Annotated in this window: 50 protein-coding genes and 1 tRNA gene (2 of these 51 only partly in view); 28 read left to right on the top strand and 23 right to left on the bottom strand. The window is 46.4% G+C overall.

The genetic code is table 11. From position 1 onward, the window contains the following. The 10 genes from BUB18_RS03050 to BUB18_RS02995 all read left to right on the top strand — a co-directional run. Positions 1 to 150: the 3' end of a hypothetical protein gene (locus tag BUB18_RS03050; protein ID WP_143159808.1), read on the top strand. 390 nt of this gene lie to the left of the window's left edge; the window shows 150 of its 540 coding nt (coding positions 391-540); the start codon falls outside the window, past its left edge; it ends in the stop codon at positions 148 to 150. An 8-nt stretch (positions 151 to 158) separates the two neighbouring features. Beyond that, positions 159 to 521 carry a hypothetical protein gene (locus BUB18_RS03045; RefSeq protein WP_073077876.1) on the top strand — a complete coding sequence of 121 codons (363 nt, stop codon included), beginning with the start codon at positions 159 to 161 and terminating at the stop codon, positions 519 to 521. A gap of 187 nt (positions 522 to 708) precedes the next feature. Next, entirely contained in the window at positions 709 to 1,785 is a 1,077-nt protein-coding gene (locus BUB18_RS03040) for a phage portal family protein (RefSeq protein ID WP_073077874.1), read from the top strand. After that, positions 1,772 to 2,449, top strand: a complete 678-nt coding sequence (locus BUB18_RS03035; protein WP_073077872.1) for a hypothetical protein — start codon at positions 1,772 to 1,774, stop codon at positions 2,447 to 2,449. The genes BUB18_RS03040 and BUB18_RS03035 overlap by 14 nt, the downstream gene beginning before the upstream one ends. A 243-nt stretch (positions 2,450 to 2,692) precedes the next feature. Further along, entirely contained in the window at positions 2,693 to 3,106 is a 414-nt protein-coding gene (locus tag BUB18_RS03025; protein WP_143159807.1) for a hypothetical protein, read from the top strand. After that, entirely contained in the window at positions 3,106 to 3,498 is a 393-nt protein-coding gene (locus BUB18_RS03020) for a hypothetical protein (protein WP_073077867.1), read from the top strand. The genes BUB18_RS03025 and BUB18_RS03020 overlap by 1 nt, the downstream gene beginning before the upstream one ends. Positions 3,499 to 3,510: 12 nt before the next feature. Next, on the top strand, positions 3,511 to 3,855 hold the full coding sequence (locus BUB18_RS03015) for a hypothetical protein (protein WP_073077865.1): 345 nt from the start codon (positions 3,511 to 3,513) through the stop codon (positions 3,853 to 3,855). 6 nt (positions 3,856 to 3,861) lie between these two features. Then, entirely contained in the window at positions 3,862 to 5,487 is a 1,626-nt protein-coding gene (locus tag BUB18_RS03010; protein WP_073077863.1) for a hypothetical protein, read from the top strand. Between the two features lie 194 nt (positions 5,488 to 5,681). Next, positions 5,682 to 6,485, top strand: coding sequence for a hypothetical protein (locus BUB18_RS03000; RefSeq protein ID WP_073077860.1), 804 nt, complete (start codon positions 5,682 to 5,684; stop codon positions 6,483 to 6,485). Then, a complete protein-coding gene (locus tag BUB18_RS02995) occupies positions 6,482 to 7,036 on the top strand; it encodes a glucosaminidase domain-containing protein (protein ID WP_073077859.1) in 555 nt (184 codons plus the stop codon). The genes BUB18_RS03000 and BUB18_RS02995 overlap by 4 nt, the downstream gene beginning before the upstream one ends. A 77-nt stretch (positions 7,037 to 7,113) precedes the next feature. On the opposite strand, the gene BUB18_RS02990 is transcribed toward BUB18_RS02995, so the two are convergent. Next, positions 7,114 to 8,475, bottom strand: coding sequence for a site-specific integrase (locus tag BUB18_RS02990; protein ID WP_143159806.1), 1,362 nt, complete (start codon positions 8,473 to 8,475; stop codon positions 7,114 to 7,116). A 102-nt stretch (positions 8,476 to 8,577) separates the two neighbouring features. Continuing rightward, positions 8,578 to 8,650 (bottom strand) — tRNA-Lys (locus tag BUB18_RS02985). A gap of 120 nt (positions 8,651 to 8,770) precedes the next feature. Between BUB18_RS02985 and BUB18_RS02980 the strand changes: the two genes are divergently transcribed. The 7 genes from BUB18_RS02980 (at position 8,771) to BUB18_RS02955 (ending at position 21,524) form a co-directional block, all read left to right on the top strand. Then, positions 8,771 to 9,949, top strand: coding sequence for a thiolase family protein (locus tag BUB18_RS02980; protein WP_073077855.1), 1,179 nt, complete (start codon positions 8,771 to 8,773; stop codon positions 9,947 to 9,949). A gap of 210 nt (positions 9,950 to 10,159) precedes the next feature. Beyond that, entirely contained in the window at positions 10,160 to 11,788 is a 1,629-nt protein-coding gene (locus tag BUB18_RS02975; RefSeq protein WP_083549301.1) for a DUF1800 domain-containing protein, read from the top strand. A gap of 17 nt (positions 11,789 to 11,805) precedes the next feature. Next, complete coding sequence (locus BUB18_RS02970; protein WP_073077853.1) at positions 11,806 to 13,389, top strand: DUF1501 domain-containing protein; 1,584 nt, start codon at positions 11,806 to 11,808, stop codon at positions 13,387 to 13,389. Between the two features lie 112 nt (positions 13,390 to 13,501). Beyond that, a complete protein-coding gene (locus BUB18_RS29270) occupies positions 13,502 to 13,807 on the top strand; it encodes a hypothetical protein (RefSeq protein WP_143159805.1) in 306 nt (101 codons plus the stop codon). 129 nt (positions 13,808 to 13,936) lie between these two features. Then, a complete protein-coding gene (locus BUB18_RS02965; RefSeq protein ID WP_073077851.1) occupies positions 13,937 to 16,399 on the top strand; it encodes a TonB-dependent receptor in 2,463 nt (820 codons plus the stop codon). A 538-nt stretch (positions 16,400 to 16,937) separates the two neighbouring features. Continuing rightward, positions 16,938 to 20,042, top strand: coding sequence for a SusC/RagA family TonB-linked outer membrane protein (locus BUB18_RS02960; protein ID WP_083549299.1), 3,105 nt, complete (start codon positions 16,938 to 16,940; stop codon positions 20,040 to 20,042). 39 nt (positions 20,043 to 20,081) lie between these two features. Continuing rightward, a complete protein-coding gene (locus BUB18_RS02955; RefSeq protein WP_083549296.1) occupies positions 20,082 to 21,524 on the top strand; it encodes a RagB/SusD family nutrient uptake outer membrane protein in 1,443 nt (480 codons plus the stop codon). Positions 21,525 to 21,572: 48 nt separating this feature from the next. Here BUB18_RS02955 and BUB18_RS02950 read toward each other — a convergent pair whose 3' ends face one another. The 3 genes from BUB18_RS02950 to BUB18_RS02940 all read right to left on the bottom strand — a co-directional run bounded on the left by BUB18_RS02950 (position 21,573) and on the right by BUB18_RS02940 (position 24,563). After that, positions 21,573 to 22,037 (bottom strand): hypothetical protein, encoded by a 465-nt coding sequence (locus BUB18_RS02950; protein ID WP_073077847.1) that lies wholly within the window; start codon positions 22,035 to 22,037, stop codon positions 21,573 to 21,575. A gap of 288 nt (positions 22,038 to 22,325) precedes the next feature. Then, entirely contained in the window at positions 22,326 to 22,766 is a 441-nt protein-coding gene (locus tag BUB18_RS02945; RefSeq protein ID WP_073077845.1) for a DUF983 domain-containing protein, read from the bottom strand. Between the two features lie 9 nt (positions 22,767 to 22,775). Continuing rightward, positions 22,776 to 24,563, bottom strand: a complete 1,788-nt coding sequence (locus BUB18_RS02940) for an ABC transporter ATP-binding protein (RefSeq protein WP_073077843.1) — start codon at positions 24,561 to 24,563, stop codon at positions 22,776 to 22,778. A 141-nt stretch (positions 24,564 to 24,704) separates the two neighbouring features. On the opposite strand from BUB18_RS02940, the gene BUB18_RS02935 reads away from it, so the two are divergent. After that, positions 24,705 to 26,834: an elongation factor G gene (locus tag BUB18_RS02935; protein WP_073077841.1), complete on the top strand. Its 2,130-nt coding sequence runs from the start codon at positions 24,705 to 24,707 to the stop codon at positions 26,832 to 26,834. Between the two features lie 101 nt (positions 26,835 to 26,935). On the opposite strand, the gene BUB18_RS02930 is transcribed toward BUB18_RS02935, so the two are convergent. The 5 genes from BUB18_RS02930 to ubiE all read right to left on the bottom strand — a co-directional run bounded on the left by BUB18_RS02930 (position 26,936) and on the right by ubiE (position 32,996). Then, complete coding sequence (locus tag BUB18_RS02930) at positions 26,936 to 28,474, bottom strand: YifB family Mg chelatase-like AAA ATPase (RefSeq protein ID WP_073077839.1); 1,539 nt, start codon at positions 28,472 to 28,474, stop codon at positions 26,936 to 26,938. Positions 28,475 to 28,610: 136 nt separating this feature from the next. Continuing rightward, positions 28,611 to 29,939, bottom strand: coding sequence for a MutS-related protein (locus BUB18_RS02925; protein WP_073077837.1), 1,329 nt, complete (start codon positions 29,937 to 29,939; stop codon positions 28,611 to 28,613). 275 nt (positions 29,940 to 30,214) lie between these two features. Next, positions 30,215 to 31,558: a dihydroorotase gene (locus BUB18_RS02920; RefSeq protein WP_073077835.1), complete on the bottom strand. Its 1,344-nt coding sequence runs from the start codon at positions 31,556 to 31,558 to the stop codon at positions 30,215 to 30,217. A 17-nt stretch (positions 31,559 to 31,575) separates the two neighbouring features. After that, complete coding sequence (porT, locus tag BUB18_RS02915) at positions 31,576 to 32,277, bottom strand: type IX secretion/gliding motility protein PorT/SprT (RefSeq protein ID WP_073077833.1); 702 nt, start codon at positions 32,275 to 32,277, stop codon at positions 31,576 to 31,578. Next, on the bottom strand, positions 32,250 to 32,996 hold the full coding sequence (gene ubiE, locus BUB18_RS02910; protein ID WP_073077831.1) for a bifunctional demethylmenaquinone methyltransferase/2-methoxy-6-polyprenyl-1,4-benzoquinol methylase UbiE: 747 nt from the start codon (positions 32,994 to 32,996) through the stop codon (positions 32,250 to 32,252). Before ubiE ends, porT begins: the two co-directional genes overlap by 28 nt. 56 nt (positions 32,997 to 33,052) lie before the next feature. Here ubiE and yihA point away from each other — a divergent pair, with 56 nt between their 5' ends. Beyond that, positions 33,053 to 33,661, top strand: a complete 609-nt coding sequence (gene yihA / locus BUB18_RS02905; RefSeq protein ID WP_073077830.1) for a ribosome biogenesis GTP-binding protein YihA/YsxC — start codon at positions 33,053 to 33,055, stop codon at positions 33,659 to 33,661. Positions 33,662 to 34,044: 383 nt separating this feature from the next. On the opposite strand, the gene BUB18_RS02895 is transcribed toward yihA, so the two are convergent. The 9 genes from BUB18_RS02895 to BUB18_RS02860 all read right to left on the bottom strand — a co-directional run bounded on the left by BUB18_RS02895 (position 34,045) and on the right by BUB18_RS02860 (position 43,995). After that, positions 34,045 to 34,518, bottom strand: coding sequence for a ribonuclease H-like YkuK family protein (locus tag BUB18_RS02895; RefSeq protein WP_073077827.1), 474 nt, complete (start codon positions 34,516 to 34,518; stop codon positions 34,045 to 34,047). Positions 34,519 to 34,712: 194 nt separating this feature from the next. Next, entirely contained in the window at positions 34,713 to 35,087 is a 375-nt protein-coding gene (locus BUB18_RS02890; protein ID WP_073077825.1) for a CoA-binding protein, read from the bottom strand. Positions 35,088 to 35,107: 20 nt separating this feature from the next. Then, the gene (locus BUB18_RS02885) at positions 35,108 to 35,647 is read right to left on the bottom strand and encodes a DUF1731 domain-containing protein (protein ID WP_073077824.1); all 540 of its coding nucleotides are present in this window, start codon (positions 35,645 to 35,647) and stop codon (positions 35,108 to 35,110) included. Continuing rightward, complete coding sequence (locus BUB18_RS29570; RefSeq protein ID WP_178372073.1) at positions 35,601 to 35,738, bottom strand: hypothetical protein; 138 nt, start codon at positions 35,736 to 35,738, stop codon at positions 35,601 to 35,603. The genes BUB18_RS02885 and BUB18_RS29570 overlap by 47 nt, the downstream gene beginning before the upstream one ends. Positions 35,739 to 35,827: 89 nt before the next feature. Continuing rightward, positions 35,828 to 36,334, bottom strand: a complete 507-nt coding sequence (locus BUB18_RS02880) for a GbsR/MarR family transcriptional regulator (RefSeq protein ID WP_073077822.1) — start codon at positions 36,332 to 36,334, stop codon at positions 35,828 to 35,830. Between the two features lie 317 nt (positions 36,335 to 36,651). Further along, positions 36,652 to 38,289: a pyruvate dehydrogenase complex dihydrolipoamide acetyltransferase gene (locus tag BUB18_RS02875; protein WP_073077820.1), complete on the bottom strand. Its 1,638-nt coding sequence runs from the start codon at positions 38,287 to 38,289 to the stop codon at positions 36,652 to 36,654. A 114-nt stretch (positions 38,290 to 38,403) separates the two neighbouring features. Beyond that, positions 38,404 to 40,320 (bottom strand): DNA polymerase III subunit gamma/tau, encoded by a 1,917-nt coding sequence (locus tag BUB18_RS02870; RefSeq protein ID WP_073077818.1) that lies wholly within the window; start codon positions 40,318 to 40,320, stop codon positions 38,404 to 38,406. 118 nt (positions 40,321 to 40,438) lie between these two features. Continuing rightward, positions 40,439 to 42,565, bottom strand: coding sequence for a M48 family metalloprotease (locus BUB18_RS02865; RefSeq protein WP_073077816.1), 2,127 nt, complete (start codon positions 42,563 to 42,565; stop codon positions 40,439 to 40,441). A 266-nt stretch (positions 42,566 to 42,831) separates the two neighbouring features. After that, a complete protein-coding gene (locus tag BUB18_RS02860) occupies positions 42,832 to 43,995 on the bottom strand; it encodes a hypothetical protein (protein ID WP_073077814.1) in 1,164 nt (387 codons plus the stop codon). Positions 43,996 to 44,109: 114 nt separating this feature from the next. Between BUB18_RS02860 and BUB18_RS02855 the strand changes: the two genes are divergently transcribed. Both BUB18_RS02855 and BUB18_RS02850 read left to right on the top strand, forming a co-directional pair. Next, entirely contained in the window at positions 44,110 to 44,733 is a 624-nt protein-coding gene (locus tag BUB18_RS02855; RefSeq protein WP_143159804.1) for a hypothetical protein, read from the top strand. Positions 44,734 to 44,742: 9 nt separating this feature from the next. Next, complete coding sequence (locus tag BUB18_RS02850; protein WP_073077810.1) at positions 44,743 to 45,252, top strand: GNAT family N-acetyltransferase; 510 nt, start codon at positions 44,743 to 44,745, stop codon at positions 45,250 to 45,252. Positions 45,253 to 45,307: 55 nt separating this feature from the next. Here the strand turns inward: BUB18_RS02850 and BUB18_RS29565 are convergent, their stop codons facing one another. Beyond that, complete coding sequence (locus BUB18_RS29565; RefSeq protein WP_178372072.1) at positions 45,308 to 46,921, bottom strand: DUF6600 domain-containing protein; 1,614 nt, start codon at positions 46,919 to 46,921, stop codon at positions 45,308 to 45,310. A gap of 329 nt (positions 46,922 to 47,250) precedes the next feature. On the opposite strand from BUB18_RS29565, the gene pnuC reads away from it, so the two are divergent. Next, positions 47,251 to 47,892, top strand: a complete 642-nt coding sequence (gene pnuC / locus BUB18_RS02840; protein WP_073077807.1) for a nicotinamide riboside transporter PnuC — start codon at positions 47,251 to 47,253, stop codon at positions 47,890 to 47,892. A 26-nt stretch (positions 47,893 to 47,918) separates the two neighbouring features. Continuing rightward, positions 47,919 to 48,800, top strand: a complete 882-nt coding sequence (locus BUB18_RS02835) for a DUF4349 domain-containing protein (protein ID WP_073077805.1) — start codon at positions 47,919 to 47,921, stop codon at positions 48,798 to 48,800. Positions 48,801 to 48,852: 52 nt separating this feature from the next. Here the strand turns inward: BUB18_RS02835 and BUB18_RS02830 are convergent, their stop codons facing one another. Continuing rightward, on the bottom strand, positions 48,853 to 50,073 hold the full coding sequence (locus BUB18_RS02830) for a purple acid phosphatase family protein (protein ID WP_073077803.1): 1,221 nt from the start codon (positions 50,071 to 50,073) through the stop codon (positions 48,853 to 48,855). A gap of 341 nt (positions 50,074 to 50,414) precedes the next feature. On the opposite strand from BUB18_RS02830, the gene atpD reads away from it, so the two are divergent. Then, entirely contained in the window at positions 50,415 to 51,917 is a 1,503-nt protein-coding gene (gene atpD / locus BUB18_RS02825) for a F0F1 ATP synthase subunit beta (RefSeq protein ID WP_073077801.1), read from the top strand. Between the two features lie 64 nt (positions 51,918 to 51,981). Further along, complete coding sequence (gene atpC / locus BUB18_RS02820) at positions 51,982 to 52,242, top strand: ATP synthase F1 subunit epsilon (protein WP_073077799.1); 261 nt, start codon at positions 51,982 to 51,984, stop codon at positions 52,240 to 52,242. Positions 52,243 to 52,776: 534 nt separating this feature from the next. Here the strand turns inward: atpC and BUB18_RS02815 are convergent. Further along, positions 52,777 to 53,328, bottom strand: coding sequence for a YqgE/AlgH family protein (locus BUB18_RS02815; RefSeq protein WP_073077798.1), 552 nt, complete (start codon positions 53,326 to 53,328; stop codon positions 52,777 to 52,779). A 987-nt stretch (positions 53,329 to 54,315) separates the two neighbouring features. Between BUB18_RS02815 and BUB18_RS02810 the strand changes: the two genes are divergently transcribed. Together BUB18_RS02810 and BUB18_RS02805 are read left to right on the top strand one after the other, a co-directional pair. Next, positions 54,316 to 55,665: a sensor histidine kinase gene (locus BUB18_RS02810; RefSeq protein WP_083549293.1), complete on the top strand. Its 1,350-nt coding sequence runs from the start codon at positions 54,316 to 54,318 to the stop codon at positions 55,663 to 55,665. A 15-nt stretch (positions 55,666 to 55,680) separates the two neighbouring features. After that, positions 55,681 to 56,493, top strand: coding sequence for a HesA/MoeB/ThiF family protein (locus tag BUB18_RS02805; protein WP_073077795.1), 813 nt, complete (start codon positions 55,681 to 55,683; stop codon positions 56,491 to 56,493). On the opposite strand, the gene BUB18_RS02800 is transcribed toward BUB18_RS02805, so the two are convergent. Further along, entirely contained in the window at positions 56,490 to 57,404 is a 915-nt protein-coding gene (locus BUB18_RS02800; RefSeq protein WP_073077793.1) for a S66 peptidase family protein, read from the bottom strand. The genes BUB18_RS02805 and BUB18_RS02800 overlap by 4 nt on opposite strands. A 121-nt stretch (positions 57,405 to 57,525) precedes the next feature. Between BUB18_RS02800 and metG the strand changes: the two genes are divergently transcribed. Then, positions 57,526 to 57,671: the 5' end (the start) of a methionine--tRNA ligase gene (gene metG / locus BUB18_RS02795; RefSeq protein ID WP_073077792.1), read on the top strand. It continues 1,993 nt past the right edge of the window; only the first 146 of its 2,139 coding nucleotides appear in the window; the start codon lies at positions 57,526 to 57,528; its stop codon lies off the right edge, out of view.

The following is a 57,671-nucleotide window of genomic DNA, read 5'->3' as shown; positions in this document are numbered from 1 at the left end:
CGATGGAAGGTGGAAATGGCGGATAGTGACGGTACCAGCGGGAAGGTATTCGACGACTTCAACGGTGGTAACATTGTATTTAAAGGGGCCTATACACGGGAAGCATGTGTCTACACCGGTGATTGGTCTACCATTACGGACCTTATGTAATCTTTGCCATGATTAAAGTTAAAGATGCTTATTTGGGCACTGTAGTCGCGTATGGACACAGTGCCCTTCCGTTAAAGGAGCGTGATGATCTGATAGATTTAGCCATTCTTGCTATAAAAAGCAATGATCCGACACTGTTAAAACTATTTGATGATCTGCCACCCTTATCCGAACTGCTACAAGCGAAAACTGAGCAGCAGCTTTTTTCCATACGCACTCAATTATTAGCAAATGAAGAAATCCCATCAGGCACAGAAGCACAACAAAACTCAATCGAAGAGTACTTCCGCGAAGAAACCAAGGGTGAGCAACGAGGTGAGGATAGATGCGAAGAATCCGATACCACTGGACTCCAGTGGTCGAGCTTATAGCTTCACTTCCGGGACACAGTATTTGCCGTACCTGGCGCCATCGGACGATTTTGCCAGACAAATGCTGGAAGCAAGGTTGCTATCGCCTACTCACAACCGATGCATTGTTTCCAAGTCGCGCTACTGTGTTGGAGATGGGTTTGCATCTATTGATGGTAAAGACCTTGATCCGAATTTTGTTCAATGGATGAAGACAATCAACCGTAAGAGCAGTTCGGCCAGGAAAGCCAGTAAGCAATTGTTTGAAGATTTTTTTACATGGGGCAACGTTCCGATTGAATTGGTGAGGTTTAAGGTGGCGGGAACGCCATACTTCTGTGTGTATGTGCACAACTTTATGGAGTGGAGGCTGGGCTCTCCGGATGAAGATGACATCTGTGATACTGCACTCCAGTCTAAGCTTTTCCTCAGGAATGCTCGCTGTCTTACTCGGGACGAAATACGCAGGTCCAAGAAACTACCTATTTATAATCCATTAAACAAGGATTCGGCAAATTGGAAAAAGATGCCGGATGGTTCCGAAAGAACAGTAATCTGGTATCAGAACACCTTTTCTGGATTTCCATATTACGGGCTGCCTACCGCCGTCGCATCCATGATACACCAGATTCTTGAGTACAAAGGAGCCAGATATAATTTGGACAATTTTGATAATAATATGGTGCTGTCAGCAATTTTGGCTTTAAAAGGGAATTTATCTCAGGATGAAGCCAATAGGATTGGCAAGCAGGCTGTTAAGACGCATACTGGTGATGGGAAGCGTGGTCGTGTTATGGTTGTTGCCTCCGAAGAAGGTATAGATGGATCTGATCTACATACATTAGAAACATCCCGGGACGGTAGCTTCATCGAAGCTGATGATAAATGGCAGGATAAGATTTTTGTAGCAAACGAATGGGATCCTATTCTATGCGGAGTGATGTCGCAGAGCGCCATGGGTAAGGGATCAGGTTTTTTTACCAAAGTCCTGGAATGGACAAATCGGAATGTTATCCTTCCAGCCCAGCAGGATTGTTATAATGAAGTCTGGTATCACGTATTTAAGTTGGCTGCTGCCTGGATGGGGTTTAATATCGACCCATCCAACATCCAAATTCAAACTAATATTGATATAAGCGGACTTACTGATGTTGATGTTACGCCGGCTGTCCGTGTTAATGAGGTTCGACGTGCCAAAGGCCTACCAGAAGACCCAACAACAAAAGGTGAAATGTACTTATCCGAATTGAAGCAAAAAAAAGACGTTACCAATGTACAGGATTAACCCACTATTGCGCGATGTTCTCATCACTACTGACGAGGTGATTTTTCATGCGCCGACGAAACACACCTTAGACCCACGGACGATTCAGCAGTCCATAATTGTTGCTGAGGAGCGTTTGGTAAGACCGGCATTGGGGGATGGAATGTATTATGATATTGCCCGCATAAAGAACCAGGAAATAACGGATGATAACAGAGGGGGTTTTCTTCAACTTCTGCCTGAGGCAGGCCTGGTGAATGGTGATGTTATTAATGCAATGGAGTTCTTGTCAGTGGATTATTTGCTATTGTGGAAGCAACACCTTTGGAAACTTACTGCCGAATGTGTGATGCTATTATCAACCCCTGAGGCGTTTGTTCAGTTTAGCTCAGCTGGCGTTACCCATTCTGTTCCTGCTTCCGGGCCCATGACTACTGCCGGCGAAGTTTCACCAACTTTAGCTACTGTAAAATGGATGATGGATAAGAAGATGATGGATAGGGTTGATCCTCTTATGGAGGCCATGCATACCTGGTTGTGCGCAAATAAGCGGAAGTATCCATTATACAAAAAGGATTGTGGCTGTGATACTAAAGGTGTTGCTTATAAGCGCAAGTCAGACTTGGTTTTAGGTCTATATGATGATGTTGATAACCATGAAAATTGCAATTGCTATGAAGATTAAAAATGTCTTATTGGGATGGGGTAAGCAACTTGGTATCCTCCCAACCTCCATTGTTGAAGGGAAGTTATCGGATCTTCGATTGAAAATCTGTGGTATATGCCCAGATAGTCAGAGGAAGGGATATCTCCATTTTTTAAATGGATCTGCAAAGTATGAAAATGCATTGAGCTGTACTCACTGCCACTGTCCTTGCCTGCAGAAGACCATGGTCGTAACTGAAAATTGCCCAATTGGGAAATGGTAATGGATTACTACAGTTTTTTAACAGCTTATTGTAACTGTACGGGCGTGCAAGTGACAGAAAAGGAAGCTGCTGGCTACTATGATTACTTTGAAAAATATTGTGTATGTCAGGGATGCATTCACATATTACCGATGATGACTACTGAAGACCAGGAACCCAACAGTTATCCAGTGAACGTGCTGAACATTCACTTGGATGTTATTGGCAAAGCCAATAACAAGATTGAGTATATCAATATTTGGAATCAGGATTTGCAAAATCAGCAGGTGGGACAACTTTCCGGTGCAGCTGGTCCGTTTTCGTTCGTTTTGCTGGCCATAGACTGCGAAAACTTGATTAATGCAGTACACGGTAATCCTGTTGATACCTACATCCGCTTATTTGAACACCGTTTTGAAAATTTATTTGAATAATGAGACCGGAGATTGAATTCTTTAAGCAACTGGTCAAATCCAGCATTACAGATAAAACTCTCCCTGAGAGTATCCTTAAAACTGATGTTGCAGGCAGGTTTAATGACCTTGCAGATCTCCTGGATCAACTTCTCAATTTAAATGGCCCTCAGGAGGTCCTATTTCAGGCTGATGGAGCACACAATCCCAATGGAAAGGTAATAGAATTTATTACCATTCTGCCTGCGGCTGATGTAATACTCCGCATAGGCAAAGTTGCTGGAGGAGATGAGATTCAACCGGACGTATTTTATGCAGCGAATGAACTGGCCTTCGCGACTATTTACTCTGCTAACACTATTTACTTCTCTGGAGTGACAGAGGATATTACCATAAAATTTTATCAACGCTAAAACACCCCACAAATGCAAGATGTGATTCTGTTTACGCACCAAAATACCGTCGTAAATAATTTTGTTAGCTGGACACTGGATAATTATGCAGGTCAAGCAGCGCTTCCGATCACTAACGATCATTTTTATGAGCTACCCAAAGGACAGCTGCTGCATGCAGTTGCCATAATTCCTACAACTGATATCACGTTGAGTATCGGTAGCTCTCCTGGAGCTGCTGATATCCAGCCTGCGATCTTTGTTAAAGCGAATGAGCCACTCTTAACAACGATTGGAAGATATGCAGCTTTTGCTCCGGTAAAAATATTTTTCACAGGCATAGATTCTGATGCCTTAGTCACCTTTTTTAAATTCTAATTATTTATGAAAAAATTATTTTCCTCCATTGTAATTACCCTGTTATCAATCTCGGCCATAGGACAAACGGCCGGTAATTTTTCAAGAGTAACAGTCAAGGACAGTATTTACCTAAATGGCAGGTGGATTAAGTCTTGGGATGACGCGGTATCTGCTCAGGATTTTATTAAGGCAGACCCACTGGTGCCGCAGAATGCCTCGTTTTCAGTTACCGGTTCCGGCAGAGTAGGTAAGCTAAGCGTAATTTCAGAAGCCCCTTCTTTCTCCTTAGGGCAGTTCGTAATTTCTCCATCTTATGATACCGCCTACCGGCTCTCGTCCGGAGTGATCAATCGCGGCCCCTATTCTCAAGGGTTTATTCAGTCTGACATGAATAGTAATACCAGGGGTATGTTGGCACTACAACCTAATGGTGGTTCTGTTTTCGTTGGAGGCAATGGAACTCTCCCTGTGGGTGCTAACAGTGTGCTAAATGTTTTGGGTAACATGCAGGCAACTCAGATTAAAAGTACTCAAGGGACTGTGTTTGGAGAAAGTAGCACATCCAATTCTAGGTGGACCATCAGCGGAGGAACCAATAATGATGGAAGTGCTGATATATCTGCAATAAAGCTTTCAAACGCCAGTCCTTCTTATATTCGTTTTAATAGTAATATAGCTACCCATGTCCTACCGCCGGACGAGTCCAGTCAAACTATAAACCTTACACCGGAGCATCATACGATTCTTGTTGGACCGATGTATTACAATCAAACCTACCGTTTACCAGCTGTAGCTGATTGTCGAAATTGTGCGTTCGTTTTTAAACGTGTCAATGACAATTCGAAAACCGCGACAGTTACACCTGCAGGGACGTCGAATATTGATGGTAAAACCTCAGTTCCTATCGTTGCTGGTACGGCTTTTACAGTTCAAAACGACGGAAGTAACTGGTATACCTTAACGAAATCAAGCGATGCAGACCCGATCCTGGCACAGGATTCAAAAGATCAGCCAGCGACCTTTAGAATAAGTGGTAATGGTCTGGTTGGGGATAAGGTTGGAATTCGAACCCTGTCGCCAACCACCACTCTATCTGTGAACGGTACCTCGAAAACATTTGGGTTCAATGTGGGCGGAATGATTACTGGTGAAATGTCAGGTGATAACCTGGAAAAATATCTGGAACTGATGACGACGTTAGATGCGAATGCTAACCTATTAATGTACAATGTTGAATCATCGACCCCTGGCCGTAAAACAGCGATGATTCAAGCAATGGATGGAAGTGGACAATTCAGTGATATGAATATTACTGTGAATGACTTCCGTGTTTCATCTCCTTCCGGTGGTATGAGCCTCACCAATAATGGAACCACAACTACTCTTTCTACTGGTAATGCTAATCTTTCCGGGTCACTATATGTCGCGCAGGGTGCGACAATTCTTGGTCAGTTCACCGTTGGATCAATTCAAAGCGGATCAATTGTGGTAGGTGAAGGTCAGGTAAGATGGTCGTCTGGCGCTGGATCGCCGGAGGGAGTTGTGCCTGGTAATATAGGTGCGCTATACACCCGCACAGATGGTGGGCCAGGTTCAACCCTATACGTTAAAGAATCCGGCACGGGTGCAACGGGCTGGGTTGCAAAATAATTCCTCATGAAAGAAAATTTGTGCGTATTTCTTGCCGGCACAGTTGTCAGTTCCCTGGTAAGCTGTGCTGATTTAGCAACTGGAGTATTACTACCTGGATTGTTATCTGGAGTAGCGGCCATTGCCGGTAAGGACATTTACCTATGGGTAAAAAGGAATAGGAAACTAATTGTTTCATCCTTTAAAAAAGTTATATGCCTGAAACGAAAATAGGTTTTTCACAGTTAGAACGCCCGGCCCCATTGTGGTATCGACGTTTTGTAAATGCCATGGCTATTTTTATCATCCCTGGTGCCACGGCTATGATTGAAGATTTTGGCTTACCTGAGCTCACGGAAAAGCGGGTGCTGAAGCTTCTTATTTTTACTCTTGCTTTGTTGAAAGGTATACAGCTAATGCTCGGTAATGGACAAAGTTACACTGATTCAGCAAAGACACTTTTGTTTGTTGCTATCTGCTACTCCCTAAGCGGTTGCATGAGCCTGCCCCATGCACGCACCTTATTTGAGCGGCAACCCAATTCCTTTGCAGATTTATCTGCAAAGTATTTTCCTTGTGTAACCGACAGTGCCGGCAGAATACCCATTTTTACGCCAGTGAATAACACTGATTATACCCCTACGATTGATTCCCTACAGAGAGCGGGTGACAGTCTGCGGAACCGTTTGGAGCATGATCGCCAATATGCTGCAGATAGCATCAGCGACAAATGTGCAGCACTCGTTGGAGGCTTCCAAATTCAAACTATGCGTCTATTAAAGAAAATTGATAGTCTACAGCGTTCCTATCGGCCATGCTTACCAGACTCCATACCGGTACCGTATCCTGTTAAAAGTAGCGCGGAACTCCAGATGATCCATGAAAAGGAGGCAGAAATTGGGAGGTTGAACGTTGTTGTCGCTAAATGTGACGTCACAATCGCAAGGCTGTGGAGCGCAGTGGGTGCTCTCACGCTACTGGTAACCGGATATTTCATTTATAAATTTAGAAAGAAATGACCTCAAATGATAAAATCAGCATCTTCATAAAGCTGAACTTTTATGCAGCTGTGGCTTGCTGGAAGACAACCGGAATACCAGTTCTTTTTATCCTGGGACAAAAAGGTTTAGAAAGTGATTGGGGGAATAGCGCACCTCAGTTCAATTCATCCGGTATGACCCCGGGCCCTGAATGGACAGGTAGGATCCAGGTACTCCGTACAGAAGAAGATCTACCTGATAACAATCGCCAAAAGCACAAATTCAAAACAGTCCATAATATTACGCCGTATAAGACGAAGGATGGTAAGAAACGATATATATGGGACGTTGATCGTGAATTTCGGGCCTACGATTCGGCGGCAGAGGCCTGGATAGATTACGGCCGTTTTCTTACAGGTATCGAACGTTATCAGCCAGCGTTTGAATTTACCGATGCGAAACAATTTGCCAAGGCGATAGCTGCTGCAGGTTATGCAACGGGCGTTAATTATGAGAAGTCCCTTTTAGCATGCATTGATTCCGTTGCCAGCCGCCTGTCTTTACTCGGTTTTGTCGTGCCTCACCAATAAAGTTTGTACATTTGTAATAACAGGATTTCGTAGGATGCAGGGGCCAGGTGACTGGCCCCTTTTTTTGATAGAATTACCTACTTACTAGTTAGTAAGTTTTTGATGCGCTTCTGCAGTTCGATTGACCTCTTATTTGATTTTACATCGTATACTTCTTTAACCATTTTGTTTGTTGTGTGTCCGGCCTTTTGAGCAGCAATACCCTGTGCGACTTCCAATAGTTCGCTAACCAGGAGTTCCACTTCCTTATCCACGGTAGCAGTTAGCTCACGGTGTTTTTCCGAGTAAAGATCCTCGGAAAACCCCATTCCTTTTTTTATCCATTTATGCCATTTGAAGGTATACCGTTGGGGCTCCACTGGTTTGCTACTTGGATACATCTCTTCTCCAAATAGATAATCATCCGGTGTGTGGCACTCTGACAGTATTTCTTCCCAAAACAAAAGTGTGTCATCCGTCATTAACTTTGTTTCCAAAACATTCCGCCCGCCCTTCTCTACCTGTAATTTATAAGTGCGGTCCTGCAGGGAAACATGCTTTGCCTGTAAACGCGCAAACTCCGACTCTCTGCCTCCGGATGATCTAAAAATACTTACAAACCGGCCGAAGGAATATTTAATGGGATCAGCCAGGAGAGCGTTAACAATAAAGTCTGACTGTTCCTGAGTGAGTGTTGGTCGTTCGGAAGCCTCCTCGGTTATCATTTTTTGTGGGATTCCTTTTACTGGATTTTCGGAAATGATCCCAGATTCTATCAGGCCGATAAAGACCATTGATAGATAAGAAAGGTAGCGATTATACATATTGGCGGACCATGGTTCACCAGGCTTGGTCAAATTCTTATCGACCTGGTCAACTATTGCACGAATATGTAATTTCTGAATTTGGAAAACAGGCATGTTAGAAAGGGGGACATCTGCGCTCGAAAGCCGGTTTCGAAGAATTGTGTCAGTTTCCTTATTATGATACAGTTCAGAAGCTGCTTTGATCACGTGCGGAAATATTTTTTTAATATCAGCCTTAGTCTTAGCACTTAGCTTACGTGCCTTTAGCCCAAAATCCAATGATGCAGTAAAAGCAGTAGATCTGGAGATCGCAATAACCTCCGTATCTGCTATAGGCCTTTTCGTTAATTTTATTGATTTCTCAATTGGATTATACCCCTGGTCCAGTAATCTTTCTTCAAGATCTAATAGGAATTGAACCACAGCTTGTCTGCCGGCGGGGGTTGTTTTCTCCATTATACCATCTTGTAGCACTTTCTGGTAACCTTTGGGCCAGCGGAGGGTCTGACGTGGATCATAAAAACGGTAGGTGATACGCCACTGAACAGTCATTTTGGGCCGCGTAGTATTCCAATTTGCAGGGTGCACTGCATATCTTGATCTACGGCAGTTATTGGGCAGTGCTTTAGGTGTTTCGTACTGTAAATTCTTCATATGCAAGTGGTGTTAAGAAAAGTGTTAAGTTTTCTACCAATTACATATAAAAGCAGACTGTTTTGAATAGCAGAACCCTTTACTGTTAAGGGTTCTGCGGTGTGACTCCGTAGGGACTCGAACCCTAGACCCGCTGATTAAGAGTCAGCTGCTCTACCAACTGAGCTACAGAGTCTTAACATCTGTTAAATTCCAGGTTTCAAATTTAACGGTTTCTCTGACAATATTAATCCTTAAATTAATTAAATTTGAAAGGATAGTAAATATCGTTAACGCAAGATAAAATTGTAGTCCAATGCAAGAAGCGTATATAGTTGCCGGTTACCGCACTGCGGTAGGCAAATCCAAGAGAGGAGGTTTCCGCTTTTACAGGCCCGATGATCTGGCAGTTGATGTGATTACCGGCTTACTCAAGTCAGTACCACAGCTCGATCCTAAACAGGTCGATGACCTGATTGTTGGAAACGCCGTGCCCGAAGCAGAACAAGGTTTGCAGATAGGACGTATGATATCTGTGAGAGCGCTGGGTATCGAAGTGCCCGGCATGACGGTAAACCGCTATTGCGCTTCGGGACTGGAAACCATCGCTATAGCCACTGCCAAAATTCAATCCGGTATGGCCGATTGCATCATCGCCGGTGGTACTGAAAGTATGAGCCTGGTGCCCGTAGCGGGATGGAAAACCGTTCCTAACTACACCGTTGCTAAATCCAATCCGGATTATTATATAGGCATGGGCCTTACCGCAGAAGCCGTAGCCAAAGAATTTAAGGTAAGCAGGGAAGATCAGGACCTTTTCTCCTACAACTCCCACCAAAAGGCTTTAAATGCCATCAGCAACGGCTATTTCAAGGATGGGATACTGCCTATTGATGTCAACGAAGTTTATGTAGATGCAAAAGGTAAAAAGGCCAACCGGTCCTACATTGTTGATACCGACGAAGGTCCGCGTGCTGATACCAGCATCGAAGCCCTCGCCAGGCTCAAACCCGTATTCGCTGCCGGTGGCTCCGTTACCGCAGGTAACTCCTCACAAACTTCCGACGGCGCCGCCTTCGTAATCGTGATGAGCGAAAAAATGGTGAATAAACTGAACCTGAAGCCCATTGGGCGGCTCGTATCCTGCGTATCCGCTGGCGTACATCCCCGCATCATGGGAATCGGACCTGTGGCCGCTGTGCCTAAAGCCCTGGAAAGAGCCGGTAAATCACTCAGTGATATCGACCTCGTTGAACTCAACGAAGCATTCGCCTCCCAGTCCATCGCCGTTATCCGCGAGCTTGGCATCAATCCTGATATCGTCAATATCAACGGTGGCGCTATCGCCCTCGGTCACCCGCTGGGCTGCACCGGTGCTAAACTCACCGTGCAAATCCTCGGTGATATGAAACGCCTCAATAAAAAATACGGTATCGTTACCGCCTGCGTAGGGGGAGGACAAGGTATCGCCGGCGTCATCGAAAATCTCAGCTAAAATTTTTTTAAAATATTCCTTGCAACGAGCCCGCAGTATTGTGGGCTCGTTTTTTATTGTCTATTATCTCTCAATATCTTATACTTTTTTCTATATAGATTAGGAATGCATATGATAAATTAAATTATAATATTTTAATCTACTTGAATTAAACTTTTTACTAATTTACCGCCTGATTCAGCAAAATTGCTATCAACCATATCGTTTATTATGGATCGCAGACAATTCCTTACCCTATCGCCTGCACGTAGTACTGTTGCCGCCCCAAAAGCAGCCCGTACTGCCACCGGCATAGCTCCTTATTCCGGCCCCTGGGGCAAACAACAAATACTCCACCTCCTGAAACGGACCATGTTCGGTGTAACACCGGCCGATCTCGCCGCATTCAGCAGCATGGGTATGCAACAGGCAGTAGATACCCTCCTTACACCACAGCCGGACCCACAACCGCCTGTGAATAACTATGGTACCGACTCCACCGGCGTGCCCCTTGGCGCAACATGGGTGAGGGCGCCAAAAGGTGATGTGGATACTGAAAACGATAGAATAACTTCCTATAAATCATGGTGGATCGGACAACTGATCAACCAACCCAGAAGCATACACGATAAAATGGTACTCTTCTGGCACAACCATTTCGTTACGGAAACCATCATTGTGCAGGACAGCCGGTACCTCTATCAAAACTATCTGACCATGCACCAGCATGCCCTCGGGAACTTTAAGGCACTTACCAAAGCCATTACCCTCGATCCGGCCATGCTCATCTATCTCAATGGTTACCTCAACTCCAAAGGAGCCGCAGACGAAAACTACGCACGCGAACTCCATGAACTCTTTACCGTGGGGAAAGGGCCCGACTCAAAGTACACAGAAGATGACGTAAAAGCCACCGCACGCGTACTGACTGGTTTCCGCATCGATGACGCCAATATCACCAGCACCTTTAATACCACCCAGCACGATATCGAGAATAAACAGTTCTCTGCATTCTATTCCAATCGGGTCATCTCCGGAAAAACAGGCCCCGCCGGCGCTACAGAGCTCGACGACCTGCTTACCATCATATTCCAGCAACCGGAAGTAGCGAAGTTTATCTGCCGCAAACTTTACCGGTTCTTCGTATACTACGAAATAGATGCAGCCACAGAACAGAATGTCATCGCGCCACTGGCAGATATCTTCCGCTCCAGCGGCTATGATATCAAAACAACACTCAACGCACTGCTCACCAGCGAACACTTCTTCGATCCACTGAACTATGCCTGTCTGATTAAGCCGCCGGTGGACTTCTGTGTAGGCGTGTTCCGGGAATTTAACGTGCAGTTCCCTGCCGATTATACCACCCGGTACGAATGCTGGAAAGTAATCCACAGTACCGCCGCCTATATGCTGCAAAACCTCGGTGATCCGCCCCTGGTAGCCGGTTGGGATGCCTACTACCAGGCCCCTTCGTTCCATGAACTATGGATCAATACGGATACCCTTCCTAAAAGGAATATGTTGACGGATGCCCTCATCAGCGACCGCGGCTTCAATTTCAATATGTTCATCGATCCGATGGCATTCGCAGCCCAGTTGCCCAATCCAGGCGACCCGGTAGCACTCATCTCTGATTCACTGGATATATTATATCGTATAGGCGTTTCCGATAACCTGAAAGCCTTCCTGAAAGGAACCATCCTGCTCACCGGCCAAACCCAGGATTATTACTGGACAAACGCCTGGCAGCTGTATGTCTCCAATCCCAACGATATGCAAGCCCGGAGCGACGTCCATATCCGCCTCCAGGCACTCTATAAATACATCATGGACCTGTCTGAATACCAATTATCCTGATCTGTTGATTTACCCTTATGAAAAGAAGAGACTTCCTTAAATATACCGCCCCTGCTACAGTGCTGCCTACACTGCTCGGTGGATTTTCTGTAAAAGCATTCGGCTCCACGCCACTGCTGCAGGCACTGAGCGCAGCCGCTGATAATGATCACGTACTGGTCATGATTCAGCTCACCGGCGGTAACGACGGGCTCAACATGGTCATCCCCCTGGATAAATACGCCGCCTACCAGTCCGCACGTACCAACATCGCCATTCAGGAAGGAAAAGTGCTCCGGCTTCAGGGTTATACAAAAGCGGGACTGCATCCATCCATGACAGGCATTCAAAAACTATATAACGACGGTAAAGTAAGCATCATACAAAGTGTGGGATACCCATCTCCCAACTTCTCCCACTTCCGCGCCACCGATATCTGGCTCACCGGCTCTGACTCCAACCAGGTCCTTAACACCGGCTGGGGAGGCCGCTACCTGGAAACACAACACCCGGGCTTTCCGGATGGTTATCCCAATGCGGATAACCCTGATCCGCTGGCCGTGCAAATAGGTTCTATTGTATCGCCCGCCTTCCAGGGTACAGACGCCAGTATGGGGATCGCCATCACCAGCGCCACCGACTTCTATAACCTGATCGATGGTGTACTGGATCCCGTGCCCAACACCAAAGCAGGTAAGGAACTGGAATATATCCGCCTCATCGCCAAGCAAACAAACAGCTACGAACAGGCTATAAAAAAGGCAGCCGCCAAAGTAACGTCGCAGGGCGTTTACCCCGCCAATAACTACCTCGCAGCACAATTGAAAATTGTAGCACGACTGGTAGCCGGCGGATTAAAGACACGCCTCTACATGGTTAGCACCGGTGGTTTTGATACACATGCCAGCCAGGCAGATGCCGGTGATACTTCCAAAGGCGCACACGCCAACCTCCTGGGAGGCGTATCAGAAGCTATCAGCGCATTTATGGCGGATCTGAGGGGACTCAAAGCGAGTCGCCGCGTGGTAGGTATGACCTTCTCCGAATTCGGCCGCCGTATCAAATCCAATGGTAGTATGGGGACCGACCATGGCGCCGCTGCTCCTATGATCGTTTTTGGCGATTACGTGATGCAGGGCGTACTCGGTAACACGCCTTCCATTCCCGATGCCAGCTCGGTAAATGATAATATTCCGATGCAGTACGATTTCAGATCCGTATACGCATCCATCCTCCAGCAATGGTTCTGCGTAAAACCAGATGAGCTGCAGGCCGTGCTGCAAAAGGACTACCAGCAACTGCCACTGATCAGCGGCGTTGCCTGCGGTGTGATCACCGGGATTCCGGACCTTACGCCTGATGAGGATAAACACCTTATTATCAATAGTCCCAATCCATTTACGGATCGTACAACAATTACCTATATCACCGGCTCCGGTAATACTATGGTGCAGATCTTTGACACCATGGGGCGACTCGTGAGCGTACCTGTCAACAAAGTACATGCCCCCGGCACTTACACATTTACCTTTGATGCCAGCTACCTGCCTACCGGTATTTACTATGCCCGCTTCCAAAATGGCGCAGTGCAACAGGTAAGGCCTATGCTTAAGGTGAGGTAAATCAATTAGTTAGTTTAATTTTTGATTAAATTTTGTGCAACACTGTTGCAAACAGCAGCGCTTTGCCTATCTTTGCCCCGTGTACAAAATGTTCTGGCATCGGTTTTTAGCTATGATTCTATTGGGAGTATTCGCCTTGAATACACTCCCAAGGGAATTCATTCATGAATTCACCAGCCATCATGATACACACGATACCATACATCCGGTAGGAGAGGTTACTATTTCCTCTCATCACCAGCACTGTGATTTTCTGCAGATCGGTATCGAGCCCTATGAGGTATTTGTTACTTCATATATAGCGCCGGTTCAAACGGTGGTATGGGTACTACACGACCCCGCCTGCCCGGCTCCTACCCATGCAACTCACCGCCATCTCCCCCCCAGAGCGCCACCAGTGGCAGCCTTACCATGTTGATATACCATTTCTGAAATATTGTAAAAACGGAGAGAGCCAGACCGCACAACGCGGAATCCAATAGCTGATGCCGAAGGTATCAGCTGAAATTACCTCCAGCCTTTTTAACTGATTTATCATAACATTGATATGCAATACCTGCGTGTATTTATGACCCGCTTTTCGGTGATAACGTTAACCATGCTTGCGTTATACTCCTTTGCCTATGCCGGCAACCCTAAAGATGAGTTGACCAACAACTCCCTCAGCGGAAAAATTACAGACAAAAACAATCATACTGCATTACCTGGGGCTACTATTTACCTGCCCGACCTGAAAGTAGGTGCCTCAGCGGATGCCAACGGTAACTACCGCATTAAAAATCTCCCGAAAGGAAAATTTTTGGTAGAACTCCACTATATAGGCTATGCTGCCTATACGGAAGTGATAAACATAGAAGGCGCTACCAACCATGATTTTGAACTTTCCGAAACGCTCATTGAAAAAAATGAAGTGGTGGTAACAGGCGTAAATATGGCTACCTCCGCCAAAAGTAACCCGGTGCCCATTAGCATCATCCGTAAAGATGACCTGGACCAGCACATCTCTACCAACATTATCGATGCTATTTCCAAAGTGCCCGGCGTGAGCCAGCTATCCACCGGTCCTGCTATCAGTAAGCCTTTCATCAGGGGACTTGGTTATAACCGCGTAGTAGTGGTAAGTGACGCTGTACGCCAGGAAGGACAACAGTGGGGAGATGAACACGGTATTGAAATAGATGATTATAACGTTAGCCGGATTGAAGTGCTCAAAGGTCCTGCATCACTCATGTATGGCTCGGATGCATTGGCCGGCGTGGTGAATATTATCACCCCTGCTCCTTTACCTGTAGGGAGAATTAAGGGTAACCTGGAAGCGAACTATATGTCTAACAACGGTACCATGGCTTATCATGCGGATATCGCCGGTAACCAGAGTGGGTTTAGCTGGAGCGCTTACATCACCCAAAAACAGGCACACGATTATAAAAATAAATATGACGATTACGTTTTCAATTCCCGCTATAATAACACGAACTACGGCGCCAGTATCGGTATTAATAAAAAATGGGGTTATTCACACCTGACCTTTACATCTTTCAATCAAAACCTCGGACTGGTAGAAGGAGAAAGAGATAGCGTAGGTGGCTTCATAAAACTGATCAACAACGGAGGGGTGGCCGAAGAAACTTCTGCAACGGATAGTGATAATAAGTCATACAGCATGAATGTGCCAAAACAAAAAATCGCTCACCAGAAGATTGTGTGGGATAATAGTTTGTACCTGGCCAATGGCGGGCGCCTGGCACTTACCCTTGGTTATCAGCTCAACCAGCGTAAAGAATACGGCGATGTGCTGGCACCAAACGATCCGGAATTATTCCTTGACCTGAAAACGTTTAACTATGGGCTCCGTTATTTCCTGCCGGAAATGAACGGCTGGCAAACTACAGTAGGGGTAAATGGTATGCAGCAAACCAACGCCAACAAAGGGGAAGAATACCTGATTCCGGCCTACGACCTGTTTGATATCGGCGGTTTTGCCGTAACCCGTAAATCATTCGGTAAGCTGACGCTGACGGGGGGTGCACGTTTTGATAACCGCTCGCTCAATTCCAAAGCGCTGTTCCTCGATGGAGATGGTAAGCCGGCCGCAAATGGTGAGGAACGTTTTACTGCTTTTAATAAAAACTTCAATAACGTTTCTGCCAGCGTAGGTATCAGCTATGCTGCCAGCGACCGTGTAACGCTAAAGGCCAATGCAGCCAGAGGCTTCCGCGCACCAAATATTGCAGAACTTTCTGCCAATGGGGTACACGAAGGCACGATCAAATACGAATATGGCAACACGGACCTGAAGCCGGAAGTAAGTACCCAGGCAGACATCGGGGTGGATTTTAACACCGAGCACGTGAGCCTTACCGCCAATATCTTCTATAACCATATCAACAACTTCATATATTCCCGTAAACTGTTTAACCAGGCTGGCAGTGATTCCATCCCGGTGGATAATAATGAAGAAGGTTATGCTGCCTTTAAATACCAGCAAACTACTGCGAATTTATACGGTGGTGAGTTGATGCTGGATATACATCCGCATCCGATCGATTGGCTGCATTTTGAAAATACGGTATCGTATGTACGTGGTATCGCAGCTAACGGTACCGACTCTACGAAGTATTTGCCCAATATTCCTGCGGGGAGATGGTTATCTGAACTAAAAGGTAAGTTCAGGAAAATCGGCAGTGGCGTATTGCAGAATGCATATGTGGGGGTGCAGATGGATATGAATTTTGCACAGCATAATATTTTCAGTGCATACGAAACGGAAACACCAACCAGTGCATTTACCTTGCTCAATGCAGGTTTCGGGTCTGACTTTGTAAATAGGAAGAACAGGACTTTATTTTCCCTGCATTTTGCAGTGAATAATATTACAGATGTGGCTTACCAGAGTAACCTGAGCCGGTTAAAATATGCGGATGTAAATCCGCTGACGGGTCGTGCAGGTGTATTTAACATGGGCCGTAATTTCAGTGTGAAGCTGGCAATTCCGATCGATTTTAAATAGGTATAAACAGTCAATTAGTTACACGCGGTTGTATCACATTTTTAAGTGGTACAACCGCGTGTTTTGTTTACAGCACTAGGATTTAACATATGAAAAATATAAATATCTGTAAATCTGATTGTTAAATTGAAAGATTAGGTGTTATCTTTATTTCCGATTACAAGCTGTGAGAATCTGAAATTATCCTCTTATGAAATAAGAGTTTTGAAATGTAATCAATGCCAAAGTCTGTAGAACGATAGTATAAAATATTAATAACCAAAATTTAAGTTGTTGTAGCAAATTCCCAGGAACAATATCAGAATTAACGCTGAGAGTTACTTGTGTGCCAACGTGAAATAAAGTTTTGCTTGTATTTATTCACCTTTTGCCCTGTTTATCGACAACGATAAATCGTAACCTAGCACATATTCTTAATTATCGCTTATGAATTGACGTATAACGTCAACGAATATACGTTTTTGCTTTTTGGAGCCTGACCGCTGTGCTGGTCACGGAATCCTATACCTTTTACTCAACCAATCTAAACTAAGCGCAAATGAGAAAAATTCTATTCGCATTGGTGGCATGTATGCTATTTACAGTGTCGCTTTTTGCCCAGAGAACAATCTCCGGGAGAGTGGTAGACAACGATGGGGAAATTCTCCCTGGCGTTTCTGTCCAGATTAAAGGCACACAACGTGGTAGTATCACGAATGCCAAAGGACAGTACACTCTGACAGTGCCGGAAAATGCTAAAACATTGATTTTTGCTTCTATCGGTTTTGCTACGCAGGAAATTGCCATCGGCAGTGATAATGTGATTGACGTTCGTATGCAAATGTCAGCACAATCACTGAATGAGGTGGAAATCAGAACGGGTTACTCTTCTATCAAACGTAACCAATATGTAGGTGCGGCTTCTATCCTTGGTAACAGACCAATGGATGCAACGCCAGTGGGTTCTCTGGATCAGGCCCTGCAAGGCCGTGTACCGGGTTTACAGGCAACCTCCGGTTCCGGACAACCTGGTGCAAGTACCAACGTTACTATTCGTGGTATTCAATCCATTGCCGGTGCAGGTGTACAGCCATTATATATCCTGGATGGAGTACCAATTTCTTCTGGTGATCTGGCCGCAATCAACCCTAATGATCTGGAGTCTATGACCGTATTGAAAGATGCAGCTGCTGCTGCCCTGTATGGTGCCCGTGGCGGTGTAGGCGTTGTTGTTATGACTTCCAAACGTGGTAAAGCCGGCGATAACGTTTTGACCTTCCGTACGCAACTGGGTACCACTGCTCCTGTAAAGTGGAAGAATATGAATATGATGAACTCGGCAGAAATGCTGAAGTACGAAGAAAGAAGCCAGTTTCCAGGTACAGCAGGCTGGGTTTATTCTCCAACAAACCCGGCTAACGCAAACCTTTCTGAGGCACAGAAAGCCAGGAATGCTGCCATTCTGGATAGTATGGGTAAAATCAATGTCGACTTCGCTGATCTTTTCTATCGCAAAGGTTTTTCACAGTCTTACGAACTCAACGCTTCAGGTGGTACTGAAAAATCAAGATACTACTGGTCTGGTCAGGTTTTTGACCAAAAAGGTACTATTGACGACTCTCGCCTGAAAAGATATGTAACCCGTTTCAATCTGGATCAGAACTTCGGTAAATTCAGCATGCGTCTGAATTCAAGCCTGGGCTATACAATCAGTGATTATTCTGATGGTGAATACTTGGGTAATAGTGCCAGAAACCCATTCCAGATTGTATGGAGAGCTAAAACTTATGAAAATCCTTACAAAGCGGATGGTACGCTGAACTATGGTACTACCACGCTTCTGGCACCTAAAGGTATTGCTAACGCGCTGGAAGCGATCAACGCTACCACCTATCGCGAAAAGCAGATTAAAATAAATACAGGCTTAGTACTCTCTTATAAAATTCTGCCTTCGCTGACTGCTTCTAATCAAATCGGTCTGGATGCATCTTCTAATTTTGCACAACGCTACGTAAGTGCAAACTCTTTCTATGGTACCACTATGGTTCAGCAGAAAGGGATGGATATCGAAGCTAACAGAGTAATCGCAAACATCATCAATACTTCCAGCCTGCAGTATGCCAATAGTTTCGGTAAACACAGTGTGGAAGCGGGTGCTTTCTTCGAGGTAATCAGAAACTGGCAACAGGGTAATGGTTTTTACCTGTATGCGCTTGATCCACGTTTAGAAATGACCGGTCAGGGTGCAGGTACAGTAATTACAGGTGGTGCAGCCAGCATTGCCCAGCAATCTTCCAGCGCTAAAACCGGTTACGGTATCAGGTCTTATTTTGCTAATGGCCGTTATACCTACAACGATAAATACACTATTAACGGTTTGATCAGACGTGATGGTACTTCCCGTATCTTAAATCCTTCCAATAAAGAAATCAGTACCTGGTCCGTGGGTGCATCCTGGAATGCCATCAAGGAAGACTTCCTCGGAGGTAGCAGAATTCTCACTGATCTGCGTGTAAGAGGTTCTTATGGTATCATTCCAAATATCGGTAGTATCAACACTACTAACTACACCATGTTTGGTGTTACGCCAACCAATGGTCTGCTGCCTGTGACCAACTATATGGGTAACCAATATGCTGGTTATGGTAGTGTTAGCAGCTTCCTTGGATCTTCTATATCTGGTATCCGTCCTACCGCACCTGGTAACGGTGATTTGACTATCGAGTCTATCAAAAAACTCAACGTTGGTTTCGATATCGCCCTGTTTGATCGTATCAGACTGAGTGCTGACTATTATAGGAACCTGACTGTAGATATGTTCGTAACTCAGCCACTGTCTTATACTACCGCATTTACCCAACTGGATATCAATGCTGGTAAAATGAGTAACCGCGGTCTGGAACTTCAGCTTTCCGGCGATGTGCTGAAAGGAAAAGAATATACATTAACGCTGGGCTGGACACACGCTATCAACAAAAACAACATCGAAGACCTGGGTCTCGTAAACGAGTATGTAGTAGGTACTTCTGTGATCAGAAAAGGCCTGCCTTACGGAACCCACTACACACCACATTACCTCGGTGCTGATCCACAAACCGGAAGGCCAATGTTCGAAGGTGCCGATGGTAAAACTGTATATGATGTGAGCGCTGCTCCAAACATGGCTACTTTCGGTACTTATTTGCCTAAACATGTGGGTGGCTTTACACTCGATGCACGTTACAAGGACTTTTCCATGTCTGCCCTGTTCTCTTACCAGTTTGATGTAGTAAGAAGTAACAACACCTACAACTGGATTTCCAGAGGTTCAGTAGGTTACCAGTCCTCCCTGAACGGTATTAAAGAATTGCTGACAGAAACATGGACCAAACCTGGCGACCAGAAATTTTTCCAGTCACCTAACTACGACAGAGGTTTCACCTCTTCTGACCTGATGGATGCGAAATTCCTTCGCTTCAGAAGTCTGCAGTTTGCCTACAATGTTCCTGCTATCAAACTCAAAGGCAATAAATTGATCAAAGGCGCGAAAATATATGCACAAGGCTTTAACCTGGCAGTATGGAGCCCATGGATAGGACAGGATCCGGAAGATAATAACAACATCAGTCTGAACGAGTATCCAAATCCGAAAAGTTGGACCGCTGGTATTGATATTACTTTCTAATCACCCGGAATGTAGTCTTTCCATTTAAACTGAATTACAATGAAACTGAGAAATATAATTTGCATATCGTTACTGCTGAGCACTACCTTAGGTTGCAAGAAAGTAATTGATATTAAGGAAACAGACATGGTGGGTGGGGACATTGCCCTCAAAACCGTCGATAACTGCGAAGCAGGTGTAATTGGAGCCTACGCTGAAGTGTCTACCAATATGGACATTCTGTTTAACGCACTGATGGCCGATGAAGTGAAAACTGCTGAGTTTTATAATCAGGCAACTGTACACGAATGGGCGTTTGGTGCGTCTGATGTGGTAATCAGGGATAACTTTACTGCGGTTACTTCCAATGGTAGAATTGCTGACAGGGTTAACCGTGTACTGGCTGCCCTGCCTAAAGCAGATTCATTAAAACCTTCTGATGGCCCATTACGCCTTAAACTGCAGGGAGAATGCTATTTCCTGCGTGCATGGTCACACTTCGAACTGTTCCGCTACTATTGCGATAACTATGGTTCAGGTAAATTAGGTATGCCTTACATGGAGAAATCTTCCCTGCAGCCACAGGCCCGTATTCCTTTGGACGAATACTTCAAAAAAATCAATGCTGACCTGGCTGCGGCCAAAGCGCTGGTACCAAATAATCTGGACGACAGAAACCGCATCAACCGTGCTACTGTTAGTGGCATGCAGGCACGTGTTGCCCTTTATATGAAAGACTGGGCTAACGCTGAAACTTACGCTACGGAGTATATCAGCCTGTTACCACTTGCTACAAAAGCCGAATTCCCTGGTATCTGGACCGATGCAAACAATGCCGAAGTATCTTACAAAATTGTTCGTACTACCGCATTGGATCGCCTGGGTAGCCTGTGGCGTAATACTTCTACCGCTCCCGGTGGTGTGCTCAATATCGGCCAAATTTCATGGACCGCCTCTGGTAAGGTCTTTAACGCTTACGATAAAACGAATGATGTGCGTTTTGCCGCTTACGTTATCGATGAGCCTGTATTGGTTGCTGCCAACCGTCCTTCTAAACTGATTAAAAAGTATGCGGGTTCAGCCTATGCTACGGCCAACGAAAACGTTAATAACGCTAAAGTTTTCCGTACAGGTGAAATGTACTTGATCCGTGCAGAAGCACGAGCAGAACTGAACAAGGTTTCCGGTGCCAACAGCGCCGAAAGTGACCTGAATGAGCTGCGTGCTGCCCGTATCACTGGTTACACAAATGTTACCCTCCCTGGTAAAGATCAGGCTATCGCCGCAATCATGGACGAACGTTTTAAAGAATTGGCATATGAAGGTCATCGCTTCTGGGATCTGAAAAGAAGAGGCCTGGGTGTGGACAGAAATGCGGACGATGCGCCAAATGCTGGTGCTGCTAAACTGGCCGCCGGTAACTTCCGCTTCCTGCTGCCTATCCCGCAAACCGAAATAAATGCTAACAAACTAATGGTTCAAAACGACGGTTACGCTAAGTAAACGCCTATACGAAATATAAAAAGCCGGGACTTCAAAGTCCCGGCTTTTTTATTTATGATGTATAAACGTTGGCACCGAATCCCTATATTCCAACTCCGGCAACTCCTTCGTGAAAAAATGATCCAGTAACACCGCCTTGTTATTCATAATACGGTAAGCCGTGAACTTAGTGCCCGCCAATAACGCCATAATCGTATCCCCGGCGTTGGTATACAAATAGTAGGAAGGCAAACTGTCAATTTTACGGATATAATTAATCAGGCGCTTCTGCTCCTTGCTGATCGTGATTGTTTGCATGGAGTCCTCCCCATTTGCTACCTTGATAAATATATTACCGGCAGTATATACGGTATTTGAGTCATCCGCACTGCCGGATTGTAACCTGAATTTTTGTGGATGAACCGTCTTCCCGCCCCGCTCGACCACTTTTGCGTCAGGTACCCTTTCAGGGCTGCTATTACAGGCCCAGCTGCAAAATCCAATGATCGCCAGTTGAAAACATATCCTTTTCATTACTATTCTGATTTTAAACGAACGCCGCAAATTTGGTTTTGACCGTAAAAATGAAACTTCCACCACTGATACATTTATTTGTTTAAATAAATGTGGATTTCGTAGTTTAGCACCGCATTTTCATGGTAGGTATCAGAGGAAACAAACCTGCCGCACTTAATACCTACATTTCCCTTAAGACACACTTGAAGTTATTGCCTCTATAAATTCTTCTGACCACCATTGGTTCAGATTTTGGTTGAAAAAGATAGGGGCTGTTTTCACAGCCCCAAATATCTTCAACAATAGCTAATCTTTATGGCGGTGGAATCTCTCCAGCTTTGCCGTATCATCATCGTAATAAACAAAGAAATATAGGTAAATCGCCCGGGAAAGCCGCATCAGCCACGGTTGCAACAACACCAGCAACACCCCGTTTATGCCCAGCCAGATGAAAATACTGTTGTCCCTCCAGCTGATACCAAAAAATACCGCATACCAGATCAGGTTAAACACACTGAAAGCCACCGATAATGCATAACTCACATAGCCCGTCCCAAACCAGAATCCGGTTTCCAATTCATATTGCTGACCACATACAGGGCAGTTTTCATACATATTGAAGATCTTCGAGAACTTCACATGAAACGGGTTCTGATCCTTAAACATCGGCCCTTTTCTACATCTGGGGCACTTCATGGTTAACATGCTCCAGAAATAGTTCGGACGTTGCGGCTTATTTGTACTCATGGCGCAAATTTAACTAATTACTTCTGTTTCAAACTTCCTTTCTCCAATCTGCTGACGCCACATAGCGTAATACAGTCCCTTTTCCTCCAACAACTCCGCATGGCGTCCGGTTTCAACAATCCGGCCTTTTTCCAGTACAAATATCCTGTCGGCATGCATGATGGTCGACAAACGGTGTGCAATCATCACAGTTATATGCTGACGCGCAGCAGTAATGTCCCGGACCGTCCTCGTAATTTCCTCCTCTGTGATGGAGTCCAGCGCCGAAGTTGCCTCATCGAATACCATCAGTCGTGGCCGGCGAAGCAGCGCCCTGGCTATCGACAGCCTTTGCTTCTCCCCACCGGAAATTTTTATCCCCCCTTCTCCGATGACTGTTTCCAGTCCCTTATCGGCTCTCGCCAGCAGCGAATAACAGGAAGCCTTGTCCAGCGCATCCATCACCTCCGCATCGCTGGCGCCCGGATTCACAAACAGCAGGTTCTCCTTGATAGTACCGGCAAATAACTGGGTATCCTGGGTTACAAAGCCCACCTGGTGGCGGAGCCCTTCCATGTCTACCTCGTTCGACTCTACGCCGTTATATAAAATATGCCCTTCGTTAGGTTTGTATAACCCCACCAGCAGCTTCACCAGCGTGGTTTTACCCGACCCTGAAGGCCCCACAAACGCAATGGTTTCGCCCAGCTTGGCACTGAAGTTCACCTTATCCAGTGCCTTCGTTTGCGCCGTCAGATGCTGGAAGCCTACCTCGCGGAACTCCAGCTGGTCAATATGAGTGATGCTCACAGGATTGGCTGGCAGCTCTTCCACCGGCGTATCCAGTATCTGCTGGAAGTTTTGCAGAGATACCTGTGCTTCCCGGTAATTGAGTATGATATTGCCTAACTCCTGCAACGGGCCAAAAATAAAGAAGGAATACAGCTGGAGAGACATCAGCTGACCTATGCTAACAATATCACGGTAGATATAAAACAACAGCAGGAAAAGGATCGCAGAACGCATCAGGTTCACAAAGGTACCCTGCACAAAGCTGATACTGCGGATGCTCCTTACCTTCTTTAATTCCAGCATCAGAATTTTCAGCGTAGTACTGTTTAATCGCCTGATTTCCTGGTTGGTTAACCCCAGACTCTTCACGAGTTCAATGTTGCGGAGCGATTCGGTAGTGCTCCCCGCCAGCGCAGTAGTTTCCTTTACAATGGTGCGCTGGATCACCTTTATCTTCTTACTCAAAATATTCATGAGTATACCCAGTAAAACACTGCCTATCAGGTAAACAAACGGCAGCGTCCAATGCACATAGGCCGCATAAATAATCACGAAAATGACCCCAATCAGCGAAACAAATAATACGTTCACAAAAGAGGTAATGAATTTCTCGCAGTCTGTTCTTACTTTTTGTAAGATGGCTAACGTCTCGCCGCTACGCTGGTCCTCAAACTGCTGGTAGGGCAGGCGAAGGGAATGCTTCAGCCCATCTGTATATACCTGCGCACCAAACTTTTGTACAATCACATTTACAAAATAATCCTGAAATGCCTTCGCAATCCTGGATACCATGGCAACGCCTATGGATGCAAGCAGCAATAATATCACTCCCGTGATATAACCGCTCTCGCTGCGGAATATACTGCCATCAGCTGTTGTACTTTTAGGATGCGAGGCAAACTTGTCAATGATACGACCAAAGATGTAAGGGTCCATCAGCGAAAAGAGCTGGTTGACAGTCGCCAGCAGCATAGCCCAGAAGCAAAGCCATTTGTATTTACTCAAATATTGAAGTAGTAGTTTCATAATCCTGTTTCCTTATCATTTATATATCGAAATATATCGAAGTAGCAAAGGTACTATATGTTATAACACAGTAGGTTTCGCATTGACCAAAAATGACTAACTTAATATAGAAGTTCTTTATAAGCTCATAAATCTCCACATATGAAAACGTATGATGAAAAACACGTCAAAAACATCGTACTGTTGGGCGCTGCCAAGAGTGGAAAAACCACCCTTTCCGAAACAATGCTGTTTGAAGCAGGCATCGTCTCTAAACGCGGTACAGTAGAGGAAAAAAATACGGTTTCTGATTACCACGAAATCGAATACGAACGTGGTAACTCCGTATACGCCACCTCCATGCACACGGAATGGCGCGATTACAAAATTAATGTAATCGACACCCCCGGCCTGGAAGACTTTATCGGCGAAGTCATAGCCTCCATACGCGTATGCGACACTGCCGTATTACTGCTCAATGCCCAATACGGTGTAGAAATAGGCACCGAACTCATATGGGACTACGTAGATAAATACCGTAAACCCACTATATTGGCAGTCAATCAGTTAGATACAGAGCAAGCCAATTTTACCAAAACCCTGGAGGAGGCACGGCAAGCCCTGGGAAACGCAGTCACCATCATGCAATATCCCGTTAACCAAGGCCCCGGATTCAATGCCATCATCGATCTCCTCAAAATGACCATGTACCGTTTCCCCAAAAACGGTGGAAAACCCGAAAAACTCCCCATCCCCGATAACGAACAGGAACAAGCCAGCAAACTCCACAACGAACTCGTTGAAAAAGCCGCCGAAAACGATGATACCCTCATGGAACAATACTTCGAAAAAGGAAACCTCGACGAAGATGAACTCCGCGAAGGCCTCAAAATAGGTATGCTCAAACACCAGATCTTCCCTGTGTTCTGCCTGTCCGCTAAAAATGATATGGGCAGCGGGCGACTCATGGGCTTCATCGATAACGTAGCCCCCTCCGCTATCGATATGCCCGCAGAAACCACCGAAGATGGTACCGCCGTGCCATGTGATCCCGCCGGCCCCGCCTGCCTCTTCGTATTTAAAACCTTGCAGGAGCCACATGTAGGGCGACTCACCTTCTTCAAAGTGATGTCAGGCGAAATCAAACCCGGTATGGAACTTATCAACGAAAAAGGAAATACCACCGAAAGAATCAGCCAGCTCTTCATCGCCGATGGAAAAAACCGCAATAATGTGGATAAACTCCGTGCCGGCGATATCGGCTGTACACTCAAACTGAAAAACACACTTACCAATCATACCCTCTGTGATAAAAGCTTTCCGGGACAAATAACCCCCATCGACTTCCCCGGACCCAAAGTACGTGTAGCCATCGAAGCTAAAAACAAAGCTGACGACGAAAAACTCAGCGAAGTGCTCGCCGAAATCCACATGGAAGATCCTACCCTGGAAGTAGAGTTCAACCGCGAACTCAAACAGGTGATCCTCCATGGCCAGGGCGACCTCCACCTCCTGGTTACCAAATGGAGGCTCGAAAATATTTACAAAATGCAGGTGGAATTTCTGCCGGCAAAAATCCCGTACCGCGAAACCATCCAGAAGCCGGCATTGGCATCTTACCGGCATAAAAAACAATCTGGTGGCGCCGGACAGTTTGGTGAAGTATATATTAAAATTGAACCCTGGTTCGAAGGTATGCCGCCGCTGAAAGAATATCCCGTGCGCGACACAGAAGAAATCCCACTCTCCTGGGGAGGCAAGCTGGTATTCAACAACTGTATCGTGGGTGGCGCCATAGACGCACGTTTCCTGCCCTCCATCCTCAAAGGTATCATGGAGAAAATGCAGGAAGGGCCCCTCACCGGCTCCTACGTACGCGATATTCGTGTAAGCGTGTACGATGGTAAAATGCACCCGGTGGATAGTAACGATATCTCTTTCAAAATCGCCGGTATGATGGCTTTCAGAGATGCTTTCCATCAGGCTGCCCCGCAGCTGCTGGAACCGGTATTCGAGCTCGAAGCCACCGCCCCGGACTTCATGATGGGCGATGTAATGAGTGAATTACAAAGTCGCCGCAGCATAATAACTGGCATGGATACACTAAATGGCTACCAGGTAATCAAAGCACGTACGCCGCAGGCTGAACTGGATAAGCTCTTCGCGGCACTGCGCAATGTAACACAGGGCAAAGCCAAGCTCCGCTCCAACTTCGCAGACTATGCACCAGTACCCCCTGAAGTGCAGAAAAAACTCAGCGAAGAATACCGGAAAACAGAAACAGTTGCCTGATTGCAAAACAAGCAATGTGTATAACCTACCGGTTATACTAAAGAGAACAGCAGCCGCGATACCTGCAACAGGTTGCCACTACAGAAAACAGAAGTCGTCGCCTAGCCGCCCCAGGATTGCCTGTCCAGGCTACGGTACTGGATCGCCTCCGCCATATGACGGGCCGTGATCCGTTCGCTGTTATCCAAATCTGCAATGGTGCGACTCACCTTCATAATCCTGTCAAATGCACGTGCAGATAATTGCAGGCGCTTCATGGCATGGCGCAGTAATTCCTGACTTTCCACATCCGTATTGCAGTACCGGTGCATCATTTTTGCCGTCATCCGCGCATTGCAGCTAACGGGCTGATCGCCGAACCGCTCCTTTTGCAACGCCCTGGCCGCCATCACCCGCTGCCGTATCACCTGACTGCTCTCAGCCGTCACCTGCTCCGTCAGAGCGGTATAAGTCACCGGCGTCACTTCTACATGCAGGTCTATCCTGTCCATCAACGGCCCTGAAATCTTATTCAGGTATTTATACACCATACCCGGTGCGCAACTGCATTTTTTCTCGGGATGGTTGAAATATCCACAGGGACAAGGATTCATGGATGCCAGCAACATAAAATTTGCCGGGAAAGTAATCGCCTGCCTTGCCCTGGCAATGGTTACACTGCCTTCTTCCATAGGCTGTCGCAGTACTTCCAGCACTGAACGCCGGAACTCCGGCAATTCATCCAGGAACAGCACCCCGTTATGCGCCAGGGATATCTCTCCCGGCTGAATAGTACTGCCACCGCCTACCAGCGCCACATCGCTGATGCCGTGATGCGGCGCACGAAACGGGCGTTGTACAATCAGCGAATTGTTATCCGTAGTCTTACCTGCTACTGAATATATCATGGTAGTTTCCAGTGCTTCTTCCAGTGGCAGGGGAGGCAGTATCGACGGGAACCGTTTGGCCAGCATCGTTTTGCCCGCACCGGGCGGCCCTATGAGCACCGCATTATGCCCGCCGGCAGCCGCTATTTCCAGCGCCCGCTTGATATGTAACTGGCCTTTTACTTCGCTGAAGTCAAAATCGTAGGTGATAGGCTGCTGCAGCAGCGTAGTACCCTTACCGGTAGTAGCAGGAGTAAGAGGAGTACTTCCCCGAAGATGGTTGATGACCTCGTTGATATGTGTGGCGCCATAAACGGTAACATCTTCTACCAGTGCAGCTTCCGCTGCATTGTCCATAGGGAGAATGATGCCTGTGAACCCTTCAGTCCTGGCCTGTAATGCCATTGGTAATGCACCTCTCACCGGCAATAATTTGCCATCGAGGGATATTTCACCCATCATCAGATGAGAGGCAAATGCATCGCTGGATAATTGTCCACATGCGCCTAGTATGCCTATAGCAATAGGAAGATCGTAAGCTGCTCCTGCTTTTCGTATAGCCGCCGGCGCGAGGTTAACAACTGTACGGGTTCGTGGCATTTGCTTACCAATATGCTGCAACGCAGATATTATCCGTTGTTCACTCTCTTTAATGGCATTGTCTGGTAGGCCTACCATGAAGAATTTGGAGCCTCTGGGAGAAACGTTTACCTCAATGGTAATGGTAATGGCTTTTACGCCCTCGATGGCGCTGCCATAGGTTTTAACAATCATATGGATGTTATCGAAGGTTAACAAATCGGGAGGGGCGGGACTTTCAGTCCCGCCCCTCCGGGGTCAGCGGGAGGCCGCCGCCTCTCGCTGACCCGACGATCTCCTGCCGAAGGCAGGAGATCGTCGGAATATAAATCTACTTAATCTGTTCCAGTAAATCCAAAACTTTTTCTCTCCTTAAAATTAGGTATCCTATCTTTTCCTTAGCAATACCATCTCTCAACAAATAAGTAAAATGCAGATCATCTTCAATCACCTGCGACTCAAAATATTTAAACTGAATTTTGGATTCATTCTTAAGTTCCTCCGCCACCTCATACAGGTGTGTGGATAAAATAAACAGGCAATTACTGCTCTTCAGCAATCCACGAATCACCGCCAGCGAACAGTTACGGGCATCTTCCACGTTAGTGCCTTTAAACATCTCATCAATTAATACCAGCCAGTTTTTGCCGTTATTAATCTGGATGATGGTGTTTTTAATTCTTTGAACTTCGTTGTAGAAATAGCTCTCTCCTTTGAAAATATTATCCTGTACCTGGATATTACTAAAGATACCATGGAAGAAGCTCAGTTCCATTTGTTCCGCAGGCACTCCCATGCCTATATGCGCCAGGAAAACCGCGATCCCTACGGCACGGATAAACGTAGTTTTTCCGGCCATATTAGCCCCTGTAAGAAACATGAAATTGGTAGCCTGGTTCAGCTCCATATCATAGGCCACCGGCTGGTCGAGGATTACATGATACAGTTGCTTCGCCTTTATCACAGGGTGAGCATGATCCAGCAGGGTGGGGAAATTCAGTTTGTGATGATTCACCGCCTTTGCCATGGCGTAGAAGGCATCCAGCTGGTGATATAGAGAGATTAACTCCAGCAGAATTTTACGGTTCCGTTTACGCATGTAGCTGTCGAACCGAAGGATGTTAGCCGCATGGATTTTTCCTTCTTCATCCGCCTGTAAAATAGTGGCAAAGTCGGGCTGGTTCAGGAGTCGCGCCGCCCTGTCGAGTAATACTTTCAATACCTGTGGTGCCTGATCTGAGTTAAACACCCGCACAAATTCATTGAATCCGCGGATCAGGTTCAGGACCTCCGCAAAGGCGAACTTGATATGTTTAAAATCCGGTGCGTACACGGTTTTGTGCAGCGCGGTTTGAATATATAACCCCAGCCCTTCTGTATTACTGATTGGGTCAATCTGCGCTTCCAGGTAGTTTTCCACCACCACAATGGTACCGTTGGTAATTACGGATGGCCATTGGCCTTGCAGACTAATAATATATTTAAGTGCATCCTGTCGTTGCTGTATCGCTTTAATGTCCTGCAGCGGTTTGGTAAAAAGCTGGCGCAGGTGTTCCCTTCCACCGGCTGTAATGGTGAAATCCAGTCGCCCGAACAGGGAATATTCTTCATCGCGGTTAAAAATGCTAAGGTCGTAATAGGAAGTTTTGTCCAGTTGCATGCAGCCCTTTTTTTAGTGAATATACGTATACACCAGTTAGGATGCAAAGATGCGGATATTCCATAAAATAGGAATATTTCAGCCACAGGTTGGCGCTTGCTTACTGGCGCTTCCTCCTATCCGCCACGGCCGTTGCCTCGCGCAGCGAGGCCCTCCCCGAATGATGCCGAAGGCATCATTCAAAAAAAAAAACTATGGGCCATGAATTAATATGCAATAAAAAGGCTGGTGAATTCGTAATTCCACCAGCCTGTAAAGCAAGGTTAATTGCCGGATTATCTGTTAAACAGCAAACGTTGTCCTTTCACTGACTCATCAAACTTTCCGTTTTCGTAAGCCAGGTGACCGCTTACAAAAGTATGGGTAATGGCCGCCGGGAAGGTATGTCCCTCAAACGGGCTCCAGCCGCATTTATAGTAAATATTTTCCTTGGTAACGTTGCTGCCTGCGTTCATGTCTACAATTACGCAGTCGGCAAAGTAACCTTCCCGCAGGTAACCTCTGTCCTTGATCTGGAAGCATACCGCCGGTGCGTGGCTCATTTTCTCCACTACTTTTTCAATGGAAATTTTGCCTTGCTGTACATATTCCAGCATCAGGAGTAAGCTATGTTGTACCAACGGCACGCCGGAAGGCGCCTGCAGGTAAGGCTGCTGTTTTTCGGCCCAGGTATGAGGGGCGTGGTCAGTAGCAATGATGTCCAAACGATCGTCCAGCAATGCTTCCCAAAGGCCGTCTCTGTTTTCTGGCGATTTAATGGCAGGGTTGCATTTGATCAGGTTGCCATATTTCGCGTAGTCGTCAGCGGTAAAGTGCAGGTGATGCACGCAAACTTCTGCGGTAATGCGTTTGTCGGCCAGTGGCAGCATATTGCCGAAAAGCTGGAGTTCTTTAGCAGTGGAAATATGCAGGATGTGCAGGCGTGCATTGTGTTTTTGCGCAAACTGTATAGCTACCAGTGATGACTCAAAGCATGCTTCCACATTGCGGATCAGCGGATGATCGGCTGCGGTGAGTGCGTCCCCTTTTTCCTGTTTGAATACCTCCATATTGTGACGGATGATTTTTTCATCTTCACAGTGGGTGGCAATCAGCAGTTCGCTATTGGAAAATACGGTGTCGAGGGTGAGGTAGTTATCCACCAGCATATTGCCGGTAGAAGAACCCATGAATATTTTAACGCCGCAAACGCGGTCTTTCTTTTCGTTGGTACGAAGTATCTCTTCTACGTTATCGTTGGCAGCTCCCATGAAAAAGGAGTAATTGGCAAGGGAGGTTTGCTGACCGATATCGTATTTCTGCTCCAGGAGCTCCTGGGTAAGGGCGGCAGGCTTGGTGTTAGGCATTTCCATGAAAGTGGTGGTGCCACCGGCCACAGCCGCGCGCGCTTCTGTGTAGATAGTTGCTTTTTCAGTCAGCCCCGGCTCACGGAAGTGTACCTGGTCGTCGATTACGCCGGGCAGCAGGTGTTTTCCTTCACCGTTAATTTCTTTGTAATTACCGCTGATAGTGATGTTAGGCGCGATCTTTTCAATGCGGTTATCTTTGATCCATACATCCTGTACCGTGGTGCGGCCTTCATTTACCACGGCTATATTCCTGATGAGGTAGTTTTGCATTTTGCAAATATAGCTATTTAACCTTCCAGGTGGATGGAGAATACGATCATATGGGATTGCAGCTTGTCAATCACATTGGAATAACGGAGGTTTGGGTCTTTTACGTGTACGTTACCAATACCGTTACTCACTTTAAATTCCGGGGAGAAAATAAAGCTCTCGAAGTAAAATTCAAAGCCGGCGCCCACCTCATACCCATAATCGCTCTTCTTTATTTTGATGAGGTTTTCCGCTTTCTTGGCGCGTGCGTTGGAAGCCAGGTCGTAATCGAACTTCATACCGCCAATGGCGTATACACGCATATTGCCAATACGGTCCGATTTAAACTTGAGCTGCAGTGGAAAGCTCAGCAGGATGGATTCAATTTTCTTGTCAGTATCCGTAGGCTTGGGATATGCTTCACGGTAGTAGAGGTTTTTGGAGGCAAATACCAGCTGCGGGTTCAATCGTAGGTCGAAATGCTCCGCCAGACGTGCGTTTGCCAGCAAGCCCAGGTTAAAACCCATGGTTTTCAAAGGCTCTACTATGGAAATGGAATCTGAATCCAGGAAGGCCTGGGAGTGAGTTAAACGGAAATTCGACTGGTTAGTGGCCAGCGTAATACCGAAGTAATAGGGTTTTGCATCGTGTTCCAGCATATTCAGGTTTTGCTGCGCCTTTGCCGGCAGCAGGGCAATCCCGAACAGTAGCGTCAGTACGAGGCTACGTAAATGGAACATATGCCGAATGTGAGCGTTTTGCATGTAACGGCCTGGAATCCTGTGTTTTTTAATATGTTGCACATTTCTTCGCCCTGTGGAAACGCTTTCACGGATTCTGGCAGATAGCTATAGGCAGCCTGGCTTTTAGCAATCCATTTCCCGAACAGGGGTGTTATATAACGAAAATACAGATTATAAAATTGCTTAATAGGGAAAACTGTGGGGTTGGAAAACTCCAGAATTACCAATTTTCCTCCAGGCTTAAGCACGCGATTCATTTCCTGGAGCCCTTTGTGCAGGTTTTCAAAGTTGCGGACACCAAAGGCTACTGTTATGGCATCAAACGTCTTATCCGGGAAACTTATTGTTTCGCTGTCACCCAGCTGCAGGCTGATCTGCTTTGCCAGGCCGGCCTTTTCGATCTTTTCACGGCCGTGGGACAACATCCCTTCAGAAATGTCGATACCGGTGATATGGTCAGGGTGGAGGCGTTTAGCAGCCATAATCGCGAAGTCGCCGGTGCCGGTAGCCACGTCCAGCATCTTTTTGGGTTGCAGGGATTTGAGGTAGCCCAGCGCCTTTTTGCGCCAGATAATATCAATTCCAAGCGACATAAAATGATTCAAAAAGTCGTATCGATGAGCAATATCATCGAACATCGTGGCTATCTGCTCCTTCTTGCTTAATTTTGACTCCGTATAAGGAACTATCTTCTCAACATTTAATTTACCTGACATAGGTCGCAAAGTTACAGAATTTGTGATCATTAGTCAGAACGAACAAAGCAATAATTATGGTGATCAAAACAGCAGAATATCTTATTAGTAGTCCGGATTGGGAAAAATGCCCTAAACCTAACCTGCCCGAATATGCATTTATTGGCAGGTCTAACGTGGGTAAATCTTCCCTGATCAACCTGCTGACCAACAACGAAAAGCTGGCCAAAACTTCCGGTACGCCGGGTAAAACCACGCTGATTAACCATTTTATCATCAATCAGTCCTGGTACCTGGTGGATCTGCCGGGTTATGGCTTTGCGAAAAGAAGTATGTCGCAGCGCCGGCAGTGGGAACAAATGATTGAGAACTACCTGCGCAAACGTCAAAACCTGGTAAATGTATTTGTACTGATCGATAGTCGCCATGAACCACAAAAAATAGATATCGAATTTATTAACCAGCTGGGTGAATGGCAGATTCCTTTCAGCCTGGTGTTCACCAAAGCGGATAAAAGTACACAGGCAGAAGTAAGCCGCAATGTTAAGGCTTTCCACAATAAAATGCGTGAAACCTGGCAATTCCTGCCACCTCACTTTGTAACATCAGTGGTAAAGAAATCCGGAAGAGACGCCATCCTGGGTTACATCGAGGAGCTGAATGCGCAATTCAGAGCGATCGCCTAAGGTGCTGTGGTACCTGCATACCGTGTTATTACAGGATAAATCAGCTTGTGAATGCACCTGCATATTTCTGAATACTGCTGTAATTCCCGCATAACCCAGCCTGTGTAAGGCCACTGGCATACGCCTGAACACCTGGTATTTGCTGAAGGCAACAGCCGGCCGCAGGCCACCCGCGCGCAGCGCGGAACCACCCGGATGACACCCAAGGTGTCATCTGCAATAAAAAAGAAAATCAAAAAATACAATTGTGTTGTTTTACTTGCATTGCAGCTAAGGCAACACAATTTTTTTTAGGGAGATGGAAATGTAAAGGGGGAGGAAATGCCCGCCGGTGCATGGAGCCTGCATCGGCACTTATTGTAAAGAGGTACAAACACTTACAGTTAATTCACCACCTTGTTAGCGCAGCTACTGCTGGCGAAGGCTTCCGGCTTGGCTTTAAAGGCAAATCCCATTCCGAGGATATAACCCATGGCTTCGCGCAATGCCAGGTTGCTTTTAAACTGTGGATTCGTATTGATGTCTGCGTGTACTTCCATATCCACATCATATTCGGTGAACAGGTCGCACAATTCATACGCAATTTCAATACTCTTGGCTACTTCTACCAGCATACGTTCTTTGATGCTGTAGCAGTCTTTGGTTTTTTCATTGTGGATAAACATAAATCCACCATGTCCTTCACGAAGAAAAACGATAACGGTTGCAAATTCCGTGTCCAGGCCTTTCACCTGCGAATCAGTACCAATGCATACTTTCAGGCGGTAACCACTGGCTGTTTCACGGATGATGGCCCTTCGTACTTCCTCTTTAACCGGAAGATGAATGAGTTCTCCATTAAATCTTCTCCATTGCATAACATATATATTAGAGGGTGAACAAGCGGCATTAACAAATACTGTTTGCAGTAAATCCAGTCGTGTTGATATATGTCCAGGCGATGGGTTAACGTACCGAATATACGAAATGCACACGGTTTAAAAACCGCAGAAAGTAGATTTAAAGAAAAATTTCCGGGCTCTCACCCTTTGGCAATGCAGTTATGCTCCGGTTAGAATTGTCCTGTGCTTAGCAGTACCAGGGTACATGCTTCCTGCGGCAGTATGCCATTTTGCGCAGCTAATGCTTCCAGCGCCGGATTCTCGGTACCCGGATTGAAGATAATCCGCCTGGGCTTCAGCTGAAGAATATAATCATAATACTGCTCCTGTAGTTTTGGATTCATGTACAGCGTTACTGTGTCTACATTCTCCAGTGCAGGATGATCTGTGATGATGGGAATATCGCCAATGGCAGCTTCCCGGTTCCCAATGGCAACCACCGGGTGGCCATGTGCTTTCAGCCTGCTGGCAGCCAGGTAACTATATCTTTCCGGGTTGGGAGAAGCGCCTATCACTACCGTTAATTTCTTGTCTGTATTTGCCATAATTCCTGATTTTATTTTTTTTAGAAGAGATGATATTGCCGCCGGGGCAGGTGTTGCAGTATGTCTGCGATTGCTGGCGTCAGCTGTGGATATTTAAATGTATATCCTTCCTGCAATGCCCTGGTGGGGACTACCCATCTGCTTTTCAACAGTAGTTCAGTTTCCGTGCCAATCAGGAAAGCGCCTGGTTTAAGCAGCCAGGCCGGCGCAGGTAGCCCGACAAAATGACCGGCTTCCTTGCGGAGTGTGCGCATAAATTCCTTGTTGAGCACGGGAAACGGGGATGTACAATTAAAAACACCCTGCAGCGCCGGATGTTCGCTCAGCCATTCCATCATGGCAGCAACATCAGCAATATGTACCCAGGTAAAACGCTGCCTGCCGCTGCCCTGACGGCCGCCCAATCCAAACTTCACCAGGTTACAGAATGGTTGCATTACGCCGCCGGCCTGCCATCCCAGTGTTACGGCTATACGTAGTATTGCTTTACGTGTATGCGGCAGGGTTATATCATTAAACGCCTGTTCCCCATTGTTTACATACCTGCACGGAAAAATCATCTGCTATTTCACCGTTATACTCATCCATGGGCCGGTCTTCCGCGTGGCGGTAGATCGTGGCGGAGCCCGCGTTGATCCATAGCTTGGCCACTGCCGCCTGCGATTACAATTTTTTTATTTTTCATAACACATCTTATTTCAGAACTTTCAGAAAATATTGAAATAATGGCGCAAAAAAAATTACTTGATGAGTTTCAGCAGGCTGCTGTAGAACCAGGATTCTTCTGATTTAATGAAGGCGCTGATCGTTTTGTCGGTTTGTTGGGCAAACTTGTTAATGTTGGAAATCGACTCCTTAAAGGCTTTCATTTCCTTGTCTTTAGGGTCGCCTTCTGCCTGCTGCAGTTGTTGCAGTACTTTCATGATGGGATCCAGCTCACGCTTTTTGCGCTCGCGTGCGATATAGGTGGCTACTTTCCAGATATCTTTTTCGGCTATAAAAAACTCCTTTCTTTCTCCGGGAATCAATACGCGTTCCACGAGGCCCCAGTTAATCAGTTCCCTGACATTCATGTTGGTATTGCCACGTGAAATGTTCAGTTCTTCCATAATATCATCGGCGCTCAGTGGATCCGGCATCACCAGCAACAACGCGTGAATCTGGGCCATGGTACGGTTAATACCCCATTGAGCACCCAGTGATCCCCATGTTTGTATAAACTGCGCTTTTGCTTCTTCCAGATTCATTGCAGGTCCTTTTTTATTATAGCGTTTATGAGATTCGTTACGGACAAATGTAAACCAAGTTTTTGAACTTTCAAAAGTTTATGAAATAAAGAAAGGATTTCTGCAAAATCCCCTTCCTTCTTAAGTTAAATTTCCCCTGTGCCTTGTGCAAAAATCACCCGCTACCTTCTTCCAAATTCTCTTCTGCTTTATGCAAAATTCCCCCTCTGCCTGCGGCAGAGGGGGAATTTTGCTTTTAAGACGGCCGAAGGCCGTCTTAAAAGCAAAAAAGGTCCCGGGTACACCCGGGACCTTCAAATATTTATCAGTAAAAATAACTATACCAGCATTGTTACCGGGTTCTCCAGGTAACCTTTCAGTGTAGCCAGGAAACGTGCACCTACAGCGCCATCCACACTTCTGTGGTCGCAGCTCAGGGTCAGCTTCATGATGTTGGCAATTTTCACCTGACCTTTCTCCACCACAGCAGTTTCTTTAATGTTACCTACTGCCAGGATCGCTGAATCCGGAGGATTGATAATCGCGGTGAACTCATCTATACCCAGCATACCGAGGTTGGAAATGGTAAACGTATTACCACTGAAATCCTGCGGTTGCAGTTTTTTGTTTTTCGCTTTATCATACAGTCCTTTCGCTTCACCGGCAATCTGGCTCAGTGTTTTCTGATCTGCGAAACGAACCACCGGAACAATCAGGCCATCTTCGATAGCTACCGCAGAACCGATATGTACGTGGTGATTGTGACGGATGAAATCCCCCATCCAGCTTGAATTCACATCCGGATGCTGTTTCAGCGCCAGGGCCGCAGCCTTGATCACCATATCATTGAAGGAAATCTTAACAGGAGAAATTTCGTTGATAGCTTTGCGGGCTTCCATCGCTTTATCCATCGTTACATCGATCTTCAGGTAGAAGTGAGGTGCGGTGAATTTGCTTTCGCTCAGGCGCTTGGCAATCACTTTACGCATCTGGGTCAGTGGCGTATCGGTGAAACCTTCCTGGCCAGCCGGAACAAACGCAGGAGCGCCGGCAGCAGGAGCAGCAGCCGCTGTGGCAGCAGGAGCAGCAGATGGTTTGTAATTGTCGATATCAGCTTTGATAACGCGGCCACCGTCACCGGAACCAGCCACTTTGCTGATATCAATGCCTTTTTCCTGTGCTACTTTCTTAGCCAGTGGGGATGCTTTCACACGACCATCAGCAGTAGTTGCAGCCGCGGGAGCTTCAGCCGGTGCAGCTGCAGGAGCAGCAGCAGTAGCCGGAGCTGATGCCGCAGGAGCCGCCGAAGCAGCAGGTGCGCCACTTTCAGCAGCAATTATTGCATCTACATTTGTACCTGGTTTACCCACAATGGCAATGATGCCGTTTACTTTGGCAGCAGTACCTTCAGGTGTACCAATATATAATAATGTACCATCGGCATAACCGATCACTTCCATAGTAGCCTTATCGGTTTCTACTTCCGCCAGTACGTCATCGCTTTTTACAGTATCGCCTACTTTTTTATTCCACGCAACGATTTTACCTTCTGTCATGGTATCGCTCAGCAGTGGCATACGGATAACAGTGGCATTTTTCAGCGCTTCCTTAGCCGCAGCGTCATCAGCAGCAGAAACAGCAGGTGCGGCAGCTGGAGCAGGAGCCGGTGCAGCAGCCTCTTTTGCAGGAGCCGCAGTTGCATTATTACCTCCACCCAGTAAGCTCTTATAATCCTCGCCTGGTTTCCCTACAATGGCAATGATCTCATTTACCTTAGCTGCTTTGCCTTTCTCTACACCGATGTATAATATGGTTCCTTCAACGTAACCCATTACTTCCATCGTTGCTTTGTCCGTTTCCACTTCAGCAATTACATCGTCTGCTTTAACGGTATCGCCCACCTTTTTATGCCATTCCGCAATCACCCCTTCAGTCATAGTATCACTCAAAAGGGGCATTCTGATAACTTCTGCCATAGTGTTTATTCAAAATTTTGTTCAAACCTACATGTTTTTGCGCAAAAACGCAAAGAAGGAATTTTAAACTGTTTAAAAATATCTAATGAAAAGGGATATAATATTATAATCACGCTAAAAATCCAGCTCCATATTTAACCGATCCTTCAACTCTTTCACTAAAGGATACTTTTCTGTCAACTGCTGGAACTGCTCTCTGCTGCTCAGCGGAGCCGGCCCTATGTCCTGCACCTGCTGGGATTCATCCAGCTGCAGGGTCAAAATCAGGGTCGAATTGTTAAATTTCTGTTTGAAGAACTCGGATATCACCAGCTTCTCTTCCTCCATAAACCTGAACTGTACAATGTTCCGGCTCACAATACCAATCTCATCAGGATTCAGGATCTTCAGCACTGCCAATGCCAGGTTACTCACCACTGTCATCTTGTTAGCCTGGCGGTACCGGTCAATGAACTCCTCCCAATACACCTCCAGCGCACCTGCTGTCAATGGTTTTGCTGCCTCCACTACGGTCGACTGCTGCCGCGCGGCCATCGCCTCCTTCATGGCTGCCAGGCCAGTTAATTTGGTGCTGGTAGCAGCAGCTGGTGCTGCCTGCTGGGCCACAGCAGCGCTGGCAGGAGTAGTCACCGGTGTTGGCGTTGGTGCCGGTGTTTGCACCGCCGCCTGTTGAACAGGCGCCGTAGGGGTAGCCACTGGTGCGGCCGCCGTTGGTATTACCGCCGCAGGTTTTACTGCCGGTGTTTCCTGTACCGTCAGTTTGGGCCCCGCTACGGGTTCGGGCTGTATACTCGCCGTAGTAGCCGGCTTTTCAGTAATGGTTTTAGCCGTTACAGGCTGCGCTACCGGTGCACGTAATTTCTGCGGTGCACTGCCATCAGCTACTAATTTTTTTTTTGCTACCTCACCAGTTTGATCGTCACTTACCAGGGTTACCGCCTGTTGCAGGAAACAGAGCTTTATCAGCGCCATCTCTACATGCAAACGCTTATTGCGGGCCATGCGGTAGTTAATCTCGGTTTCATTGAGCAGGTTCAGTGCCGTAATCAGATATGCAGGACTCACCTTTCCGGCCAACTGCTTATAACGCTCCTTCAGGTTACCTGATACTTCTACCAGGTGCACCGCCTTCTCTTCCTTACTGAGCAACAGGTTGCGCAGAAACTCTGCCCAGCCGCCCAGGAAGTTGTCGCCCTCAAACCCCTTCTGTAATATCTCATCAAATAATAAAAGCGATGAGGCCACATCCTGGTTCAATACCTGGTCCATTACCTTAAAATAATAATCGTAGTCCAGGATGTTCAGGTGCTCCAGGGTATTTTGGTACGTAAGGTGCCCGGCAGTAAAGCTCACAATTTTATCAAGTGTGCTCAGGGAGTCGCGCATGCAACCATCCGTTTTCTGTGCCACCAGGTGCAGGGCGTCGGTTTCTGCCTGGATATGTTCCTTGTTACAGATGTCCTGCAAATGGTCTACCGTATCCTGAATAGTGATGCGCTTGAAATCAAAAATCTGGCACCGGCTCAGGATGGTAGGTAATATCTTATGCTTTTCTGTAGTGGCTAATATAAATATGGCATAGGAAGGTGGCTCTTCCAGCGTTTTCAGGAAGGCGTTGAATGCGGAGGAACTCAGCATGTGTACCTCATCTATGATATAGATCTTGTACTTGCCGGCCTGTGGTGCAAAACGCACCTGCTCCACCAGGGTACGGATATCGTCCACCGAGTTGTTGGACGCAGCATCCAGCTCATGGATATTAAAGGAACTACCTTCGTTGAAGGATTTACAGGAATGGCACTCATTACATGCCTCCCCGTCCGGTTGCAGGTTCTCACAGTTTATCGTTTTTGCCAGGATACGGGCACAGGTGGTTTTACCTACCCCCCTCGGCCCACAGAAAAGAAACGCGTGTGCCAGCTGATGATTGCGGATGGCATTCTTTAACGTGGTGGTAATATGCGATTGCCCTACTACTGTTGAAAAGTTTTGCGGACGGTACTTACGGGCTGAAACGATAAAATTCTCCATATATCTGCTACGCTTTCGGCGAGCGCCGAAAATACGAATAACATTCCGAGTTTTAGTTTTCTAAGCGGTTTCTTGTCAAAAAATATTGATAATTAATATATTATATATAGATACAAAATCAATCACTTACTGTGTAACGCGCGTCAATTTCCAGAATTAACTCCAGATAATTTTTCTTCAGCAGGATGATACAGTTATTCAAATGCTCCATCAGCGAACTGCTGATGTCATGCAGCTCCTTGATCGCTGCATAATCAGGCACACCGTCCTGTATAAACTCCCCTTTATGCAGCCTGAAATGTTCAATACTGGCTTTTATATCCTGGGGGAGATTAGAAGCCACCGTCGGACAAGTGATCACGTGCAGGAGGAGTTTTCTGAATTCAACAGCGTCGGCGGACAAGGCCTCAAAAAAGGGTAGGGCAGCATCCACGGTGTAGCTGTTTGTGCTGAAAATCAGACTGATGCTGTGTATCACGCGGATTACCAGGTCGCTCAGCCTTACGGCATCGCGCTGATAATCCAGGATCTGCTGGTATTGCAGAATCATTTCCCCCGCTCTGTCGGCCCCCAGCCGTAAAGCCTGCGTATAATGATAACGGCAGGCAAGGATGTCGTTAGCGGCCAGCCATTGCTGCTCCTGCTCCACATGCGCCGCCAGCTTGCTGCCAATACGCTGCGCTTTACAGGCCCTGTAACGCTTGCCGTCAAACTCAAAATGAGGGGTCTGTAATTGCTGTAAGGCAATCGCATGCAAAGTTTCTGAATCCTGGTAATCCCGGTAGTAAGTACGCATACGCAATACCACGTCCGGATGATAGAGCCCCCCAAAGCTGATCCTGTTCATCTCTTCAGGCGAAAGCGGCTGTAGTAATCGGATATCGGTATGGGTAAATGCACGGTTATCGTAATAATCATTAAATGCCTTGGGAAATTCGTATATCCGGTGCCGTTGTTCCAGCTCCGTCACATACCGCTGTGGACACATCCAGTCAAAATCACTGCTTTCCAGGGTAAGCACCTCATACACCCGGTTCGTTACCTGCTCCTGCAGCTGCTCCGCATCGGAAAATAGCCGCCACGCGCTGTCGGTAATCACTTCCTTTTCCACATCTGCCTCCAGATACCTGTCCACACGCGATTCCGCATTGGGCTGCAAGGCCCAGTCGTGCCGCAGCTGCACCCTGCTTTTTAAATGTACTTTATTGCAGGGCCCGGATACCACCGGCAGCCCTTCCTTATCCAGCGTAGCATAGCTTTGCAAGGTGTAATACCTGATCAACTGCCGCTGTACTTTGAAGATATTCTGAAAACGCTGTTTATGATCATACAACTCCGGCAGCTTATGCAGGCAATGGTCCATACAGTAAGTGCCGATGTCCGCCCGCCGGATCGCACTGAGCGCCGCCGTGGTGCCTGCTGCATGCACGGCAATATCATCTGCCTGTAACTCCAGATCCCTGCTCACCTGCTGATACTCCCGGTTGATCAGCTGGTACGACCGGCGCAGCAATACCTGTATAGCGCTGATTACCCAACAGGTAATGTGTACAAAAAAGCCTGAAATGCTGCCACTGTTACGGTGCCTGGACATATCATTCCAACCATCGTTTTCATACAGCATATTATGAAGCAGCTTATTTAAGCCATATACATAGCTGCCCAAGCGCATACTGCCCCCTGAAAAGTGTCCGAATTCATGGGCCAGCAGCATTCTGAACTCACTGATGTTTACGCTGTTAACCAGGCCCAGTCCTATTTCCAGGTTCTTGCGCAGTGGCCAGAATAAATTGAAAAAGCTCGAATGGTAAAACAGTGAAATGCTGACATCCGGTACCAGAAATACCTTGCGGGGAAACCGTATTTGTGTTTCCTCCACCAGCTGCTGTAAGAATTTCGTCAGTTTAGGATGTGCCGCCAGGTCCAGCTGTAAGCGGTAAGGATTCACCGGTTGACTACGATGAAATAAAAATCTCCCTAGAAAAAACAAAATATTACAACCCAGCACTATCAGCGCAACACCTGGGATGACAGACAGAAAATAGCCATAATAGCGCATCAGTGCTATGCCGCCTGCCATACATCCTATCGCAAGCGCTATCGCGGTGAATACTAATGCCACGTACAACAAAAAAAACAAAATGATATAGCCAAACACTTTTATCAGTTGTTGCCTCGATGAAAACGTGGTAGCTGAGATCACACGGGCAGTATCCGCCCTGAGATCCGGGTTTAAGTTGGTCATAACATATCCTATGATTAAATACGATGGTTACTGGTTTAGGGATTTACTTAAGACACTTTTACCCGCAAAAATGTTGAGGAAAACCGGGGTCGGATAAAGATATGGTCGCGCTGAACAGGCTGATAACTAATTCTTTGTGAGATAATTTATTTGAATATTTTTTTATTATATGTATTAAATTTTTTGCATTTGGGGGAAAAGAAAAAGCAGCAGATACGGGTCGAACGACATATATCTGCTGCTTTAATATGTATACAAGATAAGAATCAGGTAAGGATTGGATGCCGCTCAAACGGTGCATTCCGGTCGAACAGGTACCGGTAAGTGGTAAGCGTGCGGGTAGGGGTAGCGCCCAGACTTTCAGCCACATTGATCATTTTAGGGTTGAAATCGCCCACCCACTGCATTTCATAATCCACATAAGGAGTATGATGCTGGATAATTTTAGCTCCTTCCACAATCAGGTAAGCATCTACTCCCATCGCCTGAAACTCAGGAACGATACCGAAAATGATACCCACGAACTTCTTATTGGTTCCTCTGATTTTCATCCAGAGGAATTGCAATTTCTGCCATAAACCAAACTTCCCGTTGAATTTTTTCAGGTACTGATTCAGGTCCGGCAGGTTGAGCCAGATGCCGATAGGTTCGTCATTATAATAGATAAACCAGCATAGGCGCTCGTCCAGTAAGGGTTTCATCTGCTTAAACAAGCCGTAGGCCTGTTGCTCGCTCATATCCTTACCACCAGCATGTTTTGCCCAGGCTTTGTTATAAACCAGGGAAAACTCCCTGGCATACCGTTGCAGCTCACCTTTCCTAATGTGCTCAGAGCGGAATCCCGGATCTTTTTCAACTGCAGCGTGGCGACTAAAGAATTTGGCCCTGAGTTCATCATGCACCTTCATGCCATAGCATATCTGGTTGAAAAACACTTTGAAGCCGTAGTTTTCCATCAGCTGCTTATAGTAAGGCGGGTTAAAACTCATACCGTACAAAGGTTCGTGAAAGCCTTCTGTAAGTAAGCCCCACCAGTTGTTGCGCTCCCCGAAATTGATAGGGCCGTCCATAGCGCCCATACCTCTTTCTTCCAGCCACTTTTTAGCCGTATCAAATAACAGATTGGCCGCAGCCTGATCGTTGATACAGTCAAAAAATCCAACGCCACCTACCTTGCAGGTATCTCCTTTACTCCTGTATTTTTTATTTACAAACGCAGCTAACCTGCCAATCAGCTGGCCGTTACTATCAATTAATATCCAGCGGATGCACTCACCAAACCTGAAAGCCTTGTTGAGCTTCGGATCAAAAACGGTGTTGATGTCTTTGTCCAGCGGGCGTATCCAGCCCGGAACATCCTTGTTTAGCTGTACATGTACATCCAGAAACTGCCTTGCTTTTGTTTCGTTATCAACAATTATCAAATCCATAGGGACCTATTTGTGCAATTTGTGCAAATGTATAAAAATCCTTTTTGATGCATTAAGAACCGGTAAAATCTCCGCAATCCCGGTGCTGGCATCATTTTTTCATGTACAATCCATATGAAACAACAATATATTATCCCGTCTGCACTATTGCTGCTGCTACTGATCCTCGGGCTGGGCTATTGCCGGCAGCAAAAAGATGTACGTAAAATATTGGCTGAAAATGAGCGCCTGCACAATGAAAACCGTGATCTGAGAAGGAGTCTGGATCAATCCGGACGGGTAGCCCAACAGATTTCAGACCGCAAAGATATACAGCAAAGAGTAAATGCACAATTTGTAGACAGGCGTGCGTACTTCAGGCAAAACTGGCAACAGTTCATTACCGTATCCCTGAGCGACTACCGCACCGGCTTCCTCGGCGGAATTAAAAATCTCAGCATCATCGTTCGCAACCAAACAGATTATCCATTGGAAAATGTAGTGGTAACACTGCAATACCTCCGCAATAACGACGAGGTTTTCAAAACCGAACAATACGCCATCAAAAATATTCCGGCCCAGGGTCAGCAAACCTTGCAGGCTTCCAATAGCAGAAAAGGCAGCAAGGCAACTGTGAAACTCCTCAGTATCACCAGTCAGGCCATGAATTTCTGCTGGGCAACCAATAAACAGGTAGCTCCGGGTACCCCTGATCCGTATGCCTGCGTGCCCACCGCACCAGTGCCTCAGAATCAGTAACTTTAATGTATGATCACTTTACACCAGCGTACAATTCCTTCTGATGCGATCCGACAATTATATGAGTCGGCATTTCCTTTAGCCGAACGGCGTCCATGGCCGGCACAGCTAAAGCTCCTGGATGCTGGAAAGCTTCGCCTCCTGGAAATACAGCGGGATAAAAAGTACGCCGGATTTATATTTTACTGGTCGTTGCCAGACTTCGCCTTTGTGGAACATTTTGCCATAGAACCGGCTGCAAGAGGTGGCGGCGCCGGCACAGCCGTGATGGAACAAATGGCAGCAGCATTAAAAGCCATCGTGCTGGAAGTAGAACCACCAGATACGGAACAAGCCATTCGCAGGATAAATTTTTATGAGCGGCTCGGGTACCAAACCTTTCTGGATTACTATGAGCAGCCACCCTATCATCCGGGGTATCCGCCGCTGCAATTACGGCTTATGCACCTGCACCTGCCGCCGGCGCTGGGCTTTGTACAAATCAAGCAGGAACTTTACCGCGAAATATATCAGCAATAAAAAAGATCCGCAACCACTACGGCTGCGGATCTTTTAATTTTATAACACCAGTTAGTTATCTGTCGCCACGTCTTGGCCGTTCCCCGCCACCGGAGTTGTTAGTCCGGGAAGGTTGCGACTGCTGTGGTTGCGAGCGTTGTACACGTTGCGCTTCCTGTTGTACTTGTCTGGCCTGTTGCTCCTGTTGCTGACGCTGGGCTCTCATCTGTTGTTCCTGTTGCTGACGCTGTTGTTGCTGTTGCTGTTGTTGAACCCTTTGTTGCTGCTGCTGTTGTTCCCGCATTATCCTTTGCTGTTGCTCCTGTTGCACGCGTTGCTGTTGTTGCTGCTGCTGTTGCTGTTCACGCTGAATCCTCTGCTGTTGCTCCATTTGCTGACGCTGTTGCTGCTGAATCCTTTGCTGTTGTTCCTGTTGCTGGCGTTGTTGCTGCTGTTGGATCTGTTGTTCCTGTTGTACTCTTTGAATTCTTTGCTGCTGCTGTTGTTGTTGATCCCTTTGTTGTTGTTCCTGCTGTATGCGTTGCAGATCCTGCTGCAGATTACTGTTATTCGTATTTACCCTGGATGGGCGGCTGTTGTTATTGTTATTTGTTGGAGCAGGGAAAGTGCTGCTACCATTGTTATTGCCCGGGTTTACCCGCGAAGGCCTTGTGTTGTTATTGTTGTTATTATTACCACCAGGGAAGGTATTGTTGTTGTCCGGAACCCTGGAAGGTCTTGTATTATTATTGTTATTGCTGTTGCCGGGGTAGGTGTTGCCGTTATTATCCGGTACCCTTGAAGGCCTGGTGTTATTGTTGCCCGGGAACGTGGTGTTATTACCGCGACCACCATTGTTATTGTTATTACCCTGATTTACGCGACCACCGTTGTTAAAGCGGTTGTTATCCTGCTCTCTGCCTCGCTGGATCGCCTGTGCATTCGGACGATAAATCTGCATCTGGTTATTGTTAATCCGGCTGGCTCCTGGTCTGGTGGCGTCTGTGAGTCGCACCGGACGTATGTTTGAAGGCGCAGCAGGGCCACGATTAATCCTGTTGTTGTTATATACCGTCGTATTATTTATGATGGTGGTATTGTTGATATAATAATTGTTTCGGCCCCGATCCATGTAATAGTTGTGTATGCGTGCATTACCAATGTACTGGCGGTTTACGAATGTCCAGTAATTGATATTGATGGAAACTCCTGAAGGACCAAGCGGAGCCCATCCCCAGTAATCACCGCCGGTACGCCAGTCCACCCATGCCGGACCCCATTCATTACCAGGAATCCACATCCATCCGTAACCGTTATCGAACATCCAGCGACCATAGTGAAACGGTGCCCATCCCCATGAATAGTCGGATGCCCATGTCCAGCCATAGTCAGTATATACCCAGTGACCACCGGTTGAATAAGGTTGCCATCCGGCACCCATATTAGGAATCCAAACCTGGCTGTAACCAGGATAGCTTACCCATCGGCCGTAAGGACTCAGTGCATCGTAAAAAGATACAGAGGCGCCTACCTGAAGGCCCGATCCATATCCACCGTTATAGCCACCGTTATAGCCGCCATTGTAACCACTGTCGTAATCGCCGGGGGCGTAGTAAGTGCTGGCACAGCTTGTCAGGAACATGGAGACGGCAAGAAATGGGATAAGAGATTTTTTTATCATCATTTTCATACTCCTGTTTTTAATGATTGGCTCCTGGTATTTAGACTGTCTGTGGATGAGTAACGCTGTTCACATATAAGGATTCTTTCCGGTACGGTCTAAAAGGCAGTTGTCTAATCGCTTTTTAGTAAAAATTGTTAAGGCTTTGCTAAAGAAAATATCGTTGTTTTAGCATCGCTGAAACTTAGTATGCAAAAAGGATTCCAACTTTTTTGACCTGTTCATAAACACTGATAGATATAACTTTACAGGCTAATTTTATTACATATATTTATTGTTAATCTTATTAAGATAAAAAACCTTTTCTGTCAGAGTTTCCTATTGATTAATATTGCCGCATGAACGATTTTTTTAGCATCCAACACATCTTCTTCACCGCCCTGGGCTACCCGGTTAGTTATATTGAATTCATAGGTACTTTCACCGGCTTGTTATGTGTGTGGCTGGCAGCACGTGATCACATTCTCACCTGGCCCATTGGCCTGATCAACGTTTCCTGCTTCTTTGTGCTGTTCTGGCAACTGCAGTTGTATGCTGATATGTTCTTACAGGTTTACTTCTTTGCTACCGGCGTATATGGCTGGATTTTCTGGTACAGTAAAAAGCCGGAGAATGAACCCATTTATGCGTTGAAGAATCGTACCCGATGGATGCTGGCAGGAGCGGTGGTTGTACTTACAGTCGCCATGGGATATATTATCAGCCACCTGCATCACTGGTTTCCTGCTGTATTTGAGCACCCTGCAGCTTGGCCCTATACGGATTCACTGGTAGCAGTTCTTAGTGTTTTCGCTAACATCCTCCTGGCAAAAAGGATCTGGGAAAACTGGTTGTTGTGGGTAACGGTAGATGTAGTAGCCACTATTATCTATTTTCAAAAAGATGTTCGCTTCCTCGGTATGGAATATTTCATTTTACTCATCATAGCAACGATGGGTTTGATCAAGTGGTTAAAAGACTACCGCCATCAAACCGCCTGAACCCTTCCACCTTTTAATGCACACCTATGACATTCATTCATCGCAAAGATGTAAAGCGCCTGCTGTTGTTATTCGCCGGAATATTCGTACTCATGTTCTGTCTGCGCCTATGGTACGGCTACCAGTTTAAAAGTGTCACGCTTTATAACGAGGAAAACCCTGTTGAATCATTTGATTTTGGCGGCAGAAGAAACTATGCCTCCGAAAAATTTTCTAAGGGGGAAAGCCCCAAAGCAGTAGCATTGGAGGCCATTGCCCCCGATGCCGGTAGCCAGAAGTACGAAAAAATTGCCCGGCTCAAAACCAAATCCCTGCATTATTCCAAGGATGAAGAACGCATCTATCAACTGATCGACAGTTCCCAATCCATTATTCAGTTTGAAAACAAAACTGGTAATGCAGGCAAAAGAAAATTGCAGCTGCTGATAGGCGTTATCCCGGAAAAGTTCGATTCCTTCTATATTGCGGCACAGCGTGTAGGCGTAATCGTAGAACGTAATGTGACCAAAACCGACAAAACGAATGAATACAGCAAGTTGAATGCACAGAAAATATCCCTGCAGAAAACACTGGCTTCACTGAATGAATTAAAGCACAGTCCCGGTAAAATCGAGGATTTTATCGCGCTGCATGATAAAATTTATGCTATCGAAACAGAGCTGCAGAACCTGGGTGTAGAACTTGGCAGCTTCGATACGGTTAACGAATTCTGTACCGTACAGATTTATATGTATGAAGGAACAGTAGTTCCGGAAAATGTAATTCACTTCTCTACCCGTATGGTACGGGCACTGGAATGGACGGTAAAATATTACGGATTTTTTGTGATTAGTGCAGGCTTTGTGCTGGGATCAATTTATTGTTTACTGGCCATCAGAGAATTCCTTAGCCGGCTGTTCAAAAAGTAATGAATGGATTTCATCCGGGCATGAGCCGGATGAAATCCATATTGTAATATCGTTACACTTTATACTCCCCTACCACTTTCCCATCATCTCCTAACATCGTGAGCACCAGCTTTTGCTGATCCGCTTTGATTTTTATCAGCGTACGCTTTCCGTCTTTGGGTCCGCCGCCGATAATCAGCGGGTAGTTATGCTTACCTGTTTCCGGCGGATGTACGCCGTAGGTATGCGTATGGCCGCAGATGAGGATGTCGATTTTGTGTTTGTTAAACAGGTCGCCAAACATAGCACGGCAATGCGATGCCCCGTGCCAGTCGCCCCCGTGGTGGTGCGGGATATGCATCATTACCACCTTGTGCTTTGCTTTTTTATACGCGGGCGATTGCAGTTGTTTTTCCAGCCAGGCCGCCTGTTCTTCGCGGTAGGTATCAAAGTCCACGATGCCTGCATATACCGGATGGGTATCTTCCTTATCCTCGCCGGTATCCAGCACAATGGCGAATACAGGGCCCCAGGTGAAGGAGAAGTAGTTGTTTTTGGTAGGATTCTCAAAGTACTGGTGCCATTCGCGGGCATATTTTCCTCTTGTTTCGTGGTTGCCTCTTACATACATAAAAGGGGTTTGTGGAGAGAAGGTATCGCCGCAGGGAGTGAGCATATGGTTAATGATCTGTTGCTCGTCTGCCTGGTAGTCGAATATATCGCCGTTAAAAAACACAAAATCGTAAGGATCGTTACCGTTCAGCTTCATCAGGTGCGGTATGGATTCCGGGCGGTCGTGTATATCGTTGAGGATAAGCCAGGATACTTCTTTTGCCTGTGTGTCAGGCGCAGTAAAGGTATAGGTGTCGCTGGAGATCGTTTCGCCGTAGGTGAGTTTATAAGGTTGAAAATCTGTGATTTCTTTTGAAAAAACTTTATACGTATATTTCTTACCCGGTTCAAGTTGTTGGAGGGCAATACGGTGCAGGCGGTTATTGGCTTCCACCAGGCCATGACTCACGAGGTGTGCCTTTTGCATGGGTTGGCCTTCCTGCCCATATTCCACCCAGCTGTAGGAGGGCTGTGCAGTGAGCCACATCACGGTAATGGTGTCCGGTGCGGGGTATTGCAAATAAGGTTTGCAAAGAAACGTGTGTGTGCCGGCGGCAGGTTGCTTTTCTGGATGGGCTGCGGCGGCGCTTGCCAGGGTAGGAAGGCCCGTTAGTCCCAGCAGTCCGGCTTTGGAAATATTACCGATAAAGCTGCGGCGGGATTGTTCACTGTGTTTTTTCATATGAGGTATTAAATTAAGGTCGACAGCCAAAATAAGTAACCTTGGGTATAGAATAGGTTAAATTTTTATGAATGGAATGGGTTATGAAGAAATTTTCCTAAAGGATTTTATAAATTAATGATTTAACTAATATTATAGCTGCTGCGGGCAGGTGACGGGGATAAATGAGAAGATAACTGCTAAACCTTGCAAAAAAGGGGGGTAAAACCTTTATTTTTCCGGGGTCGTGTTTTGATTTTCATCCATTAACACTTACCTTTGCGGCAAATTTTGGAAACTGTGGCACTAGCCCCGGTTTTGAGGAAATAACTTTTTAAGTATTTTATAAACCTCCTTAAAATATGCCTAACACAGGTAAGATCAAACAAATTATCGGTCCCGTGGTGGACGTGCACTTTGAAGACAAATTGCCCGATATCTACAACGCATTGGAAATCACCCGCGAAAATGGTCAGAAAGTAGTATTGGAAGTACAACAGCACCTGGGTGAAGACAGTGTTCGTTGTGTGGCAATGGACTCCACCGACGGTATGGTTCGTGGTATGGCCGTAGTGGATAAAGGCGCGCCTATTAAAATGCCTATCGGTGACCAGGTGAAAGGACGTTTGTTCAATGTGGTAGGTGAGGCAATTGATGGTCTGGGTCAACTGGATACCAGCGCTGGTTATTCTATCCACCGTCAGCCTCCTAAATTCGAAGATCTGGCAACTGAGACAGAAGTACTGTTCACAGGTATCAAAGTAATCGATCTGATCGAGCCATATGCAAAAGGTGGTAAGATTGGTTTGTTCGGTGGTGCTGGTGTGGGTAAAACCGTACTGATCCAGGAGCTGATCAATAATATTGCGAAAGCGCACGAAGGTTTGTCCGTATTTGCTGGTGTGGGTGAGCGTACACGTGAGGGTAATGACCTGATGCGTGAGATGATCGAAGCCAACATCGTAAGATATGGTGATAAATTTAAAGAATCCATGGAGCACGGTGACTGGGATGTTGCCGCTGTGGATAAAGAACTGCTGAAAAACTCACAGGCTACCTTTGTGTTTGGTCAGATGAACGAGCCTCCTGGTGCACGTGCACGTGTGGCCCTGTCTGGTCTTACACTGGCAGAATATTTCCGTGATGGAGATGGTACTGCAGGTGGTGGTCGTGATATCCTGTTCTTCGTTGATAACATCTTCCGTTTCACCCAGGCAGGTTCTGAGGTATCCGCGCTGTTAGGCCGTATGCCTTCTGCGGTAGGTTACCAGCCAACCCTGGCTACTGAGATGGGTCTGATGCAGGAGCGTATCACTTCCACTAAAAATGGTTCCATCACTTCCGTACAGGCGGTTTACGTACCTGCGGATGACTTGACTGACCCTGCTCCGGCTACTACCTTCTCCCACCTGGATGCTACCACCGTATTGGATCGTAAAATCTCCGATCTTGGTATCTATCCTGCTGTGAGCCCGCTGGATTCTACTTCCCGTATCCTGACACCTGCTATCGTAGGTGAGGCGCATTATAACTGTGCTCAGCGCGTTAAAATGATCCTTCAGCGCTATAAGGAGCTGCAGGACATCATCGCCATCCTGGGTATGGACGAACTGTCTGACGAGGACAAACTGACAGTATCCCGTGCACGTCGTGTACAACGTTTCCTGTCTCAGCCATTCCACGTAGCAGAGCAGTTCACCGGTCTGAAAGGTGTACTGGTTCCAATCGAAGAAACTATCCGTGGCTTTAACATGATCATGGATGGTGAAGTGGATGAGTATCCTGAAGCAGCATTCAACCTGGTAGGTAACATCGACGATGCTATCGCAAAAGGTAAGAAATTACTGGAACAGGCTAAAAACTAAGATTGTTGGTCATCCCTGCCCGGCAGGGATGACTCCACATATTTAACCATTTACCATCATTCACATGCTATTAGAAGTATTAACACCAGAAAGAAAGTTATACTCAGGTGAGGTGTACGGAGTACAGCTCCCAGGTATCGACGGTTCTTTTGAAATACTGGATAAACATGCGCCCTTAATCGCGGCGCTCGGAAATGGTAAGATGAAAGTGCTGAAAGATAAAACCCACACTGAATATTTCACTATCAGTGGCGGATTCGTGGAAGTTTTACGCAATAAAGCTACCGTACTGGTAGAAGGTGCGGCAGCGCTGGATAAGAAATAATACCACCAGTTGAACATATTATAACCAGGCCGGGTAAGATTACCCGGCCTTTCTTTTTGTCCTAACTATTCCAATCTTAGAAGAAACCCGCTGAATAAACAATATTATTCACGGGGTTTTTAAGACCCTATCTTCGGAACTTACGGTACCGGCTATACGAATAACCAGCCACACGAAGTCCTCCAATAGGGCAGCTTCAGTTGCGAAGCTGTATATTATTACCTAATGAATTCGCTGTACAATGATTTTTTGCCAGTATGTAATACAGTCACGGGTAAACTCTCGACGTCTTTCGTGGCCAGAGAAGGAGCTAATGATTTTTCAATAGGTTTTCCCTTCATAGGTGTATGCTAATACTCGGTATACGGTTTTCCCAGTGGGTTACAATACGCTCTTCACTAATCTTACTTTAGCAAGATATTTAATTTGTTTTAAAAAAACATATAATTCCTGTTCATTTTTACAGGCATAGCATACCCAATACTGTAGGATACAGATATTAGTGAGATAATAACCGCGGCTAATCCGGAATGCCTAGTTAAGGGATGGATCAATCGGGAAGTTTGCCATCATCGCGAAGTTGCTACCCATACTCTTCAATGCGCGCTGCCAGATTTGCTGCTCTTCCCTGTCGAATACCAATGTGGTGGTAGCGGGGGAAATAATCCACGATTTTTCCTCCATTTCCTCACCCAGCTGTCCGCTGCTCCAGCCGGAATACCCAATGAAGAACTTAATCTTATCCAGATCCACCGTTCCATCGTTGATATGCGCCACTACTGTGTCAAAATGACCTCCCCAGAAGATACCAGGCCCTATCTGCATGCCGCCGCTGATAATATCAGGCTGTTGATGCACAAAGTGAATCGTATCCATCTGCACCGGGCCCCCAACATATACCGGTACCTTTGATACCAATACCTCAGGGATCAGTTCATCCAGCTGCTGGTCAAACAACTTGTTCAATACAAAGCCAAAGCTGCCCTTGTCCTGATGCTCACATAGCAATACTACCGTCCGGGCAAAATTCGGGTCTTTCAGAAAGGGATCTGCAATCAGCAACACGCCGGGAGCTAAGGTTACCATAAGCTTTCATTTTTATTCACTTATATAAATTTAAGTGATTTCACGGAAAAGGCGTATCACGCAAAAATGTGGTTTGATTGTTTTATCAGCATGTTGTGTTTGATCACCCGTGACACCTACAGTGTCACGGGTGGGGCCGCGCTGCGCGCTGGCGTTGTTGGCGGGCAATTACAGCAAAGAGGCTGGGAGCCTGCCTCACGACTGGCGTGAAAGACTGTTACCTTTCCATGTTTGGGGCCATGGGCTTCTAACTTGAAGGTAGGGCTGTAAGCCTTTCCAGTATGTTGCTGGAACGCTCTTGACTTTACATTTAGGCGCACAACTGCCCGCCTTTCCGTTACAGTGAAGGAAGAGCCAGGTGCGGGGAGGGCACCCGCCGTCCCTTTTACTTCAAAAAGTGAGTTTATTCTCCACAGGAATGCGCTACCTGGCTAGAATCGCATCAATTCTTCCATTACAGCTGTCTGCGGGGAGGGCACCCGCCCTCCCCGTCGGTATTTATCCGGCACCTTTGGTGCCGGATAAATATCGGCAATAAATATATAACATACACGCTTTCAATAGCTTGTATAATATCTCCCTAAAAAAATAAATAAAATGAAAATCAAAAAAAGGAAAGTAGAAGAAATAAAAAAAGGAGGCTAGACAACCTCCTTACCATTTTATCAACCAAAATCTAAATCGCTTATGGAACGAATCCACGTCGATGTATGTAGAAAGTTTAATTTCTTGTGCTTTTGTCAAACTTAACTAAGCAAATTTAGTACCAGTTTGATAGGACAAAGGTAAGGAAAGAAGAAATAAAATAATCAGAACTTCGCCGTTAAAATTACGTTAAAGTAATATTGAATTGCAGGCGCAGTGCCCGCAAACTATCTTAACATTCTAATTTTGTATCATTGTTGCTATAGCAAGGGTCTATTTTAACAAAATAATGCTGCCATAACGTCCCTTTATTCTTTAAATTTAGAGCTTACTTATACTTGCATGATACCGTTGAAGCGAATTTTTCCTGTCATTGTTGCACTCATCACCATCTCCCTGTTTGGCATCATCTACATCCAGGTAAACTGGATCAAAAGTGCTGTGGTTATTAAAAGTAAACAGCTCGACCAACGGGCCATTGATGTACTGTACGATATCAGGCAATATTTCATCAATCACCGCGGTAACTACGTGCAACTGAGGATCAACCCATCGGCAGATCCTACCAATAACTCCCTCAACCTCGATTTCGCTAAGCCACAGGTTTTTAAACCCGCAGTTACCGACCTGTTTACCCCCACTGAAATTGATAAAGTAATCAAAAACAGCCTGAGAGAACACCGCATGGATACCGCCCACTACGAATTTGGTATCAACGGGCCCATACCAGGCTTCCACAGCGCATGGCGGGTACAGTCAGGCGGGTTCGCCCAACTGTTTGCCAAAGCCACAAAGGATACACTGAAAAAAGAATTCAAAATCAGGATTATCCCCCTCGACGATAATCCTACAGCCGCCTCCGAACAGCTGTTCCTGATTACACCCAACGAAGACGATGTGGTGCGCCAATTAACCATCATGATTATTGGGGGCGTTATTTTTACCCTCATCCTCATCACGGCGTTCGCACTCACCATACGAACCATGCTCAATCAGAAAAAACTCTCTGAAATAAAATCGGACTTTATCAACAATATGACCCACGAGCTGAAAACGCCGCTGGCCACCATCTCCCTCGCCATAGACGCCATCGGCAACGAAAAGGTGATGGATAATAAGGATAAAATCCGCTACTTCTCCGGTATCATCAAGGAGGAAAATAAACGCATGAATAAACAGGTGGAAACCATCCTGCAGTCGGCCCTGCTCGAAAAAGATGAAATCGGCCTCAAATTGCAAGCCACCGACGTACACGACGTGATTCAACATACAGTGGATAACCTCCAGCTGCAACTGGCTTCCAAAAACGGGGTGGTAGACCTTCAGCTGAACGCCGTCAACCCGGTGATCATGGCTGATGATGTGCACTTCTCCAACGTAGTGTTCAACCTCCTTGATAACGCCATCAAGTATTCAAAAGAAAATCTGGAAGTCTCCATCAACACCTATAACACCCGCAAAAGCCTGTTCATCATCATTTCCGATAATGGTATCGGTATGAGTCGCGACACTATTTCGCGTATCTTTGAAAAGTTCTACCGCGCTCACACCGGCAACGTCCACAACGTAAAAGGTTTCGGCCTCGGACTCAGCTATGTGAAAGCCATTGTAGATGCTCATCACGGAAAAATTAAAGTGGAAAGCGTAATAGGGAAAGGAAGTAAATTTACCCTGGAATTTCCACAGGAATAGTAAAGGAAACAGCGCATGATTATTAGTGAAAAGGAAGCCCAGCACTTCAAGCACGCTATTGCCGTTCCGGGATTCGGACTGGCAATGCAGGAAAAACTGAAAATGTCCCGCGTACTCGTTATCGGCGCCGGCGGCCTCGGCAGCCCGGTGATCCAATACCTGGGTGCCAGCGGGGTAGGTATCATCGGTATCGCCGATTACGGTGTTATCAACGATGAAGACATGCCCCGTCAGCCAATCTTCCATGTACAGGACGTAAAAAAACATAAAGCGAAAATGGCCGGCAGCCGGCTCTATGGCGTAAATCCCTTTGCCCGCCCTTATCCGTTGCTGTTACAGGCAAAGCCTGAAACAATGGCATTCCTGCTCGATGGCTTCGATATCATCGTGGATTGCACGCAACACCTGCCCTCACACCTCCTGATCAACGATGCCTGCATTATTCACGATAAACCACTGGTAGTGGGAGAAGTGCATAACTGGCTCGCCTGGTACGGTGGTTTCAATATGCCCATGCCGGATGGTACCCGCTCCGCCTCTTACCGCTGTGCACAGGATATTACCGACGATTATCGTAACTACGACGCAGGTGCGCTCGGTGTTACACACGGCGCCACAGGCATGCGCATCGCTACCGATGTGATTAAATACCTGATAGATGTGCCGATCGGACTTACCAACAAGCTTTACGGCATTGACTATCTCCATAATACAAACACGGTCCATGAACTGACGGCTGACAGGGAAGGAATAGAAGCCGTGAAAACAAAAGGCCTCCTGTCCGCAGATGACTACGGACTGGACATTGTACCGGATGTGGAAGATTAATCTGCCTGCAGTTTCAAAACCGTTTTGGCTTCTCCTACCTTCAGGTGGTGCTTCATGCCCAGTTTTACCGCATAGTTTGCCGGCTGATGGCCAATGGGGAAGCTAAAACAAACCGGATAATCGTAATCTTTCACCAGGTTGTGAATGATCTCATATTCCGACTGGCCGAACGGGGTCTGGGTTTCTTTGCCGTCGGTAAAGGCGCCTACTACCAGTCCGGCCAGTTCGTCCAGCCAGCCGGCCCTTTTGAGGTTGTACATCATGCGGTCCACATTGTACCGGTACTCCCCGATATCTTCCAGCAACAGGATTTTGCCTTTTGTTTTTACCTGGGATTTAGTACCGGAGATATTGGCCAGCATCGACAAATTACCACCTACCAGTAAGCCGCTGGCACTGCCCTCCCGGTTCAGTTCATGCACAGGCGTATGATAGCTGTAGTTTTTGCCTTTAAGGATCTGCTCCAGGCTGTGTACATATTCATCTTCCACCGTTTCAGGCGTAATGCCGCTGCACATCAGGGAATGAATGGTAGGGATGCCATAACGTTCATGGATATGTGAATGCAGCACGGTAATATCACTGTAGCCGCATAACCATTTCGGATGCTTGCGGAACTTTTTCAGGTTTAGTTTGTCGATGATACAGACCATCCCATAGCCGCCACGTCCAAAGATGATCGCTTTCATCTCCGGATCGTCCAGCATGTCCTGCAGCTCTTCCAGGCGCAGCTCATCAGGAGCGGAAAAGTTATGAAAACTGGTGCCCACTGTAATGCCAAGGTGTACGCGATAGCCCCAGCCACGGATTACCTCCGCAGCATACTCGGCAGCAGCCAGCTCCATTTTACTGCTGGAGCAGGTGATGCCTATTAAATCACCTTTTTTCAGATATGGTGGAATTCTTACCATTGTACTTTTGTTTACCTTTGTAAGATTGATATGTCCTCACGGATACATCGCCCGGACTAAGTTGATGAATTACATCGGCTATTCCAAAAACAAAATTAATTTTAGTATTCTTTAAGATAGTATGGGAAAATTTAACAGATATCTAATAACTGCGGCGCTACCGTATGCCAATGGCCCTGTTCATATCGGACACCTGGCCGGCTGCTATATTCCTGCAGATATTTACGTGCGATATCTTCGCGCCAAAAAAGCTGATGTGAAATTCGT

The sequence above is a fragment of the Chitinophaga jiangningensis genome (genome assembly GCF_900142605.1).
Lineage (GTDB): Bacteria > Bacteroidota > Bacteroidia > Chitinophagales > Chitinophagaceae > Chitinophaga > Chitinophaga jiangningensis.
Note: the sequence above shows the minus strand (reverse complement) of the source record. Positions and strands in the feature narration are given on the sequence as shown.

Excerpts from the sequence above, each read along its gene's own strand:
- BUB18_RS03045 (WP_073077876.1), top strand. The coding sequence starts at position 159 with ATGATTAAAGTTAAAGATGCTTATTTGGGCACTGTAGTCGCGTATGGA.
- BUB18_RS03040 (WP_073077874.1), top strand. The coding sequence starts at position 709 with ATGAAGACAATCAACCGTAAGAGCAGTTCGGCCAGGAAAGCCAGTAAG.
- BUB18_RS03035 (WP_073077872.1), top strand. The coding sequence starts at position 1,772 with ATGTACAGGATTAACCCACTATTGCGCGATGTTCTCATCACTACTGAC.
- BUB18_RS03025 (WP_143159807.1), top strand. The coding sequence starts at position 2,693 with ATGGATTACTACAGTTTTTTAACAGCTTATTGTAACTGTACGGGCGTG.
- BUB18_RS03020 (WP_073077867.1), top strand. The coding sequence starts at position 3,106 with ATGAGACCGGAGATTGAATTCTTTAAGCAACTGGTCAAATCCAGCATT.
- BUB18_RS03015 (WP_073077865.1), top strand. The coding sequence starts at position 3,511 with ATGCAAGATGTGATTCTGTTTACGCACCAAAATACCGTCGTAAATAAT.
- BUB18_RS03010 (WP_073077863.1), top strand. The coding sequence starts at position 3,862 with ATGAAAAAATTATTTTCCTCCATTGTAATTACCCTGTTATCAATCTCG.
- BUB18_RS03000 (WP_073077860.1), top strand. The coding sequence starts at position 5,682 with ATGCCTGAAACGAAAATAGGTTTTTCACAGTTAGAACGCCCGGCCCCA.
- BUB18_RS02995 (WP_073077859.1), top strand. The coding sequence starts at position 6,482 with ATGACCTCAAATGATAAAATCAGCATCTTCATAAAGCTGAACTTTTAT.
- BUB18_RS02990 (WP_143159806.1), bottom strand. The coding sequence starts at position 8,475 with ATGAAGAATTTACAGTACGAAACACCTAAAGCACTGCCCAATAACTGC.
- BUB18_RS02980 (WP_073077855.1), top strand. The coding sequence starts at position 8,771 with ATGCAAGAAGCGTATATAGTTGCCGGTTACCGCACTGCGGTAGGCAAA.
- BUB18_RS02975 (WP_083549301.1), top strand. The coding sequence starts at position 10,160 with ATGGATCGCAGACAATTCCTTACCCTATCGCCTGCACGTAGTACTGTT.
- BUB18_RS02970 (WP_073077853.1), top strand. The coding sequence starts at position 11,806 with ATGAAAAGAAGAGACTTCCTTAAATATACCGCCCCTGCTACAGTGCTG.
- BUB18_RS29270 (WP_143159805.1), top strand. The coding sequence starts at position 13,502 with ATGATTCTATTGGGAGTATTCGCCTTGAATACACTCCCAAGGGAATTC.
- BUB18_RS02965 (WP_073077851.1), top strand. The coding sequence starts at position 13,937 with ATGCAATACCTGCGTGTATTTATGACCCGCTTTTCGGTGATAACGTTA.
- BUB18_RS02960 (WP_083549299.1), top strand. The coding sequence starts at position 16,938 with ATGAGAAAAATTCTATTCGCATTGGTGGCATGTATGCTATTTACAGTG.
- BUB18_RS02955 (WP_083549296.1), top strand. The coding sequence starts at position 20,082 with ATGAAACTGAGAAATATAATTTGCATATCGTTACTGCTGAGCACTACC.
- BUB18_RS02950 (WP_073077847.1), bottom strand. The coding sequence starts at position 22,037 with ATGAAAAGGATATGTTTTCAACTGGCGATCATTGGATTTTGCAGCTGG.
- BUB18_RS02945 (WP_073077845.1), bottom strand. The coding sequence starts at position 22,766 with ATGAGTACAAATAAGCCGCAACGTCCGAACTATTTCTGGAGCATGTTA.
- BUB18_RS02940 (WP_073077843.1), bottom strand. The coding sequence starts at position 24,563 with ATGAAACTACTACTTCAATATTTGAGTAAATACAAATGGCTTTGCTTC.
- BUB18_RS02935 (WP_073077841.1), top strand. The coding sequence starts at position 24,705 with ATGAAAACGTATGATGAAAAACACGTCAAAAACATCGTACTGTTGGGC.
- BUB18_RS02930 (WP_073077839.1), bottom strand. The coding sequence starts at position 28,474 with ATGATTGTTAAAACCTATGGCAGCGCCATCGAGGGCGTAAAAGCCATT.
- BUB18_RS02925 (WP_073077837.1), bottom strand. The coding sequence starts at position 29,939 with ATGCAACTGGACAAAACTTCCTATTACGACCTTAGCATTTTTAACCGC.
- BUB18_RS02920 (WP_073077835.1), bottom strand. The coding sequence starts at position 31,558 with ATGCAAAACTACCTCATCAGGAATATAGCCGTGGTAAATGAAGGCCGC.
- porT (WP_073077833.1), bottom strand. The coding sequence starts at position 32,277 with ATGTTCCATTTACGTAGCCTCGTACTGACGCTACTGTTCGGGATTGCC.
- ubiE (WP_073077831.1), bottom strand. The coding sequence starts at position 32,996 with ATGTCAGGTAAATTAAATGTTGAGAAGATAGTTCCTTATACGGAGTCA.
- yihA (WP_073077830.1), top strand. The coding sequence starts at position 33,053 with ATGGTGATCAAAACAGCAGAATATCTTATTAGTAGTCCGGATTGGGAA.
- BUB18_RS02895 (WP_073077827.1), bottom strand. The coding sequence starts at position 34,518 with ATGCAATGGAGAAGATTTAATGGAGAACTCATTCATCTTCCGGTTAAA.
- BUB18_RS02890 (WP_073077825.1), bottom strand. The coding sequence starts at position 35,087 with ATGGCAAATACAGACAAGAAATTAACGGTAGTGATAGGCGCTTCTCCC.
- BUB18_RS02885 (WP_073077824.1), bottom strand. The coding sequence starts at position 35,647 with ATGATTTTTCCGTGCAGGTATGTAAACAATGGGGAACAGGCGTTTAAT.
- BUB18_RS02880 (WP_073077822.1), bottom strand. The coding sequence starts at position 36,334 with ATGAATCTGGAAGAAGCAAAAGCGCAGTTTATACAAACATGGGGATCA.
- BUB18_RS02875 (WP_073077820.1), bottom strand. The coding sequence starts at position 38,289 with ATGGCAGAAGTTATCAGAATGCCCCTTTTGAGTGATACTATGACTGAA.
- BUB18_RS02870 (WP_073077818.1), bottom strand. The coding sequence starts at position 40,320 with ATGGAGAATTTTATCGTTTCAGCCCGTAAGTACCGTCCGCAAAACTTT.
- BUB18_RS02865 (WP_073077816.1), bottom strand. The coding sequence starts at position 42,565 with ATGACCAACTTAAACCCGGATCTCAGGGCGGATACTGCCCGTGTGATC.
- BUB18_RS02860 (WP_073077814.1), bottom strand. The coding sequence starts at position 43,995 with ATGGATTTGATAATTGTTGATAACGAAACAAAAGCAAGGCAGTTTCTG.
- BUB18_RS02855 (WP_143159804.1), top strand. The coding sequence starts at position 44,110 with ATGAAACAACAATATATTATCCCGTCTGCACTATTGCTGCTGCTACTG.
- BUB18_RS02850 (WP_073077810.1), top strand. The coding sequence starts at position 44,743 with ATGATCACTTTACACCAGCGTACAATTCCTTCTGATGCGATCCGACAA.
- BUB18_RS29565 (WP_178372072.1), bottom strand. The coding sequence starts at position 46,921 with ATGAAAATGATGATAAAAAAATCTCTTATCCCATTTCTTGCCGTCTCC.
- pnuC (WP_073077807.1), top strand. The coding sequence starts at position 47,251 with ATGAACGATTTTTTTAGCATCCAACACATCTTCTTCACCGCCCTGGGC.
- BUB18_RS02835 (WP_073077805.1), top strand. The coding sequence starts at position 47,919 with ATGACATTCATTCATCGCAAAGATGTAAAGCGCCTGCTGTTGTTATTC.
- BUB18_RS02830 (WP_073077803.1), bottom strand. The coding sequence starts at position 50,073 with ATGAAAAAACACAGTGAACAATCCCGCCGCAGCTTTATCGGTAATATT.
- atpD (WP_073077801.1), top strand. The coding sequence starts at position 50,415 with ATGCCTAACACAGGTAAGATCAAACAAATTATCGGTCCCGTGGTGGAC.
- atpC (WP_073077799.1), top strand. The coding sequence starts at position 51,982 with ATGCTATTAGAAGTATTAACACCAGAAAGAAAGTTATACTCAGGTGAG.
- BUB18_RS02815 (WP_073077798.1), bottom strand. The coding sequence starts at position 53,328 with ATGGTAACCTTAGCTCCCGGCGTGTTGCTGATTGCAGATCCCTTTCTG.
- BUB18_RS02810 (WP_083549293.1), top strand. The coding sequence starts at position 54,316 with ATGATACCGTTGAAGCGAATTTTTCCTGTCATTGTTGCACTCATCACC.
- BUB18_RS02805 (WP_073077795.1), top strand. The coding sequence starts at position 55,681 with ATGATTATTAGTGAAAAGGAAGCCCAGCACTTCAAGCACGCTATTGCC.
- BUB18_RS02800 (WP_073077793.1), bottom strand. The coding sequence starts at position 57,404 with ATGGTAAGAATTCCACCATATCTGAAAAAAGGTGATTTAATAGGCATC.